This window comes from Herbaspirillum sp. NPDC087042, from assembly GCF_044745245.1.
Classification (GTDB): Bacteria; Pseudomonadota; Gammaproteobacteria; order Burkholderiales; family Burkholderiaceae_D; genus Herbaspirillum.
The window spans coordinates 94,270-140,238 of the sequence record NZ_JBIUZW010000017.1; the positions used below are offsets into that span (position 1 = coordinate 94,270).

40 protein-coding genes, 1 tRNA gene and 1 pseudogene (1 of these 42 only partly in view) are annotated in these 45,969 nt (G+C 62.7%); 9 read left to right on the plus strand and 33 right to left on the minus strand.

Translation table 11 applies throughout. The annotated features are described in order from the left end of the window. Positions 1-846: the 5' portion of a lipopolysaccharide biosynthesis protein gene (locus ACIPHN_RS21205; RefSeq protein ID WP_400439753.1), read on the minus strand. 324 nt of this gene lie to the left of the window's left edge; 846 of the gene's 1,170 nt are visible here — the first part of the coding sequence; its start codon is at positions 844-846; the stop codon falls past the left edge of the window. On the opposite strand from ACIPHN_RS21205, the pseudogene ACIPHN_RS21210 reads away from it, so the two are divergent. The 5 genes and pseudogenes from ACIPHN_RS21210 to ACIPHN_RS21230 form a co-directional block, all read left to right on the plus strand. Continuing rightward, positions 838-1,372: pseudogene (locus ACIPHN_RS21210) on the plus strand (IS3 family transposase); the annotation flags it as partial. The gene ACIPHN_RS21205 and the pseudogene ACIPHN_RS21210 overlap by 9 nt on opposite strands. Positions 1,373-2,147: 775 nt before the next feature. Next, complete coding sequence (locus tag ACIPHN_RS21215) at positions 2,148-4,130, plus strand: acyltransferase family protein (RefSeq protein ID WP_400439756.1); 1,983 nt, start codon at positions 2,148-2,150, stop codon at positions 4,128-4,130. Positions 4,131-4,250: 120 nt separating this feature from the next. Then, a complete protein-coding gene (locus ACIPHN_RS21220) occupies positions 4,251-4,343 on the plus strand; it encodes a transposase (protein WP_400439861.1) in 93 nt (30 codons plus the stop codon). Positions 4,344-4,467: 124 nt separating this feature from the next. Further along, positions 4,468-4,659: a hypothetical protein gene (locus ACIPHN_RS21225; protein WP_400439759.1), complete on the plus strand. Its 192-nt coding sequence runs from the start codon at positions 4,468-4,470 to the stop codon at positions 4,657-4,659. Positions 4,660-4,677: 18 nt separating this feature from the next. Then, on the plus strand, positions 4,678-5,043 hold the full coding sequence (locus ACIPHN_RS21230) for a hypothetical protein (protein WP_400439761.1): 366 nt from the start codon (positions 4,678-4,680) through the stop codon (positions 5,041-5,043). Between the two features lie 305 nt (positions 5,044-5,348). On the opposite strand, the gene ACIPHN_RS21235 is transcribed toward ACIPHN_RS21230, so the two are convergent. The 3 genes from ACIPHN_RS21235 to ACIPHN_RS21245 all read right to left on the minus strand — a co-directional run bounded on the left by ACIPHN_RS21235 (position 5,349) and on the right by ACIPHN_RS21245 (position 6,759). Further along, positions 5,349-5,425, minus strand: a tRNA-Pro gene (locus ACIPHN_RS21235). Positions 5,426-5,511: 86 nt separating this feature from the next. After that, a complete protein-coding gene (locus tag ACIPHN_RS21240; protein WP_400439764.1) occupies positions 5,512-6,339 on the minus strand; it encodes a hypothetical protein in 828 nt (275 codons plus the stop codon). Between the two features lie 198 nt (positions 6,340-6,537). Then, positions 6,538-6,759, minus strand: coding sequence for a hypothetical protein (locus ACIPHN_RS21245; RefSeq protein WP_400439766.1), 222 nt, complete (start codon positions 6,757-6,759; stop codon positions 6,538-6,540). 301 nt (positions 6,760-7,060) lie between these two features. Here ACIPHN_RS21245 and ACIPHN_RS21250 point away from each other — a divergent pair, with 301 nt between their 5' ends. Continuing rightward, the gene (locus ACIPHN_RS21250; RefSeq protein ID WP_400439769.1) at positions 7,061-8,227 is read left to right on the plus strand and encodes a glycerate kinase; all 1,167 of its coding nucleotides are present in this window, start codon (positions 7,061-7,063) and stop codon (positions 8,225-8,227) included. Positions 8,228-8,537: 310 nt separating this feature from the next. Here ACIPHN_RS21250 and ACIPHN_RS21255 read toward each other — a convergent pair whose 3' ends face one another. The 3 genes from ACIPHN_RS21255 to ACIPHN_RS21265 are packed head-to-tail and all read right to left on the minus strand — an operon-like array spanning position 8,538 to position 11,258. Beyond that, on the minus strand, positions 8,538-9,617 hold the full coding sequence (locus tag ACIPHN_RS21255; RefSeq protein ID WP_400439772.1) for a glycosyltransferase family A protein: 1,080 nt from the start codon (positions 9,615-9,617) through the stop codon (positions 8,538-8,540). 58 nt (positions 9,618-9,675) lie between these two features. Then, the gene (gene galE / locus ACIPHN_RS21260) at positions 9,676-10,707 is read right to left on the minus strand and encodes a UDP-glucose 4-epimerase GalE (RefSeq protein ID WP_400439774.1); all 1,032 of its coding nucleotides are present in this window, start codon (positions 10,705-10,707) and stop codon (positions 9,676-9,678) included. Then, entirely contained in the window at positions 10,704-11,258 is a 555-nt protein-coding gene (locus ACIPHN_RS21265; protein ID WP_400439777.1) for a serine acetyltransferase, read from the minus strand. Before ACIPHN_RS21265 ends, galE begins: the two co-directional genes overlap by 4 nt. Positions 11,259-11,570: 312 nt before the next feature. Between ACIPHN_RS21265 and ACIPHN_RS21270 the strand changes: the two genes are divergently transcribed. Then, positions 11,571-12,506 carry a beta-1,6-N-acetylglucosaminyltransferase gene (locus tag ACIPHN_RS21270; protein ID WP_400439780.1) on the plus strand — a complete coding sequence of 312 codons (936 nt, stop codon included), beginning with the start codon at positions 11,571-11,573 and terminating at the stop codon, positions 12,504-12,506. Here ACIPHN_RS21270 and ACIPHN_RS21275 read toward each other — a convergent pair. From ACIPHN_RS21275 to ACIPHN_RS21315, 9 genes are all read right to left on the minus strand, one after another. Beyond that, positions 12,490-13,428: an acyltransferase family protein gene (locus ACIPHN_RS21275; RefSeq protein WP_400439783.1), complete on the minus strand. Its 939-nt coding sequence runs from the start codon at positions 13,426-13,428 to the stop codon at positions 12,490-12,492. The two genes, ACIPHN_RS21270 and ACIPHN_RS21275, sit on opposite strands and share 17 nt — an antisense overlap. 54 nt (positions 13,429-13,482) lie before the next feature. Beyond that, complete coding sequence (locus ACIPHN_RS21280; RefSeq protein WP_400439786.1) at positions 13,483-14,367, minus strand: glycosyltransferase; 885 nt, start codon at positions 14,365-14,367, stop codon at positions 13,483-13,485. 52 nt (positions 14,368-14,419) lie between these two features. After that, on the minus strand, positions 14,420-15,850 hold the full coding sequence (locus tag ACIPHN_RS21285; RefSeq protein WP_400439788.1) for an MOP flippase family protein: 1,431 nt from the start codon (positions 15,848-15,850) through the stop codon (positions 14,420-14,422). Further along, positions 15,850-16,713: a hypothetical protein gene (locus ACIPHN_RS21290; RefSeq protein WP_400439791.1), complete on the minus strand. Its 864-nt coding sequence runs from the start codon at positions 16,711-16,713 to the stop codon at positions 15,850-15,852. Before ACIPHN_RS21290 ends, ACIPHN_RS21285 begins: the two co-directional genes overlap by 1 nt. Before the next feature lie 7 nt (positions 16,714-16,720). Continuing rightward, positions 16,721-18,097, minus strand: a complete 1,377-nt coding sequence (locus ACIPHN_RS21295) for a UDP-glucose dehydrogenase family protein (protein WP_400439794.1) — start codon at positions 18,095-18,097, stop codon at positions 16,721-16,723. 83 nt (positions 18,098-18,180) lie between these two features. Next, positions 18,181-19,119 (minus strand): beta-1,6-N-acetylglucosaminyltransferase, encoded by a 939-nt coding sequence (locus ACIPHN_RS21300; RefSeq protein WP_400439797.1) that lies wholly within the window; start codon positions 19,117-19,119, stop codon positions 18,181-18,183. A gap of 78 nt (positions 19,120-19,197) precedes the next feature. Further along, entirely contained in the window at positions 19,198-20,613 is a 1,416-nt protein-coding gene (locus ACIPHN_RS21305) for a mannose-1-phosphate guanylyltransferase/mannose-6-phosphate isomerase (protein WP_400439800.1), read from the minus strand. Positions 20,614-20,842: 229 nt separating this feature from the next. Beyond that, the gene (locus ACIPHN_RS21310) at positions 20,843-21,955 is read right to left on the minus strand and encodes a WecB/TagA/CpsF family glycosyltransferase (RefSeq protein ID WP_400439803.1); all 1,113 of its coding nucleotides are present in this window, start codon (positions 21,953-21,955) and stop codon (positions 20,843-20,845) included. Positions 21,956-22,064: 109 nt separating this feature from the next. Next, positions 22,065-23,252, minus strand: coding sequence for a glycosyltransferase family 2 protein (locus ACIPHN_RS21315; protein WP_400439805.1), 1,188 nt, complete (start codon positions 23,250-23,252; stop codon positions 22,065-22,067). Positions 23,253-23,494: 242 nt separating this feature from the next. Here ACIPHN_RS21315 and ACIPHN_RS21320 point away from each other — a divergent pair, with 242 nt between their 5' ends. Next, positions 23,495-24,901, plus strand: coding sequence for an Atrophin-1 multi-domain protein (locus ACIPHN_RS21320; protein WP_400439807.1), 1,407 nt, complete (start codon positions 23,495-23,497; stop codon positions 24,899-24,901). Between the two features lie 63 nt (positions 24,902-24,964). Here ACIPHN_RS21320 and ACIPHN_RS21325 read toward each other — a convergent pair whose 3' ends face one another. The 11 genes from ACIPHN_RS21325 to epsL all read right to left on the minus strand — a co-directional run bounded on the left by ACIPHN_RS21325 (position 24,965) and on the right by epsL (position 39,455). Beyond that, the gene (locus tag ACIPHN_RS21325) at positions 24,965-27,016 is read right to left on the minus strand and encodes an acyltransferase family protein (RefSeq protein ID WP_400439810.1); all 2,052 of its coding nucleotides are present in this window, start codon (positions 27,014-27,016) and stop codon (positions 24,965-24,967) included. A gap of 35 nt (positions 27,017-27,051) precedes the next feature. After that, positions 27,052-28,167 carry an acyltransferase family protein gene (locus ACIPHN_RS21330; RefSeq protein ID WP_400439813.1) on the minus strand — a complete coding sequence of 372 codons (1,116 nt, stop codon included), beginning with the start codon at positions 28,165-28,167 and terminating at the stop codon, positions 27,052-27,054. Then, positions 28,164-29,423 (minus strand): glycosyltransferase family 4 protein, encoded by a 1,260-nt coding sequence (locus tag ACIPHN_RS21335; protein WP_400439816.1) that lies wholly within the window; start codon positions 29,421-29,423, stop codon positions 28,164-28,166. Before ACIPHN_RS21335 ends, ACIPHN_RS21330 begins: the two co-directional genes overlap by 4 nt. A gap of 23 nt (positions 29,424-29,446) precedes the next feature. Beyond that, positions 29,447-30,892 carry an O-antigen ligase family protein gene (locus tag ACIPHN_RS21340; protein WP_400439819.1) on the minus strand — a complete coding sequence of 482 codons (1,446 nt, stop codon included), beginning with the start codon at positions 30,890-30,892 and terminating at the stop codon, positions 29,447-29,449. Between the two features lie 41 nt (positions 30,893-30,933). Then, positions 30,934-32,592, minus strand: coding sequence for an exosortase B (gene xrtB / locus ACIPHN_RS21345; RefSeq protein WP_400439822.1), 1,659 nt, complete (start codon positions 32,590-32,592; stop codon positions 30,934-30,936). 22 nt (positions 32,593-32,614) lie between these two features. Further along, positions 32,615-33,496 (minus strand): chain length determinant protein tyrosine kinase EpsG, encoded by an 882-nt coding sequence (gene epsG / locus ACIPHN_RS21350; protein ID WP_400439825.1) that lies wholly within the window; start codon positions 33,494-33,496, stop codon positions 32,615-32,617. Positions 33,497-33,564: 68 nt separating this feature from the next. Next, positions 33,565-34,965 (minus strand): chain length determinant protein EpsF, encoded by a 1,401-nt coding sequence (epsF, locus tag ACIPHN_RS21355; RefSeq protein WP_400439828.1) that lies wholly within the window; start codon positions 34,963-34,965, stop codon positions 33,565-33,567. Between the two features lie 71 nt (positions 34,966-35,036). Further along, the gene (gene epsE, locus ACIPHN_RS21360; protein WP_400439831.1) at positions 35,037-35,831 is read right to left on the minus strand and encodes a polysaccharide export protein EpsE; all 795 of its coding nucleotides are present in this window, start codon (positions 35,829-35,831) and stop codon (positions 35,037-35,039) included. An 83-nt stretch (positions 35,832-35,914) separates the two neighbouring features. Continuing rightward, positions 35,915-36,826 carry an EpsD family peptidyl-prolyl cis-trans isomerase gene (locus ACIPHN_RS21365; protein ID WP_400439834.1) on the minus strand — a complete coding sequence of 304 codons (912 nt, stop codon included), beginning with the start codon at positions 36,824-36,826 and terminating at the stop codon, positions 35,915-35,917. A gap of 39 nt (positions 36,827-36,865) precedes the next feature. Beyond that, the gene (locus tag ACIPHN_RS21370; RefSeq protein ID WP_400439837.1) at positions 36,866-38,278 is read right to left on the minus strand and encodes an undecaprenyl-phosphate glucose phosphotransferase; all 1,413 of its coding nucleotides are present in this window, start codon (positions 38,276-38,278) and stop codon (positions 36,866-36,868) included. Positions 38,279-38,288: 10 nt separating this feature from the next. After that, positions 38,289-39,455: an XrtB/PEP-CTERM-associated polysaccharide biosynthesis outer membrane protein EpsL gene (epsL, locus tag ACIPHN_RS21375; RefSeq protein WP_400439840.1), complete on the minus strand. Its 1,167-nt coding sequence runs from the start codon at positions 39,453-39,455 to the stop codon at positions 38,289-38,291. A 450-nt stretch (positions 39,456-39,905) separates the two neighbouring features. Here epsL and ACIPHN_RS21380 point away from each other — a divergent pair, with 450 nt between their 5' ends. After that, positions 39,906-40,532 carry a phosphatase PAP2 family protein gene (locus ACIPHN_RS21380; protein WP_400439842.1) on the plus strand — a complete coding sequence of 209 codons (627 nt, stop codon included), beginning with the start codon at positions 39,906-39,908 and terminating at the stop codon, positions 40,530-40,532. Positions 40,533-40,593: 61 nt separating this feature from the next. Here ACIPHN_RS21380 and ACIPHN_RS21385 read toward each other — a convergent pair whose 3' ends face one another. From ACIPHN_RS21385 to ACIPHN_RS21410, 6 genes are all read right to left on the minus strand, one after another. Then, positions 40,594-41,100, minus strand: a complete 507-nt coding sequence (locus ACIPHN_RS21385; protein ID WP_400439845.1) for a GNAT family N-acetyltransferase — start codon at positions 41,098-41,100, stop codon at positions 40,594-40,596. Positions 41,101-41,197: 97 nt separating this feature from the next. Further along, on the minus strand, positions 41,198-41,608 hold the full coding sequence (locus ACIPHN_RS21390; protein WP_400439847.1) for a MerR family transcriptional regulator: 411 nt from the start codon (positions 41,606-41,608) through the stop codon (positions 41,198-41,200). A 3-nt stretch (positions 41,609-41,611) separates the two neighbouring features. After that, on the minus strand, positions 41,612-42,025 hold the full coding sequence (locus ACIPHN_RS21395; RefSeq protein ID WP_051057415.1) for an integration host factor subunit alpha: 414 nt from the start codon (positions 42,023-42,025) through the stop codon (positions 41,612-41,614). A gap of 66 nt (positions 42,026-42,091) precedes the next feature. Next, complete coding sequence (gene pheT / locus ACIPHN_RS21400; protein WP_400439850.1) at positions 42,092-44,518, minus strand: phenylalanine--tRNA ligase subunit beta; 2,427 nt, start codon at positions 44,516-44,518, stop codon at positions 42,092-42,094. A 66-nt stretch (positions 44,519-44,584) separates the two neighbouring features. Beyond that, entirely contained in the window at positions 44,585-45,613 is a 1,029-nt protein-coding gene (gene pheS, locus ACIPHN_RS21405) for a phenylalanine--tRNA ligase subunit alpha (protein WP_198980329.1), read from the minus strand. Between the two features lie 187 nt (positions 45,614-45,800). Beyond that, positions 45,801-45,969, minus strand: a 169-nt coding sequence (locus tag ACIPHN_RS21410) for a 50S ribosomal protein L20 (RefSeq protein ID WP_400439864.1), incomplete at its 5' end; no start/stop codon positions are given.

The window sequence follows — 45,969 nt, forward strand, 5'->3', positions numbered from 1 at the left end:
CATCACCTGAGCGGGAAACATCACCAGCAGCCAGGCCAGAGGCAATACACTGGCCGCGACCAGGAGCATCTGCAACAGCATTTCACGGCGCAGCAAGGCCTTGTCACCAAGCGCAAACGCCCGGCTGACATGAGGAGAAAACACCGGCAGCAAGACCATCGGCGCGACCAGCAGCAGGACGGTTGCGCGCTGCGCCGAGTTGTATTGCGCGAACTGCACCACCGGCCCCAGCGTCGCCAGGACCAGCGTATCGAGTCTGTCGAGAATGGTTCGCCCGCCCACGCCAAGCAAGGACATGCCGCCGGCACGCATCCAGGCAGCCGTCTCGAATTGCACATCTGACGCCTGCAAATGGGGCTTGAGCACATGGACAACCACAGGCAGTTGCACCGCGCAGGAGGCCAGCAGTCCGAGCAGGAAAAAGAACGCCGCGACGTCCACCTGCCCTGGCCGGACCAGCCAGATGGAGACTCCCGCAAAGACAAAGGGAAGCGCTTCGGAGGCAGCGATGCTGAAGGCCGGCATCCCCAGGGCAATGAGGTATTCGCGCAGGATCACCACCACTGCATAGACCACCGTGATGGCGGCAACACACAGGTACAGGTTTCTTTCGGCCCCGCCTAGCACCGCGTAGAGCGCCAATCCCACACCGAGCAGCAGGACGGGAATCATCGGTACCTGGATCGATCGCCGGACGAACCCATTGAAAAACCCCGGCGGCATTTCCGAGCGCCGCGCCACCTCGCGCCGGATGAGATTGAGCCATCCCAGGGTTCCCAGCTGTATCAACAATTGAGGCAAGGTGATCGCATAGATGAACTGCCCGTTGTCATGCTGCGAAAACATCCGAATTTACTCAAGACAGGGCCGGACCAAGTCGTGCCAACGGGTCCTGAACAAGTCTGGGTAGCTGACATCACGTACCTGCCGACACGAGAAAAGTTCGTGTACTTGAGCTTGGTGACGGATGCCTGGTCGCGCAAGATTGTTGGGTACCACGTGCACGGCAATTTGCAGACGGAAGAGGTCAGCCAAGCGCTGAAGATGGCTTTGCGCGGGCGCCGTGGTAGTGCACCGGTGATCCACCATTCCGACAGGGGCATCCAATACTGTGCGACGTATTACCAAGAAATGCATCGCCGGCATGGATGGTGTGTTCGATGACGGATGGGTACCACTGCCACCAGAATGCCTTGGCTGAGCGAATCAACGGCATCCTTAAGGGAGGGTTCTTACTGAACGGCCCGGCAGATCTACGGCAAGCCGCCAAAATGGTGGCGCAATCGGTTCGGATCTACAACCAAGAAGGCCACATACAGCCCTGAAATACAAAACGCCCGATGCAGCGCATCGGGCGTCCGTGTTGCAGTAAAACCTGTCAACCTATTCTAGGACTGGACATCCGCTTGCGCCAGTTGAAGTTTGCTTCTTGGTCGGGACGGAGTGTAATTCGCACACTCGCCCCCCCATGCAAGTGAGCACTCGCCTAAACGAGTAAAGATTCGTGCAATCTGAATTGTTTAGTCTAAAAAACAGCGCTTTCTGACCCACCTGAAATCCCGACGTGACGGACTACGGGATTCATGTACTGGACAAAGCATGCCAGTTCTCCGATAAGGGCCAGGTCCGCGGGATGATCATCATCCAGATCGGCAAATGCCATGCGGGCCGTGAAGCTGAGAGGCAGGCTCGAGGACCGTGGTGGCGCCCAGGCCTCCCGCACCTCCACCAGCATGCGCGATTTCAGCGTCTCCAGCAGTACCTGCCGGCCTCTGGTGTCTCGCGCCACATCCCTATCAGCTGGATATATTCTCGCGAGAACATATCGATGATGTGTTTCACGCGCGCGACCTCCCACAGAGCACGGGCGAGCTCAGACGTGGGGTTCTGACGATAGATCTCGCGCAATTCCGGGGTGGACATTCGCAGCTTCGGGCTGGTGTTGTGCTTCGCCATCACCAAAATACTGTTCAAATAAACAGTGCATTCGTACGCTGCATATTATTGCTTGATATAAGCTAAGTCCGATATTTTGCATATACAAGACAAAGCCGATATTGACGCGAAACCGGACAGAGTAAATTTTCGTCATTCCATGCAAGTTTGTGTCGTGCGAGAATTGCGCTTTTCCAAAAAAAGCCGATCGCATGATCAACATATCAACAAAAAAGATTACGAGCCGCCTACTGGAAGTTGAAGGTCTACGTGCTTTTGCCGTCCTATCGGTAATAATCAACCACTTCTTTGAAGCAGCTCTACCCTCGGGCTTCCTGGGAGTCGACGTTTTCTTCGTCATCTCCGGCTATGTGATCACCAAGTATTTGACGGAATCACACTTCGAATCTTGGAAAGACTTTCTCTCGCAATTTTACGCGCGCCGAATCAAGCGCTTGTTGCCGGCGTTGCTCGTTTGCGTAATTGTGACCAGCCTGGTCTTTGTGAAATTCACGACGCGTCCTCCCCAGGATGTGTTCAGAACTGCGGCTTTTGCCCTACTCGGCACCAGCAACGTCTTTTTGTATATTCGCTCGACGGATTATTTCTCTCTCGACGCAAAGCTCAATCCGTTCACGCACACGTGGTCATTGGGTGTCGAAGAGCAGTTCTATCTTCTTTTTCCGCTTGCTCTTGGACTAGCCGGATATGTCAGCATCGGTGAGGGGAAGCGTCGATCGATGACATGGATGCTTCCGATCGCGCTCGCGCTTTCGCTAATTTTGTGGTTCGCGCTACCTCCCACCTCACATGCCGCGCGATTCTATCTACTCCCGACACGCATTTGGGAGCTCGCTGTGGGTGCCCTATGTTACATCTACCGCTCAAAGTCGGTAGGGCCCCAGCGTCATGACCTTTCGGTCAATATCGACGTCACTGCCGCCGCCCTGGTTGCGGTCATGTTCTTACCGCAATCTGAGCAAACATGGAGCACAGTTGCTGGTGTTGGGTTAACAGCCATGCTCCTTATCGCCATCAGGCCGCGACAGCTCACCTACCGCATACTGAGCAGCCGTCCGCTCGCATTTATCGGGACGATCTCCTATTCACTGTATCTGTGGCACTGGAGCGTGCTGGTGATGGCGAAGTGGACACTGGGAGAATCTGTTACTGCGAAGGCCATCAGCTTGGCATTAGTGCTCGTGCTGGCGTTGTGCTCCTTTTACATTGTGGAGCAACCACTACGCCATATCCGCCTGCGTAGCAATCTGCTGATCGTGTTCACTGGCTTGCTGGTCGCACTGGCATTGGCAGCTTTCATTGATAGAAAGCTGCCGCAGAGGACCAATAGCGAAAACAACTACCTTGCAACAGTGTTTCATATCAAGGATGTCCCTGAATGGCCGTTCCTTGAGTGTCATGGCAGGGTGAACACTAGCAAATTCGCTGATCCCCTAGCGCATTGCCTGGGTGCAGATCACAGCTCCCAAAAACCCAATGTTCTATATTTGATCGGCGACTCGCATGCTGCCCAGTTATATTGGATGGCTGAACGGGCCACAAACGACACTGGCTATACGGTGCGGTTTGTCAACCTTGAAGAAGATGTTCCGTCTTCACTGATGCTCGATTCGCCAGCTGGCTCCAAGACGTTGAATTTTGTTGATACGAACTCGCGCAAAGGGGATATATTGATGTTCTCCATGCACCGAGGCCAGTTCAATGGAGATCGCGACAAACACCTGCCACTCAATGAGACTGCTACCTTCAATGAGCGCTCCATGAGTTTCGTCGCGGCTATTACGCCTCACATCGAGCGGCTTGAGCGCAAAGGCGTTACTGTATTCTTCTCTCGTGATACACCCTTGATGAATGTCGTATCCACGAGCCCGGCCTGTGCACTACAGATCAAGTTGTTCGGTGAGAGCATCTGTAGGGTCACAAAGGAGCAGGATCTGCATACCCGCGCGCGCGAGGATGCCGCGTATGACAAACTAGCCTCACAATTCGCCAATGTGAAGATCTGGGATCCCTCTCCAACGATCTACGCAGGTCGCTCTGCAGTAGACGTAACCGATTCATCTGGCAGCTATATCATGCAGGACTGGAATCACATTACACAGCACCAGTCAGAGGCATTGGCACCAGATTTCCGCTCATTTATGAACCGCTCAATCAATCATACTGAACATTAATGACCTGCCCCGCCCCGGAATATCCGTACCAGTTAAAACTAGAGGTAAGGTTGCTTCTGACCTGCGCCCCGAAATGGGTAAGAAATAGCCATGAAACGTTCGAAATTTACCGAAGAGCAAATGGCCCATGCGTTGCGATTAGCCGAGGGCGGCACGCCGGTAGTCGACTTCTGTCGGCAGCTTGGCATATCGGAGGCAACCTTCTACACATAGAAGAAGTACGTCGATTTCGGCGTAAGCGAACTGCGCAAGCTCAAGCAGCTCGAAGACGGGAATGCGCTCCAGCGACGTATCGTCGCTGACCTGACGCTGGATAAGCAGATCCGGCAAGAGGTGAGTGCAGTTTCTCTTCGAGAACTTCAGCGACCACTCGAACACTGCCCAGAAATACACGGCTTTGGCCCGGAAGCTCTTCAAGTTCATCATCTCTGAGCTGGGCATGCGCGACGACAATCTCATCGACCAGATCGAGCTGGAGGACTACGAGACCGAGCGCTGGCTGATCCTGCCCACCCATGAGCAGGTGTAGGCCATCCCCCAGGCGGGCATGATGAGCAGGGTCAGGGCAGATACTGGTAAGGCACTCCCGACTATTAGCGGCCCAGTGTTTGCCTGTCTGGTGGATGATGCAGCATACTTGCTGTGGGCGCACGCGATCGACGTGCGCACCTTGAAGGAATCCCCGATCGATGGTGAGCTGGGCAGCTACATTCGCCTGCAGCCGCCCAAAACGTTGAAGACCAGCGGCAAGTCGGTGGACATCCTCATTACCCCGGCCATCTGGGACGTTATTCAGCGTGCCATGACGGTCAAGAAGGGCTACAAGGTGCATGGCAAGCCACTGATCACGGGCTTCCTATTCCCTACGAGGAAAGGCACGCCATACGGGAAGAATAGGCTTTTCTCTATGTAGGACCGGACGCGCGACCGCCTTGGCATCGACAAGGATTCACCGCCGGAAGAGCGAATTCAATTTTAGGGATCTGCGCGCGCTCGGCGCTACCAGGACCGGGAAGAAGATGGATGAGATTCAGGCCCGCTGACGCACACGTTGTCGAAGACCTCGGAAATCTACATCAAGGAAGTGATCCCCCAGGTGTCGGACATGAATCTGCCGTTACCCTGGCCCACAAAGTAAAACAGCACTGATATTAGAAAAGTGTCTAATATACAGTGCTGTCTTTTCATACAGCTTTCGCTGTAAACCTTTGATTCTATTGGTCGGGACGGAGTGATTCGAACACTCGACCCCTTGCACCCCATGCAAGTACGCTACCAGGCTGCGCTACGCCCCGACTGAAGAACAAAAGTATAGCAGCAATTATGTATGAATATCAAGTGTTTCTAGAAAACATTTTTAATCTTTTATTCCGAGCCCTCTTCATCGCCCGCTGAAGAATTCGTTGAGCAGGAAATTCTGCAGGCCCTTGGTATCTTCCTGTCGCGCCGACAAGGTCACCACGCGACCCAGTCGCTGGGAATCGAAGTTGAAATCGCCTGAATAGTATTTGCGGATCAGGGTAATCATGCTGTCGACCACGGCCAGTTGCACATTGCCGCCGAAGCCGGCATCGACTTCGATCGTCTGGTTCTGGCTGCGGCGCTGGTCGGTGGTCCATCCACGAAAACTGTACTGCGCCACGCGCGGCCCCATGCTGAGGATCTGGAAGATGCCATTGGTGCCGCGTCCGCGCCTATCCTGGAAGGCAATATTGGCCCGAGCAATATCATTCGCCGAGGGATTCTCGGCCGCACGTGCCGCCGCATTCTCCTGGGCGGCCGCTGCCTCCGCTGCCTCGCGCTTCTCGCGACGGCGGTTCATGGCCGTGCTGAAGTCCTCATCAGGCGCAGCCGGTGTGACCACGGCACTGCTGCTGGGCGCCACCGCCGTCAAGGGGCGATCACTCTGCGGCCGACGTACCGGCGCCGGACTATGACGCTGGGCGGCCTTGGCGGCTGGCTTCCTGGGTGTAGGTTGCACCACTTTCCTGGGCGGTTCGGGCGCTGCCTTGGGTGGCTCCGGCTGCATGACCGGCGCCGGTGGCTGGGGCCGGATGAGGGTTACCTGCATCGGTGCATCCGGCTTGCCGGGTGCATTGAACTGCGGCGGCACTTCAGCCAGCTTGGCCCGCACAAACAGGAACAGCACCGCATGGACCAGCACGGACGCAAACAAGCCCAGCGCCGTGCGGCGCCTGGGATGGATCATGCTGTCTGTGCGGATCGACGAAACGAAGGAACTCATACCCTGCGGCAGCGCCTCCAGCGGAGCAGTTCAACGGTGCTGACCGTCGATCTCCGGGCGTCGTCTGCCATGTCACACGTGGCAATCAAAGAAGGCGACATTTTAGCCGCTTTTACCCTGCTCGCCGGAACGGCGGCAGGCCTATTTTTATGGGCTCCAACCTCAACGCCAGCGACCACCATGCCCCCAACCGCCACCGTAGCCGAAGTAAATGGAACTGGAAGGATACCAATAGCCCGGATAGGCCGGATAAGCGTAATAAGGCGAATATACCGGCTGCGCCGGATAGGCAACGGCTCCCCCATAGGGATCCGTCGGGACAGCCACGCATCCACCCAGCATCAATGCCACGGGCAGCAGGGCTAAATAGAGATGCGGTTTCATGGTCATTTCTCCTCAGGCGCAACACCGCCAATGTGAAACTATTGCCCAGCCTCGCGCCCGCTTCCACTGCCCTTACCAATTGTTACGAGCATCAAGCCGGGCGGCTTGCCCCGGGGCAAATCTTCACCGGCCGTTTCTACTGTCTATACCGGTGCAACCATAATCAGATAAGGCGCTGCTTATATAATGACGCGGCGATCGCAGCGCATACGATGCGTGCGACGCCTCCCACAACGATATCGAGACCCAGCAGCACCGCCCGGCGCCACGCTGCGCCAGGCATCATCAACCCAGGCACACCATGACATCTTCCCGCCCTACCTCCCGCGCTCCCGTCGTCGTCATCGCCCCCGATTCCTTCAAGGGCTCGCTTTCTGCAGAAGAAGTCGCCGCCGCCATCGGCGCCGGCATCCAGGCCGCCATCCCGGGCGCCGAAGTGCGTCTGCGCCCGATTGCCGACGGCGGCGAAGGCACGCTTGACGCTCTCATGCACGCCGGTGGCGAACGACTCAGCGTGGCCTGCCGCAACGCGGCCGGACAAACGGTGCAGGCGCCGGTAGGCATCCTCAAGGATGGCAGCGCCGTCATCGAATCGGCCGCCATCGTCGGCCTCACCGATGCGGCGGGCACGGCGGTCGCCGTCGAAGAGCGCAGCACGCTGGGGGTGGGCGATGCCATCAAGGCCCTGCTCGACCGTGGTGCCCGCCACTTCCTGGTGGCGCTGGGCGGCAGCAGTACCAACGACGGTGGCGCCGGCTTGCTGGCCGGGCTGGGCGTGGTGTTCTACGATGCCGCAGGTGAAGTCGTGGCGCCGCAGCCGGCGCAATTGCACAAGATCACCCGGGTCGATGCCTCGGCACTGGATCCGCGCGTCAAGGAAGCCCGCTTCGTGGCCATGTCGGACGTCGACAATCCGCTGTGCGGCGAGGAAGGCGCCACCGCGGTCTTTGGTCCGCAGAAAGGCGTGAAGCCCGAACAGCTGGCGCAACTCGATGGCGCGCTGGCCCATTTCGCCAAGGTGCTGGAAGCCGGCCTGGGCCGCAGCGCCTCAGAACTGCCCGGCGCGGGGGCCGCTGGCGGACTGGGCTATGCCCTGCTGATGCTGGGCGCGCAATTCCGTTCGGGGGCGGAAACCGTGGCCGATCATATCGGCCTGGACGACGCCCTCACCGGCGCCGACTGGCTGATCACCGGCGAAGGCCGCAGTGATGCCCAGACCCTGCACGGCAAGGCCCCCTTCATCGCCAGCCAGCGCGCACGCCGCCTGGGCGTGCCGACCAGCCTGCTCTCGGGCGGCATCGATCGCAAGTCGCTGGCGCAATTGCAGACCGGCTTCTCGGGTTGCTTCTCCATCGTGTTCGGCCCCGGCACGCTGGACGATGCAATCGCGCAGGCACCGCAACTGCTGCAGGCCAGTGCCGAACAGATCGCACGCCTGTGGCAGACGGCCAGCGCCAGCGGTCGATAAGCCAAGGCGTCTCCACAGGCCGAGTTGTTCACAGAAATCGGGGACAGGCCTGTGGAAAATCCCGGGAAAAGCTATCCAAGCCCTTGATTGCAAACGGCTTTGCCAAACCGGTGCAGGTGCAGGCAAAAGCGCGTTATCGGAGGATAAAGTACCCGGCAAGCCATCACGATGACGGCTTTCCTGGCGCACCAAGCCGACTTATCCTCATCAGCAACACTTATCCCCAGAAAATGGGGGCAAGCCTGTGGACAAGCCCGGGAAGATCTCCCTAAGTCTTTGATATAAATAATTTTTTCATTGCTGCACCCGCTCAGGCAGGCGCGCTTTCGAGCAGTGCACTCATGCGCCGCTTGCCGGGAAAGCGACGGATCAGCCAGGCACGCACGGCGTTCCACTCTCCCGTCTCCGGCTGGTTATTGGCCTGGAACAGGAAATAACGCCACAGCAGCAGCAATTCATTGCGCGTCGTCGCCAGCTTGCGGAAGCGCAGCTCGCGCTCGATGTCCGGCGCATGGGCAAAGCCTTCCCGGACTGCCGCGGCCATGCGCGCGAACTCGGGAGAAAAGTCGCTGCGCCCGTCGATCTCGAACAGCAGGCCACCGTGATTGCAGAACGGCGCGGGATCGAAATACGGCACCTGCTTCATCTGCGCAAAGGCACGCACCAGGTAGCGCGACACCTGCAGCGAGACCTTCATCTGTTCGTCAAAGCGCTTGGCGCTGACATTGTTGCCGTGCCAGCGGTACTTGATCAGTTTCTGTGGCACGTTGTTGCACTTGCCCTGGATGCCCAACTGGCCGAACAGGAAGTAATCCTCGGCCAGGTTCTTGACGGTCATCTGCTGTTCCTGCGCGAACACGCCCATGAAATCGGCGCCATAACGGATCCCGGCCTTGCACACCGCGGCGAAGTCCAGCATCGCCGTCGGATGCGCGATGGGATTGCGGAACAGGCTGGCTGCCCCCACCCGCTGCGGGCCGACGGGCATCCTCATGTCGCCGATGCCGGCACCGCTCGCATCGATCACATCGGCCTGGCCACCGATGGCCACGCACTGCCGGTGATGCTCGAAGGCGGCCAGCGAAATCGCCATGCGCTCGGGATAGCAGACATCGTCGGCGTCATGCCGCATCACGTAGCGGCAGTCGCTGATCTCCAGTCCCTTGTTGAGCAGCCCTGACAAGCCATCCGCCTCGGGAAAGGAATGCAGTTCGATGCGGGGATCCTGTTCGTGATAGCGCGCCGCCATCTCGGCGCTGCCATCGGTGGAGCCGTGGTCCAGCACCAGCAGGCGCCAGTCACGGAAGCTCTGGGCCTGCACACTCTCCAGCGACTCCGCCAGGAAATCCACGCCGTTCTTGACCGGCAACAGTACATCGATGGTCGCCATGCTCACACTCCAAAGTTTGAATGAAGATCACCGGTACTGCGCCGGCCCGGCTTGCGGCTCATGCCGCCTCGTCCTGTGCCAATTGCCGGGCCAGGGCCTGCCAGCGCCAGGTATCGGCGCACATGGCGTCGATGCCGCGCTCGGCACGCCAGCCCAGCTCGCGCTCGGCGCGTTCGGTGGCGGCATAGCAGCAGGCGATGTCGCCGGGACGACGATCCGCCAGTTGATAGGCCAGCTTGCTGCCGCAGGCCTTCTCGAAGGCGGCCAGCATTTCCAGCACGCTGTTGCCACGTCCGGTCCCCAGGTTGTAGATCTGCACGCCCGGTGCCTGCTCCAGCTTGCGCAAGGTCTTCAGGTGGCCCAGTGCCAGGTCGACCACATGGATGTAGTCGCGCACGCCGGTGCCATCGGGCGTGGCATAGTCGCTGCCATAGACCGACAGCGCAGCGCGCCGCCCGTCGGCCACTTGCGCAATGAAGGGCAGCAGGTTGTTGGGAATGCCGCTGGGGTCCTCGCCGATCAGCCCGCTTTCATGTGCGCCCACCGGATTGAAGTAGCGCAGCAACGCAATGCGCCAGGTCGGGTCCGAGACATGCAGGTCCCCCAGGATCTGCTCCACCATCAGCTTGCTGCGTCCATAGGGATTGGTGGCCGACAACGGGAATGCCTCGGTGATGGGCACGCTGGCCGGGTCGCCATAGACCGTCGCCGACGAGCTGAAGACGATGCTCTTGACCCCATGCGCGGCCATCGCCTCGAACAGCACATTGCTGCCGTTGACATTGTTGTCGTAGTAGCGCAGCGGCTGGGCCACCGATTCGCCCACGGCCTTGAGGCCGGCGAAGTGGATCACAGCATCGATGCGATGGCGCGTGAAGAGTTCGTCCAGCAGTGCGCGATCGCGGATATCGCCTTCGATGAAGAGCGGGCGCTGGCCGCTGATCTGCCCGACCCGATCGATCACGCTGGCGCGGCTGTTGCTGAGGTTGTCCAGCACCACCACGGCGTAGCCGGCATGGATGAGCTCGACGCAGGTATGCGAACCGATGTAGCCGGCACCGCCGGTGACGAGGATCGTGGCTTGGGTCATGTGAGGTCCTTTTCCAGAAAATCTGCCTGGCCGCGTGCGGGTTCGCGGCGGATCACCCGCGCTGGCGCGCCCACCGCGGTAGCGCCCGGCGGCACGTCATCGAGCACCACCGACATGGCCCCCACCTTGCTGCCGTCACCCAGGTGGACGGCGCCCAGTACCTGCGCATAGGCGCCCAGTTCGACGTCATCGCCGAGGACCGGGACCGGACCGCCTTCGCGCCGGTTGCCGATGGTCACACCCTGGCGCAGCGTGCAGCCCGCGCCGATCACGACATCGCCATGCAGGAAGATATTGCCGAAGTGCCAGATGCGCAGGCCCGGTCCTATCCTGGCCGTGCGCGGCAGGCTGATGCCGAAGGTGGTCTCCACCAGGCGAAAGGCCAGCCAGTAGAAGAGATTGGCGATCTTCCTGCCCAGCCCGGCCGGACGCGCCTCGATACGGCGGCCCCAGCGGTAGACCCAGATCGCCCAGATCGACTGTTCCTTGAGGAAGGGACGGCGCATGTCGTAGCGCCGCAGGTCGGCTTCCCAATCGGGATCTCTGCTCATCAAGGTCTCTCGTCGGAAAGGTCGGAAAACTCGACATAGTTGGTGAACAGGCTTGCCGGCATCGGATTGCAACGGCAGGCCACCTGCACAACAGAGCAGTGATCTGCAGAAAAGTTCGTATTGCAAAGCAAAAATAACAGCCATCCTGATGCCTGCCAGCGCCATTGCATCTGATGTGCATCGCAACATGGCAGCCCTGCCCCATTTGCGGAACTTTGTGCCGGCTTTGCCACCCTCAGTCACGGAGCGGGGCCGTAGCGCGGGCCTGCATACCCTCCCTATTGCGATAGCCCGTCCACCAGAGACCACCCGATGAACATTGCCTATCTCATCCTGGCCCACAACAATCCCAAGCTGCTGGAACGATTGATGCGACAGCTTGACGGGCCGCAAATCTCCTTTTTCCTGCATATCGACCGCAAGGCCGATATCACGCCCTTCCTGGGGCTGGCCGAGCATTTTCCCCGACTGCATTTCTGCCGCGACCGGATCGACGGTGCCTGGGGCCATTTCTCGCTGGTGGAAGCGACGCTGCGCCTCATGCGCCTGGCCATGCGCACCCTGGCTACGCCCGACCGGGTCGTGCTGCTCAGTGGCGCCACCCTGCCGGTGCAGCCAGCCAGCTACATCGAGGATTTTTTCCGGCGCCATGGCGAGGCCAACTTCATGGATGCCTTCGCCATGCCCAACGAACAATACGGCAAGAGCCTGGGCCGTCTGGAGCATTACTGGATACGCCGCAGCCCGCCCATGCACCGCTATCGCTGGATGCTGCAGGACTTCATCAATGCCTGGCTGCCCAGGCGCAATTTCCGGCGCGCCTTCGGCGAGCTGCAACCGGCCGCCGGCTCGCAGTGGTGGGCCATTACCGGTGTGGCGTGCCAGGTCATCCTCGACTTCATCGACGCCCATCCGCGCTTTGTGCGCTTTTGCCAGCACACCGATTGCCCGGACGAATTCTTCTTCCAGACCATCCTGTGGAATTCACCGCTACGGCAGAGCTTGCGGCCCGGCATCACCTACACCAACTGGGTCCCGGGCAAGATGAGCCCGGAAACCATCACAGAGGATTACCTGCCGCATTTCGCCCAGGACGTGGTGCTGAACTCGCCGCACAACAATAGTCCGCTGCCGCCTGCCGAGGTCCTGTTCGCCCGCAAGTTCGACGAGCAACCGGCACCCCTGCTGGACAAGCTGGAGCAACTGCTGCAGTCCAAGGCGAGGCAGCCCATCAGGGAATCAGCCTGACCCAGCGCAAGCGGCCTGCGGCCTGCACGCCCTTGAGCTTGCCGATGGCATAGGCCAGCAACACCGACAGCGCGGCCGTCACCAGGAACACCTTGCCACCACCGAACTTGCCGTTGAGCTTGAAGGCCATCTCGAAAATGGGATGGAAGTAGTAGATGCGCGCCGACATCTGGTCGCGATAGGTCATGCGCACCTGGCGCGCCGCCAGGAACAGCACCGGCGCCACCACGATCAGGCTGGCATAGAGGTCGCGCGTCTGATGGCCCCACAGGCGATCCCACAACAGGATCTCGGCCACGAACACGGCCAGCACCATTACCAGCACCAGCCACGACACCCGTTCCTGCGGATCACGCCGGCGCAAGGCCATGCCCACCAATAGGAAAGGCAGCGCCACCGTCAGGCCATTGCGATAGAGATCGAATTCGCCGTGGATGCTGCGGGCGAAGGCATTGCCGTTCCATAAGGCGACCGCTTGCAGCGCCACGCCACCCAGGAATAGCAACAGCGACAATGGCAACATCCAGCGCAAGTGCGCCCGCCCCAGGTAAGCCAGGCAGGCCGCCAGGATCAGCGCCGCCAGGTACCACAGGTGGTGCCAGCCGGTCGCCAGGTTCAGCGCGATCGAGGCCAGGCAGTCGCCCACCGAGCGCGTATCCAGCCACAGGGGCGAGAACAGCAGGCTCAGCAACAGGTAGAGCACCACGATGCGGCGCAGCCAGGGCAGGAACTTGTCGCGTTCCAGGCTGAGAAAATAGCCGTTCATGACGAAGAACACCGGCACGGCAATGCGGAAGATCCCGTTGGAGCTCAAGGCATTGAGCATCGGCAGGCTGGCAAAGGGATTGGTGTGGATGCCCACCACCATCAGGCTCATGACGAGCTTGAGGACTTCCAGGCCACCGTAGTGCTGTTTTTCCATGGCGGGTATCCGTTTCTCCATCACGCAATCACACAATCACCCTATCCGCGGCCGTCAGCGCTTGCCCGGCGCGGCATGCAGGGTCGGCGCCAGCGAGGCCTTGTACTTGCCGTACTTGAGCTGCTTGACCGCAAACTTGGCATGGGAGCGACCACCCCCGAGCATGGTGAAGAAATCGCTGGCCGACAGCTTGATCTGGTCGTAGCCGGCCAGCGAGCGCAACAGGCCCGCCATGTTGCGGCGCTGGCAGTGGCGGTCGTAGAACAATTGCGCCGCCGAGATGATGCGTTCGGGCGACTTCAGAGTGATGCGTTCGAACTCGTGCGAGATATCCATCAGGTAGGTGTTGGAGCAGATGCTGATGGCCGGCCCGAAAGCCCGTACCAGGCGTACCCAGGTTTCCCAGTCCTGCCAGGCCGGCATGGCGGCGTCGAACATGCCGATCTGCTTGAGCCGCTCGGGCGTGGTGAAGACCTGGTTGCCGATGGCATTGGTCTCCAGGATCGCCGCCAGGTCGACCTGGGCCTCGGTATCCCAGAGCATGACGCTGCCGCCGGCATTGACGATGCGGCGGTCGAACAGGCAAGAGAAATGCTGCCCCTGCTGCTCCAGCGCCTGCCATTGCCGCACGAAGCGCTCGATGCGGTCCGGCATGAAGACGTCGTCGTCGTCGATGCCGGTGATGAAGCGCCCGGAAGCCGCTTCGATGGCCAGGTTGCGGGCCGCGCAGGCGCCCTGTGATTGATCATGGTGGATCAGCCTGACCTGGATGTCGCTCGACAAGGCGCGGACATAGTCGCAGGTGCCGTCGGTGGAACCGTCGGACACCACGATCAGTTCCAGCTGCCGGTACGATTGGGCCAGTACCGAATTGACCGCGCGCGTGAGCAGGCCAAGACGGTTCTTGGTGGGGACATAGATGGAGACCAGGTCGTTCATGATGCTCTCTTGTTGGAATGTGAACCGGATCGGTATAGCCTGAAGTACGGCCTCAGGCGCGCCCCACCATCTTCTTCATGTCCAGTACCAGCTCCCTGGAAAACAGCAGCGTCAATCCCGCAAACACCACCGCGCCAAAGGCCGCCAGTCCGAACAGTACCGCCTGCGGGGCGAACTGGTCGCTGCGCATCCATTGCAGCAGCGGCGCCAGCAGGCCCAGCATCACCAGGGAAAAAACCACCGGCTGCCACAGCGCGCGCAGCAGTCCCAGCAGGTTGCTGTGCAATTCGCGGGTGGCGAAATAGAAATGCGGAATCGCATTGAGGATATTGGCGACCAGGTAGCAGATGGCCACACCCTCGATCCCCCAATGCACGCCGATGAAGAAGCTCCCCACCTGCAGCACCGCGCCCAGCGCGCCCAGGCGCATCATCAGGTCGGTGCGGCCCGTGGCCATGAACACTGCACCCGTGGTGCTGATCACCGACTGCAGGAAACCCACCGGCGCCAGCCAGGCCAGGATGATGGGCACGCTTTGCCACTGCGGCCCCAGCGCCACGCGCACGAAGGGTTCGCGCAGCAGCCACAGGCCGGCCATCATGGGCGCGGTGACGGTGGCGATCAGGCGCAGCGAGCGGAAGTACAGGCGCGCCATCTCGGCACGCTGCCCCTGCTGCCGACTCATCACCGGGAACAGCGCCCGGTTGGCCACATAGCTCATGCTCTGCAGCGGGAACATCATCACCTTGTAGGCTTGCGCATAGATACCCAGCGGGATCGCGCCCAGGATGCGGCCGATGACCATGCTGTCGGCATTGCGGGCGAAGAAGTTGACGAAGGAGAAGCCGGTCAGGTTGCCGCTGAAGCGCCATAGACCGCGGAATTCACTGCGGCTCCAGATCTTCTCGGGACGCCAGCCGCTGGAGAGCCACAACTGCAGTGCCGAGAGCATGGCCGACACCAGCGTCTGCCACACCAGGCTATAGACACCGAAGCCGGTGAAGGCCAGCGTGATGGCCGTCACCAGCGCCACCGAGGCCGACACGATCTCGATACGCGCCAGCGTGCGGAAAGAGGACTCGCGCTCCAGCAAGGCGCTGTGCACCGCGCAACTGCTGGTCAGCGGAAAGGACAAGGCCATCAGGCAGAGCACCGGGGCCAGGTGCGGCGTGCGGAAGTAATCCTCCACCATCGGCGAGATGGCCACCAGGATCACGGCGATCGAGACACCCAGTCCGATATTGAGCCAGAAGACCGTATTGGTGGTCTCGCGGGTCAGCGTCTCCTTCTGGATCACGGCAGCGCCGGTACCCATGTCGCGCAACAGCGAAGCGAAGTTGACCGCCACCGTCGCCATGGCCAGCAGGCCGTATTCGGAGGGCGCCAGCAGGCGCGAGAGGATGAAGATGGACACCATCTGCAAGGCGATGCGTACCATCTGCGACAGCGTCAGCCAGCGCGCGTTGGACATAGCCGAAGCCATTATGCGACCTTCCTTTCTTCGGCGAATCCAAAGCGCTCGACCATGGCCGCGATCTGGATGTCGTTGTAGTTGCCGGTGAGGTTGTCTTCCCACAGGGCGCATTCCTGGGAGCCGTCCCAGCAATAGAAATAGCTGTCGCGATTGGCCGAGGGCACACGACGGAAGCGTGCCCCGTTGCGACGTGCCATCCACCAGAACCAGATGTCGTCCCCGCGGGGACACAGCTGCATGAATTCATCCTCATTCAAGACCTCGTCACCCAGGATGCCCGGGGCATACAGCACCCCGCCGATACCGGTGGGGAAATGCAGGTCGTCGGCACTGAAATCGGCGATCGAATACTCCCACTGCGTATAGGGCAGCGGCAGGCCATCGCCCCCCAGGCGCACGCGATGGACGCGATGGGCAATGACTTCGCGGCTGCCGGGCTGGTAGGCATCGACCAGTTCCTTCAACCAGTTGCGCCAGTAGTGCACGTCGTCATCGGCGGTGACGATGATGCTCTCGGGATCGCATTGCAGCTGGGGGATGAGCTTCTTGTAGGAACGCAGGTCGTCGCAGGCCCGGATCTCCAGGCCATGGCGGGTCAATGACGTCACGCTGGCGGGCAGCTTGTCCATGTCCTGGTGGGCGACCCACAGGACGATGCGCGCCGGGGCGAAGGTCTGCCCCAGCAGCGACATCAGGGTCAGGTGCAGCGTGCCAAAGCGCGGCGGGTAGGAGGTCAGCGACACCACCACGCCACTGGCTGCATTGCGGCGCGCGGCGAAACGCCGGCCCGCCAGCCACCAGTTGGCCTGGAACTTGAGGAAGAAACCGGCCGCGGGAAACTGCCGGGCGTCAGCGCGCAATCGCTTCAGCATCGTGATCTCACCGAGGCGCTTTGGAGGGACGACCGATGGCGTGATACTCCACCCCCAGCCGCGCCATTGTCACGGGCTCGAACAGGTTGCGGCCATCGAAGACCAGCGGCTGCTTCAGGCTGCTCTTCATCGCGGCAAAGTCCGGGCTCTTGAAGGATTTCCATTCGGTCACGATGACCACGGCATCGGCGCCTTCCAGGGCTTCCATGGCGCCGCTGGCAAACTGCAGGTCCTGGCGCCGGCCGGGCAGATCGGCCAGGTCCAGGTCGAAGGCATGCCGGGCTTCTTCCATGGCCACGGGATCAAAGGCCTGCACCCGGGCACCACGCTGCAGCAGCTCGCGCACGATGACGCGGCTGGGGGCGGCGCGCATGTCGTCGGTATTGGGCTTGAAGGCCAGGCCCCAGACGGCGAAGGTCTTGCCCGACAGGTCTTCGCCGAGGCGAGCGATGATCTTCTTCAACAAGACCTGCTTCTGCTTGTCGTTGACCGACTCCACCGAGCCCAGGATCTCCAGCTCCTGGCCATGCTCGCTGGCGGTGCGGGCCAGCGCCTGCACGTCCTTGGGGAAGCAGGAGCCGCCATAACCGGTACCGGCATAGAGGAAGCTGAAACCGATGCGCGGATCCGAACCGATGCCCTTGCGCACATGTTCGATATCCACGCCCAGCCGGTCGGCCAGGTTGGCCAGCTCGTTCATGAAGGAGATACGGGTGGCCAGCATGGCATTGGCTGCGTACTTGGTGAACTCGGCCGACTTCACGTCCATGTAGAGAATGCGTTCGTGGTTGCGGTTCAGCGGCGCGTAGAGTTCGCGCATCACCTCGCGCGCCTCGGCGCCGGGCGCACCCTCTTCCACGCCGATGACGATGCGGTCAGGACGCATGAAGTCTTCCACCGCCGCGCCCTCCTTGAGGAACTCGGGATTGGAGACGATCCTGGCATCCAGGTCGCCGCGTCCGCGCGTCTGCAGTTCGGCCTGGATGGCGGCCTTGACCTTGTCGCCGGTCCCCACCGGCACGGTGGACTTGTCGACCACGATGCAGTTGCGCTCCATGTAACGACCGATGTTGCGGGCCGCCGCCACCACGTATTGCAGGTCGGCCGAGCCATCCTCGTCGGGCGGCGTGCCCACGGCGATGAACTGCACCTCGCCATGGGCCACGCTGGCGGCGATGTCGGTCGAGAAGATCAGGCGTCCCGAGGCACGATTGCGGGCGATGATTTCCTTGAGCCCGGGCTCGTAGATGGGCACGCCGCCGCTGTTGAGGATTTCGATCTTGTGGCGATCCACATCCAGGCAGAAGACCTTGTTACCCAGTTCGGCCAGGCAGGCGCCGGTGACCAGGCCGACATAGCCGGTCCCGATGACGGTGATGTTCATGCGTTTCCTTTCAGCTCCTTGGAGCGGAACAAGTTTTACAGCGATCTAAGACTGTCAGGCGCGCCGATGATTCCCGGCTTTCGTCAGGAGATGGCCCAACGCGCGCTATCGATATGTCCTGGTGCTGCATCGGCGGATGTCTGCGCTCCGCTCTGGTCGATGGCCTGCAGCACTGTCTCCTCGCCTTCCTGGAACTTTCTTGCAAAAAGTACAGGACCTGCCCCATAGAGCCGGCTGTCGTCGATGAACGCGCCGTCCTTGAGCCGCTGGAAGATTTCCGCGGTGATGATTTCCGGATTGGCGCGCCCCTCTATCCAGTAGGTAAAGCTCAGGTTGCGCCGGATCTTGCCCTTCAATTCGGAGTTGGAAAGAATGGTCTGGAAATAGGTCTCGTCCGGGCAATAGGAGTTGACCAGGAACCGGTAGATCTGCGGCTGCCTGCGATGGAATTGCAGGATGGTGTCGCAGCCGCGATGGGTCAGCGCCCACCAGGTGGAACCGCCGCTGGGCACCAGCCCGGCGAACACGCGCGCGATATGGCGCGGCGGCACGGTCAGGCCCAGCTTCCACCATAACTTCATGAACAGCTTGCGCGGCAGCGGATCGGCTGCGCTCGGGCAATAGCTGGTGATACGGCTCATGGGCTTGGAGGGACTGCCCAGCGGCACGCTGTTGATGAACTCCAGGTCGCCATGGCGGGCGAAGAAATCCTCGATCTCGCCGGCATGGAACAGCGGATAGTCCGCACCACTGATGAGCACGTAACGATCGAAGGGACCGGCCTGGACCGCCGTACTGATCAGCTCCAGGATCGCATCGACCTGGGAGATCTGGCCCCAGCGCACATCGTGCCGGCGCGCGGTGAACTGCACCCGCTCGCGCTGCAGGCCGGCAAAGGCCTGCGCGTCTGACTTGGCATCGAGATGGACGAAGAAGCGCGCGGCGCCACTGTCGAGCTTGTCGATGATGCGCCCGGTATGGTGCGGCGTGTTGTGGATCAGGAGCAGATAGGCGATGTTCATGGATCGTAATCTGTGAGTCCGACGACACGCCGACCAGCGCGCTAGCTCAAGTCCTGCGGGCATCCTGCCCGCACGGCATCAGGCGCGCTTGTAGACGTCGTCGAAGCGGACGATATCGTCTTCGCCCAGGTAGCTGCCGGATTGCACCTCGATCAGGTGCAGCGGCAGCTTGCCCGGATTTTCCAGACGATGGGTTACGCCGATGGGCAGGTAGATCGATTCGTTCTCGCTCAGGAGCGTGACTTCCTCGCCACGGGTGACCAGCGCGGAACCGCTGACCACCACCCAGTGCTCGGCACGGTGATAGTGCATCTGCAGGGACAGCTTCTCGCCCGGCTTGACGATGATGCGCTTGACCTGGAAGCGATCACCGGCATCCACGCTCTCGTAGCTGCCCCACGGACGATAGACACGCTTATGGTGAATATGTTCGCTGCGTTTCTTGTCTTTTAACTGGTCGACCACGCCCTTGACGTCCTGGGCGCTGTCCTTGTGCGCCACCAGCACCGCGTCGTCGGTCTCGACGATGATCAGGTCTTGCACGCCCAGCACCGCCACCATGCGGCTTTCGGCGCGCACCAGCGAATTGGAGACGCCTTTGAGATAGACGTCGCCACGGGTGACGTTGCCCTCGGCATCGGCCGGCATCACTTCCTGCAATGCGCTCCAGGAGCCGACATCGCTCCAGCCGATATCGGCCGGCACCACCACGGCGCGACGGGTGTTTTCCATCACGGCGTAGTCGATCGATTCCGAGGGGGAAGATGCAAAGGCAGCCTCGTCCAGGCGACAGAAGTCCAGGTCGCTGTAGGCCTTGGACATGGCGTCCTTGACGGCAGCTGCGATCAGGGGACGATGGGCTTCCAGCTCCTCCAGGTAGTCACGTGCACGCAGCAGGAACATGCCGCTGTTCCAGTAGTAGCGGCCATCCTCGAGGAAGGTCTTGGCGCGCTCCAGGTCTGGCTTCTCGACGAAGCGCTCGACGGCGAAGTTGCCGGTCTGGCCATGCGCCTGGCCGCTCAGGATGTAGCCGTAGCCGGTCTCCGGCTGGGTCGGCGTGATGCCAAAGGTCACCAGCGCGCCCTGCTCCACGGAGGTCATGGCACGACGCACGGCCTCATGGAAAGCCGGTCGGTCGGTGATCACGTGATCGGCCGGCAACACCAGCATGACCGCATCCGGATCCTGGCGCATCAGCTGGTAGGCAGCGGCGGCGACCGCCGGTGCGGTGTTCTTGCCTTGCGGTTCCAGCATGATGGCGTGCGGGCGCACGTCGATCTCGCGCATCTGCTCGGCGATCATGAAACGGTGCTCGTTGCCACACACCAGCACCGGCGCCAGCGCTTCGGGCCAGGCGCAGACACGCGTGACGGTCTCCTGCAGCATGGTCTGTTCGCTCACCAGCGGCAGCAGCTGCTTGGGATAGGAGGCGCGGGACAAGGGCCACAGGCGCGTACCGGCACCGCCGGAGAGAATGACTGGATAGATTTTCATGATGGGCTTTCCTGGCTCGGGAAAGCGTGCTGCCTGACATGGACTGCCACGGCCTTGAACGCTTCCCTGTTAGAATTTCTTTTCATGCGGAAACATTCCGTTCCGCGCAAACGCGGATCCCGCTTGTTCCTCACGGGCTTGCAATGTACCGGAAGTGTACTAGAAGCGGCCTGTTTGAACCAGTTCGCAGCGGCCATTCGCGCCACCCGGACGGACCTTTTCCTCCCCCTCATGGCAGCGCCCTCAGCAGGTACCCGGCACAATGCAGACGCACCTGCCGCTGCACCGGTACCGGGACGTTGATCATGGCCCACGGCCGCCCCTGTTTCGCACAGTACCCGTAGAGCAACATCAGCGATCCCAGCACCGCGCTGTCGATGGCCTGCAGGCGGGTGCAATCGAGCACCACCGGCTCGCTACCCGCTGCCGCCTGCGACAGGGCCGCACGCAAGCGGTCGATATTGGGTGCGCCCAGCACGCCGGCCAACAGCAGTTCGCAATCGCCACGATCGCGCCGGCAGCTGATCCCGGCCTGTGCGTAGGCATCCGCTTGCGGACGATGGCGGCGTGTCTCCCAGATGCAGGGCAGCACGCGCGTGGCCAGCAGCTGCAGCAAGGCCAGGCCGTCATCGCGGTAGCGCCGCCACAGCTTGGGTTCTTCCTTGATGCGCCAGAGCCATTCCAGCCCGCTCTTCTGCGCCCAGCGCGGCGCCCGCGAGACCGTCCCGGCGACGAAATTGACCACCGCGCCCAGGTGGCTCACCAGCGGCGTACGCAGCTGCGGCAGGTTGTGCTGGATCCAGGCCTGGCCTTTCTTGGCCCCCAGCGCCACCACCAGGAAATCGGCCTGGCTGTCGTTGATCTGCGCGATGGTCGCGGGCTGGCTCATCTCCTCGATGCTGCCGAAACCCGGCGAGGCAAAGCCGACGCTGCGCATGCCCGAGGGTGTGGCGTTGAGTTGTTCATGCGCCGTCTGCGCCACTCCCGGCGGGCCGCCGAAGAAGAACGCCCGCAACGGCGCCTGGCCGGCCTGCATACGCTGCTCGCGCAAGGCCTGGAACAGGCTGGAGCCGGCCACACGCTCCTCGATCGGCAAGCCCAGCGCACGGGCGATCCACACCAGCGGCATGCCATCGGCCACCGACAGGTCGCTCTGCAGGACGGAGTCGCGAAAGGCCGCATCATCCAGGCAGGCCACGGCGAAATTGAGGTTGGGCGTCGAGAGGAAGCAAGGTCGGCGCTCGCTGGCGGCACGCTGCATGAGGCCGCTCGCCTGTTGCAGGGTGACGCGATCGAAGGGCAGGCCGAGGATGCACCAGAGATCGCGCGAAAAGTCTGGCACCTGCGCCGGCAACTGGGCAGGCGGCTGCGTGGCCGATGCCGATGTGGCTGCGGACGCGGACGCAGCCGGATCTATCGACCGCCGCTTGACTTCATCAGGGATTTTTACGTTATTCAGAATCACGTTTTGACCTTACCCATTCGACCTGGCGATTGAACATGAACTTGACATACAAAGGCAGCTTGCGCGCGGCATAGCCAAAGGCCTGTGCCAGCTCGCGCAGGCTGATGACCTGGCGCCCGAAGCCGGACCAGGCCAGCAGCACGGCCGCACCGATGGCGCTCAGCACCACGCTGGCCAGCAGCAGCGGCCAGCCCCATGCCGATACCAGCCACACCAGTGCCGCCACGATCCAGGCTGCCGTACCCAGCATCACCAGCAAGGCCAGGGGGGGCACGCACAGGTCCAGCGCCAGCGCGGCCAGTGCGCCATTGCCGCTGCCCAGCGCCGCGGCCAGCAGGCGCGGCACATAGCCCAGGATGACACTGAGGTGACCGTGCTCCCAGCGCGTACGCTGCGTGGTCGCGCCGCTGTCGCTGCTGGGAAAGTAGCTGTAGACCAGGGCCTGCGGGCAGAACAGCGGAGCCTGGCCGGTACGGGCCAGGTCCACGCCCAGCTTCATGTCTTCGACGATGTGGCCGGTCGCCAGGTCGACCTGGCCGACCTGCCGCCATGAGAAGGCCATGCCGGTCCCCATCAGCTGGCACGGCAGACCCAGCTTCTGCCAGCCCAGCGGGCGCACCAGGTTCTTGACCACCCAGGCGAACTCGGCAATCCTGCGCAAGCCGCCCGCACCCGCTGGGGTATGCATGAGGTACAGTGCCTGCGCCGGCCGGCCGCTGCGCCAGCAGGCACGTGCGATGGCATCCAGCGCGCCCTCGCCCAGCAGGCAATCGGCATCGACCACGACAAGCACCTCGGGCGGGTCCTGGGCCAGCTGGCGCAGGCCGTGATCCAGTGCATAGCCTTTTCCGCGCAGGCTGTCGTGGAAGCGCTCGCTCACCTCGGCGCCGGCCTGGCGGGCGATGGCTGCCGTGGCATCGCTGCAATTGTCGGCCACCACCAGGACACGATCACCGTCCACCAGTTGCGCACGGATGCCGGCCAGTACCTCGGCAATACCGGCAGCCTCGTTGTGCGCCGGCACCAGCACCGCCAGGCGCGGCCGTTCCGGGCTCGCGGGCGTGGCGCGTGGCGCGGACCAGCGTGCCGCCAGCACTTGCACCAGCAGCACCAGCGCGGGCACGGCCAGCAACAGCAGGACCAGCATCAAAAGAATTTGCAATAGCAGGATCATCGTCGAACTTTCTTTGTCTCATGCCTCGTCGGTCGCCATTTGGAGAGCTCATCGTCGAAAAGATTCCTCACAATGAGAACTAACAAATCCGGCCGCCAATTGACTTGACTGATTGCTACCAGCCCAGCTGGAACCGGCGCAATCCAGGCCTATACTGCAAGAGGGCCTGGTACATTGGCCCCGGGAAAACTAACAAAACCAGTCCGGCCACCTTGTCTTTACATCACCTCAAAGGAACGCTGATGCCAACTCCATCTCGCGCGCTACGACTTCTTCCCGCACTGGCCGTGCTCGGGGGCTTGACCACCGCTGCACCCGCCAGGGCGGATGACTGGGGCAGCTATACCAAGCCCTTCGCCGCCGACTCACTGTGGAACAGCCGCCCGGTCAATCCCAGCTTCGCAGCGGACGTGGTGCCCACGTCCACCTATTTCCCGGCCATCACGGCCAGCGCCTATTCGACCGGCATGTTCCTGGCTTCGCCCCAGGATCCGCCGGTGACCGTGACCGGGGCCGCCGGCAGCAAGGGCCTGTTCAATACCGATGACGAGGGCTTTCACGACGTCACCCTCCCGCACTGGCCCGCCTCGGCCAAACCGGCGCCGGGTTCCGACGGTCACGCCGACATCGTCGACCCCACCACCAACATCATCCATTCCTTCTGGCAGTTGAAGCAGGTCGGCACCCAGTGGACTGCTGTCCAGTATTCCTGGACCCGCCTCGATGGCCGTGGCTGGCCCGATCCCGCGCACTACTACCAGGGCGCACGCGCCACCGGGGTACCGGCCTCGGGCGGGCTGATCCGGATCCAGGAGGTCCAGCAGAAGCCTGCCTACTACCCGCACGCGCTGGCCATGTCGCTGACCTTCAATGGTCTCTCGGCCAATCCGACCTACGTGTTCCCGGCCACCTCGGCCGATACCAATGCTGCCAAGCTCAACAGCGGCGCCTTCCCGGAAGGATCGCTGGTGATGCTGCCGCCGGACTTCGACACCAGCAAGCTCACCGATCCCGAACTGCGCCGCATCGCCGAGACCTTGAAGCGCTACGGTGCCTACATCGTCGACGCCAATACCGGCACCCCCTTCGTCATCTATGTCGAGATCGGTGCTTCCTACAACCTGCATCCGAACGGCTGGAACAACACCGCCGCCGCCGAACTCCAGGTCATCCGCGCCGGCCTGCGCCGGGTCACCGGTGCGACCGGCTGGGTCGATGGCAATGGCAAGAGCTTCACGCCCAACCAGAACCTGAACCTGCTCTCCATGCGCGGCAACTGGACCCAGCAATCCGGCAGTACCCTGGGCCGCTACAGCTCCTGGGACCAGGCCGTGGTCTTCCCGGCCACCAGCGCCGTCTCCGAAGTCGTCAACTACGGCAACCGCGGCATGAATGCGGTCACCTGGGCCAAACCGGTCAAGGGCGCCAGCTACAAGCTCACGGCCCGCACCACCGGCGGTGGCAAGCTGCGCTTCACCGTCTATGACCAGGCCGTCGGCAAGACCGCTGTCGACACCGGCTACCTCGACAACGGCCAGAGCAAGATCTTTACCTGGACCGCCACCACCCCTGCCCTGGTGCTCTACGCCCGCAGCGGCGGCACCGGCCAGGTCTCCAACGTGGGCGGCGAGCTGATCAAGGCCGACTGATCCCGCCCCACCTGCCCTGCCCGACCAGGCCCCGCCTTCCACCGGAAGGCGGGGCCTTTCATTTCATGGCACTGCCGCCATCGCCGGCAACAGGCCGCGCGCGTGCATCTGCTCCAGCAACAGGCGCGAGGCCGACAGGCTGATGTGCTGGTTGTCGTTGTAGAGATAGGCATCGCCCCGCTTGGCCATGCACTTTCCCTGCTGGCAGAACAAGGGCTGCGGATCGAAGAAAGCCACCTGCGGATGCTGGCGCTGCAGCTCGGCCACGGCAGCGTCATACTGCTGGCGCAGGGCATGATGCTCGGCCTCGGTATAGCCGCACTCGCGCGCCTGGCCATCGCCGAAGCGGCTCACGCAGGCATGCGGATCAAGCTTGAGATAAGGCACATCCGGCACGAACACCACGCGCTTGCCGGCCTTCTGGAATGCCTCGATCAACGCCCCGTAGCCGGACAGGAAGGCCTCGCGCTTGCTCAGCGTACGCCCGCCCTGCTGGTATTCGGATCCCTGCGCCAGGTCTTCGCGCGGATAAGCCGCGCTGATGACCACGGTCTGGATGGAAGGCAAGCGCCGGGCCGCTGCAATGGCTTCGTTGGCGATGGCGGTGCAATTGTTGGCCCAGCGCAGCAGGTGCGTGGGCGTATAGGGCAGATTGGGGTACACGCGGCAGGCATGGCCGGCCACCATCATGGCCGGCATGTTGATGTCGCCCGAGAAGATCGCCGAATGCAGCGCCATGACGTGGCTGTCGCCCACGAACAGGGTGCGCGGCGCGGCCGAGTTGGACAGGCAGACTTCCTCGTCCACGCCGGCCATGCCATTGTTGCGCTCGCAGCTGCCGTCGGAATTGCGCGAGCCTTCGAAAAGATCGCTGCGCCCCAGGTAGTCCAGCTTCTGGTTGATGCCGCGCTCCTCGAAGCCGCCCTTGAAATAGATCGCCATGCCTCCCAGGCCCACCATCACGTTGATCGCCAGCAGCACCAGAACCGTACGGCGATGGCCGGAGTGGCGCAGCGGCCGCTCGATGCAGCGATAGGTCAGCCAGGACAGCAGCAGCGCGCCGCCCACGGCTGCCGCGCGCCACGACGGCGGTGCGCTCTGGCCTTCGATGATGGTGGCAAAGGCCAGCAGCGGCCAGTGCCACAGGTACAGCGGGTAGCTGATCAAGCCCACACCGACCATGCCCCGGCTGGCCAGCACACGGCGGTTGAACCAGGCCTGCGGCCCGGCTGAGAGCAGCAGGAAGGCGCCCACGGCCGGCAGCAAGGCCCACCAGCCCGGGAAGGCGCGCTGGCCATCCAGCAGGGCGAAACCCGCCACCAGCAAGGCCAGGCCCAGCCATGACTGCAGGTTCTGGTGGCGCCCGATGAGGTCCTGGCGGTGCAGGTGGAGATAGGCCAGCGCACCACCGATCATCAGTTCCCAGAAGCGTGCCAGCGGCGAATAGAAGGCCGCGCTCTGGTCCTGGCCGATCAGGTAGAGGTTGATGCCGAAGGAGACCAGCCCGATCACGCCCATGATGCGCAGGAAGCCCCAGCGGCGCTTGTACACCAGCGCCAGCAGCAGCGGCCAGAACAGGTAGAACTGTTCCTCGATGGCCAGGCTCCAGAGGTGCAGCAGCGGCTTGGTCTCGGCGGAATTATCGAAATAGCCGCTCTCGCGCCAGAACAGGAAATTGGAAATGAAGCTGGAGCCACCAAAGAGATGCTTGCCCAGCTGCTTGTACTCGTCGGCGAAGAGCACGAACCAGCCAGCCACCAGGCACAGCGACATCACCGTCATCAGCGCCGGGAAGATGCGCCGCACCCGACGCACATAGAAATCGGCGAGGCTGAAGCGGCCATGCTCCAGGTTCTTGAAGAGGATCAGCGAGATCAGGTAACCCGAGATGACGAAGAAGATATCCACGCCAATGAAGCCGCCCTCGAACCACGCCGGGAAGGCATGGAAGATCACCACCGAACCGACCGCAATGGCGCGCAGGCCATCGATGTCTGGCCGATAGGCGGGATGCAGCGAGGGAGCAGGCAGGGCGTCGCGCGCACGCTCTCCTGCCAGTCCCCCCGGGTGGCGCTGCAGGTCTGCCGGTGGTCCGGCGTCATTGTTCTTGGTCAAGAGCACTGGTGGCTTTTCCTTATCGGTGGTGGACACTAGCGAAACCGGGCGCGCACCCGGCGCAGGGGAGCATCGATGAAGCGATCGACTGCCATCGCGAAGGCCAGCGACAACAGCAAGGCGACCGCGATGTTGAGAGCGGCGTTGCCTGAGACCCAGTCGACATTGCTCAGCAATACCTCATGCGAAAGATAGATCGAGTAGGAATAGATGCCGATGCGCTGCACCCAGCGCAGGTTGAGCAGCCGGAACGGGAAGCTGTGCGGATGCGACACCGAGTAAAAGAACAGCGGCATCAATGCCAGTCCCTGCAGCGAATAGCGCAAGGTTTCGCGGAACACGCCATCGCGCACCACCAGCGTAGCCAGCAACAACACGATACCCAGCGTGACACCGGCGACACGCACGACCGGCTTCTGCAAGGCGGTATGGAGTGCGGGCGGCACCCGCAGCAGCGCCAGGATGCAGCCAAACAGGATGGAATCGATGCGGGTATCGGTGGCGTAGTAGGTGCGCTCCATCGACACCCCCGCATGCAGCACCAGCGCATAGCGCCACAGCAGCACCAGCACGCACAGGCCGGCCAGATAGAGCGGAATCTTGCGGTGGTCGACACGGCGCATCAGGAAGATGAACAGCGCCGGGAAGACGAAATAGAAATGCTCCTCCACCGCCAGCGACCAGAACACCCCGGTTCCCTGCGGCAGGGTATGGCCGTTATCGAAGAACAGGGCGTAGTAGTTGGCAAAATAAAACAGCTGCGCGAAGAACCCCGACCAGGAGGCATTGCCGGTGAACAGGCCCACATGGGTCAAGCCATAGGTCAACACCAGCACCAGCAGCAGCGGCGGCGTCAGGCGCAACACACGACGTACGTAGAAGTGACGCACATTGATGCCCTGGCCCGCCGAGAATTCGCGCACCAGCAAGGTGGTGATCAGGTAGCCGCTGAGGAAGAAGAAGATGGTCACGCCCAGCCCGCCGGGCACGATGCGCCCCAGCCCGGCGTGGCTGAGGAAGACGATGGCGATGGCCACGGCGCGCCAGCCATCCAGCGAAGGGATGTCCTTGTGCTGGGTGTGGACCATGCTGACCGCCTGCCAGCCACCGGCGCCGGCACTGTCCGGATAGAGGGTGCGCGCCAGGCTCATTGCGTCCCTCCCGCCGAGGCGGCCACACCCAGCGCCTGCGCTTGCGGCGCGGCATGGACCTGGAACAGGCGCACCAGCTTGCCTGCCTCGACGTTGATCGAATGCCGTTCCACGGCACGCAACTGGGCGGCCTGCCCCATGCGCGCCAGCTGCTCGGGCGAGGCCGCCAGGCAGGCCTGCATGGACTGCACCAGGCGCTCGATATCGCCCGCCGGGAACAGCCAGCCATTCTCGCCATGGATCACCAGCTCCGGGATGCCGGCAATGTAGGTGGTCAGCACCGGGCGACGCAAGGCCATGGCTTCCATGATCACCACCGGCAAGCCCTCGGCAAAGCTGGGCAAGACCATGGCGCGCGCGGCCAGCAATTCCTCGCGCACCTGCTGGCTGCTGATCCAGCCGGTGATGCGCACCTGCTGCTGCAGGCCGTGATGGGCAATGCGCTCTTCGATCTGGGCCCGCATCTCGCCGTCACCGGCCAGCACCAGTTCGAAGTCGATACCGCGCCGCTGCAACTGTGCCGCCGCTTCCACCAGCAGCAGCTGGCCCTTTTGCTCGCACAGGCGGCCTATGCATACCAGTCGTGGCGCCAATGCCGGCAGGGTCGGCGCGCCGGCGTAGAAGCCGCGCTCCAGGCCGCAATGGACGATGGCGATCTTGTCCCAGGCGCCCTGCTCCACCCAGCGATACAGCTGGCTGCGGCAGAACGAGGTGATGGCGACGGTGAAGGCGGAACGACGGATCTTTTCATCCAGGCCCAGGGCGATGGGCTTGTCGAACTCTTCCGGGCCATGCACCGTGAAACTGTAGCTGGGTCCGCCCAGGCATTGGGCCAGCATCACGATCTCGGCCGAGTTGGTGCCGAAGTGCGCGTGGATGTGACGCACGCCAGCCGCCGCGCACCACTCCACCACCTGCGCCGCTTCGGCCAGGTAGACCAGGTGATACGGCAAGGCGCGCTCGCCACGCGCGGCCATGCGCACGGCCAGTTTCAGGGCGGCCCAGAAGCGCCCGGGCCGGGCCGTCAATTGCCGCATCAGCGGGGCCACCAAACCACGCACGCCCTGCCGCAGCAGATAGCGGGTGCGGCTGCGCTCGGCACGGTCATCCTCGTCGACCACCTCGGCATCCCAGCCACGCAAGGCGATGCGCAGCACCTCGAAGCCCTGCGCTTCCACCGCCGCGATCTCGCGGCGGATGAAGCTGTGGCTGACCTTGGGATACTGGTTGACGAAATAGGCGATGGGAGTAGGCATAGGCAATCGTGCTCAGGTTGGAGTCAGACGGTATCGGGCTGGCGCAGGCCGGGCATGGCGGCACGATGCAGGCGTCGCGTCTTGCGCTGCGCCAGTTCCTGCTGGTAGGCCTCGCTGTTGATGTAGACCGAGCAGCCCATGCCCAGCAGCAGCCAGAAATACCAGTTGAAGGCCAGGTAGGACAGCAGGTTGTCGGAGGCCGAGACCACCAGGTATTCCACCAGCGTGCAGATCAGGATGGCCGCGCCGAGGCGGTCCAGCGCGTAGAGCTTCATCAACTTGCGCAGCACCATGTAGAAGATGCTCAGGTAGGCCAGCATGCCGATCAGGCCAGTATCGAAGAACCACTGCACGAACACGCTGTGCGCGCCCCACTTGGTCTTGCCGGCCAGCGGGAAGAACACCTGCGAGTAATAGGGGAAGGACTCCACCCCATAGCCGGTCAGGTAGTGCGTGGGTGACATCCACTTCAGGCCCGACTCCCACAGGTAGACACGCCAGGCAAAGGAATTGAGCTTGGCATAGGTCTGCACCGTATTGCCGCTGTCGAGCTGCATGAGGCGCTCCTGCACGCTGGGCACCAGCATGGCCAGCAGCGGCAGGATCGCCAGATAGATCAGGTAGCGCCGCTCGAACATCACACCATACAGCAGGAACAGCATGAAGCAGGCGATCCAGGCGCTGCGCGTCTGCGTCAGCAGCAGCAGGCCGAACAGGCCCAGCAGGTAACCCATGAGCATGAAGCGGCTGAACTGGCCGACCTTGAAGGTGCTGCTCTTGAGCACATACAAGCCCAGCGAGATCACCAGCGTCAGGTAGAAGGCCAGGATATTGGGGTGGCCGAAGGTACTTTGCAGCCGGAAGTTGGCCAGCCCGCCGCGAGCATACAGCCCCACGCTGACCACGCCATAGAGGGCCGGAACAATGGAGGAGGCAATCATGATCTTGACCATGCTGCGGAAATCCTCGGGCGTGCGCACCACGTAGAAGGCGCAGACGAAGACGGCGAAGTAGGAGCACAGCGAGAGCACGATCTTGATGGCCGCGCCACGGTCCGGCGAGATCAGCACGCCAGCGGCGGCCACGCCCAGCAAGACCAGCCAGGGCACGGCCAGCCAGCGCGGCAACTGCTTGGGCTTCTCGATCACGAAGAGCAAGGCGATCAGGATGATGAGCGCGTTGATGGCCGCCCCCAGGCCCAGCGACACGGCGCCGCCGCTGCCCACCCGGGTGGACTCCAGCACGATGTCGCCCGAGGCGCGGAACAGGAAGATCAGCAACAGCAACAGACGGCGGTTGAAGATGAACAAGGCGCCCAGCACGAACAGGGCCGGCAAGGCCATCAGGCGCCCCACGCTGTCGCCCAGCAAGGCAGCGGCCACCGGCAGCGCCATGCCCACCAGGATGGCGATGAAGACAGCGGCGGCCAACAATAGCCATTGGCTGGAATCGAGGGAATATCGTTTCATGCTCAAGTCCTATGCACGTAGCCAGGAAAAATCCTCAGGGCTCAGGCCGGCACCAGCAGGCCCGGCTTGCTCTTGCGCAGCGCCGCTTCCAGGTCTTGCAGGAAGCGTTGCTGCAGTTCGTAGGCGGCGCCCGCATCGGCGCGATCGCTGACCAGGCTGGAGGCGCGCACCAGGATGCCGTCGGCAATGCGTCCCTGCATGCCCTGCCGGAAGATCGTCGTGCGTGCCGCCAGGCCACCCACGGGCATGGCGTCACCGATGCGTACCCAGTAGCTGACCGGTTCCAGGCGATCACCGTTGCGCGCCAGGAAGCGGCGCCCCTCAATGGCCGTGCCGTCGGCCGCCCGCAGAGTCAGCGGCTGGCGATCGGTCAGCGTGAAGCCCTGGGCCACATAACAGACCTCGGGCGGATGGATCTTCACGTCCTGCATCTGTTCGTGGGCGTAGGCCAGCGCCAGCATCACCTGCTCGCCGCGACGGTTGACGTAGGTACGCGCCAGTTCATCGTCATAGGGTTGCTCGGCGCTGCGGCCGGTCCCCTCCTGCAGGGCAGTGCCGATCTGCAGGTAAGGCGATGGCACGGCCCGCCAGTCGCCGAAACGCTCGGGCACGAAGGTGGAGAACGGCGCGGTCTTGACTGTGGTCTGCTCATGCGGCGCCAGCGCATGGGCGGTTGCCACCGAGACCAGCATGCCGGCCATCACCAGCGCCGCCAGCGGCAGATGCAGGGCAAAGAGGCGGTCTTCGCGCACGGGGATCGGGGCAGGCTTGCGTGCTGGCGCTGACACTGCCGATGCCCGCGGCATGGCCACACCGCGCCACTGCGCATGACGCACGACGATCCAGCGCAGCAGGCTGTCCAGGCCGATGATCAGACCCAGTGCCACGAAGAACAGCAGCATGCCGGCAAATCCATGCAGGAAGCCCTGCCCGGCCGCGTCACCAAGGTAGTAAGTGATCAGCGCCAGCACCACCACCCGCACCGTATTGGCGGTGAAGGAGACCGGCACGATCAGCAGTGCCAGCAGGCTGTTGCGCAACCACGAGGGATGCCGCACCAGGTTCATGTACAGCAGGCCCAGCGCCTCCAGCGTGAACAGCGAATTGAGGCCGGCGCAAGCGTCCGCCACCAGCAGCTGGTAGGGGCCGATGGTGATGACCACGCCGCTGCGCGCCACCGGATACGCCATCAGACGCAACAGGTATTCGGCCGCATGGGAGACACCGATCTTCAGCGGCTGCGTCAGCAAGTCCACCACCGAGGCCGGCAGCGGCACCATGAAGAGCATGAAGAAGAACGCGAACCACAGGCGGCGGCAGGTCCGCACACCGTAGACCAGCAACACGATGCCCACCAGCAGCGGGATCAGCGAGCCGGCTTCCATGAACAGCACCGTCTGCGCGCGTCCCAGGGCAAAGCAGGCCAGTGCCAGCAGCAGCACCAGGCCACCCGCCAGAGGGGCTGGACGGCGTTCGATCAGACCTTCCTCGCGCAACTGCCGCACCCGCACACCCAGGTAGCAGCACGCCACCAGCAGCACGATGGGACCGTGGGCATTGCGCTCGCTGCTCCAGACACCCCGCAACAGATCGATGAAGCTGGGCAGGTACATCGCGGCCAGCCCCAGCGCCACCAGCAGCCACGGCATCCAGTGCGCATGGCGTTGCTGCAGCGGGTAGGTGGTCTGTTCGATGCTCATGGTCGGCCCTGGCGTGTGGCGATCAGAACTCGTTGAGCACGCTGCCCACCACCATCACGCGGGCGTCGGCCAGGCTGTCGGTGAGACTGCGCACGGCGGCGATATGGCTCACGTTCTTGCGCACCACCATCAATGCCGCACCGGTGCGCCCTGCCACCATCTGGGCGTCGGCACAATCAATGCCAGCGGGTGTGTCGATGAGGATCACGTCATAGCTGGGCGCCAGCTGCTGCAGCAGTTGCGCGAACGGTGGCCGGCCCAGCAGCTCCTGCGGATTGGGTGGCGTCGGGCCGGAGGGCAGCACCGACAGGTCGATCAGCGCCGGGATGCGCTGGATCGCCTCGGCCGCGCCGGCACGGCCGGCGATGACGGCCGACAGGCCGTTGCGGTTGTCCAGGCCGAACAGCTCGTGCTGGCGCGGATGACGCATGTCGGCGTCGATGAGCAGCGTGCGCTCGCCCAGTTGCGAGAACACCACCGCCAGGTTGGCCGCCAGGAAGCTGCGCCCCTCGCCACGTCCCGGGCTGGTGATTGCCAGCGCCTTGTGGCCGAGATCGGCGTCGAACCAGCGCAGCATCAGCTGGCTGCGCAGCGCGCGCAGGGTTTCCACCTGGGCGCTGAAGGGATTGTAGGCAGCCACCACTGTCTCGCTGACGCGGCTCTCACCCTTCATCAGGTAGGGATAGTCGAACTGGCGCGACAGCGCCTGGTCGATATCGGCCTGGGTCAAGAGACCCAGCTGGATGGCGGCGTCGCCAAAGCGCATGCCGCGCTCGCGCTGCAGGCGCAGGATGCGCTCGGCCTTGTCCGGGGTGAGCTTGCCGACGTCGATCAAGATCGCGCCGATGGAACGGTTGGGCAAGGCATCTTGTTCCTTGCTGTTGATCAGGGTAGCGGTATCCATGTGATTGACCTCTGCGTGTTCTTGACGTGATGTATCTGCAATGCGGCCGGGGACTGCGGCGACCGCGCTCATGCCGGTGCCGAGCCAGCGCCGCGGCCCAGGCCCAGGCGGCGGTCACGCCCCTTCTGCGCCGTCGGGCGGGCAATGCTGCCCAGCACCGGCAAGCCCAGGCCTTCGACCAGGTCGGCCTCGGAGCGCACGCGGCGATTGAGCAGTTCCAGCCCCAGGGCCGCCATCACGCCCAGCACCAGGCCCACGAACGTGGCCAGTGCCAGGTTGAGCAGCAGGCGCGGGCTGGAGGGCGCCGTCGGCGGCATGGCCGTGGCCAGGATGGAGATATCGGACTGGTTGGACTGCCCTTCCAGATTGGTCTGCATGAAGCGCTGGGCGGTCAGCTCATAGGCACGCTGGGCGCTGTCGAGGTCACGCGAGAGCACGGCCAGTTCGTCGCGGGTGCGGTTCAGGTCCAGCACCTTCTGCTTTTGCGCGTTGAAATCGCCACGGATCTCGGCTTCGCGCTTTTGCAGGATGCTGGCATTGGTCGCCACGCTGGCCGAGGTGGAGGAGATGGCCGCATTCAACTGGGCCCGCAGCCCATCGACTTCGGCCTTGGCGTTGAGATAGTCCGGGTGATTGGTCCCCAGGCGCTTGGCGGCCTGTTCGAAGCGCGCCTCCGAGGCCGCCAGGTTGGCCTTGAGGTTCTGCACCAGCGGATTGGCATTCACGTCCGGCGAATTGCTGGCGCTGCCGGCCGCCTGGCGTCGCGACTGCGCTTCGGCCACGGCGCCCTGGGCTGCCACCAGCTGGGTGGAGAGATCGTTCAGGCGATTGCTTTCCACGTCCACGCGGTTATCCAGGTTGGTGATGCCGTGCTCCTGCTGGTACTTGGAGAGCTTGGCCTGGGCTTGCTCATAGTTGTCGCGCAGTACCTTGATCTGGTCGTTGAAGTAGGCCGAGGCCTTGCGGGTGGGATCGAGCTTCAACTGCATGCTGACCTGCTGGTAGGCCTCGGCAAAGGCATTGGCCATGGTGGCGACGATTTGCGGATCGCGCCCCTTGTAGGTGATATCGATCACGCTGCTGTCACGCGAGGCTTGTGCATCGAGGTCGTTGAGCAGGATGCCGGCCAGCCAGTTGCGGATGTCGAGCTGGCTGTCGCTGTTGGCATAGCTTTCCTTGACTTTCGGGTCCTGGGCCAGCTTGAGGTTGTCGACCACCGCCAGCGCCGTGCTGCGGCTGTTGATGATGTCCACCTGGGTCGGCATGTAGCCCGGCAGGGCCTGGGCCGTCACCATCTGGCCGGTCACCGGATCGGTGGCCTTGTAGTTCAGCACCACCGAGGAGGTGGCCTTGTATTTCTTGCTGGCCACCAGGCTCACCACCAGCGCCGCGGCCACGGTGACGCCGAAGATCAGCAGGATGACCCTGAGATGAGCCCGCAGGATCAGCAGGAACTGGGATAGATTCATGGGAATACTCCTGGCAAATGCTGCCGAAAAAGGTGGACCGGATAGCTCTGCAATGGACGCGCCGCGTCCGGTCAGAACCAGCTTTCCTTGACGTAGACGATATCGTCGGCCTGCACCGGATCGTCCTTCTTCACACTCAACTCCTGCAGCTCGCCGTTGGCATCGCGGCGCTTGACCTTCAGGCCGCGCTCGGTGCCGCGCGGGGTCAGGCCGCCACCCAGCGTGAGCGCCTGCAGCACGGTGGTACCGCGTTCCAGCTTGTAGGCGCCGGGACGCTGCACCTCGCCGTAGATGTAGAAGCGCAGGTAGCGTTCCACATAGACCACGTCATTGGGGCCCACCGAGGGCAGCTCGGTGGTGTCGCCGTTGTGGGTGATGGCGTAGATGTCGACCAGGGTGCGGGTGACCTTGCCGTTCTCGGTGTGGACGATGGTGATGGTGTCGCCGCCATCGGGGTTGACACCGCCGGCCAGCGCGATCACGTCAGCCACGTTGCGCTTGCCATCGAGCGGATAGCGGCCGGGCTTGTAGACCTGGCCCAGTACCGAGATCATCTGGCTGGCCGGGGCCGTCACCAGGATGTTGACTTGCGGATTGACCAGGTAGCCACCCTGCTTGAGCAGGCCGGCGATCTTGCGTTCGGCCTGTGACGTGGGCAAACCACCCACCTTGACTTCGCCGATGAGCGGATAGCTGATCAGGCCGGCCTCACTGATGCGGGTTTCCAGGGTGAGGTCCTGGCTGCCGTAGACGTTGATGCGGATCACGTCACCCGGCCCCAGCGGAATATCCTCGGCGCGGGCGCTGCCGGTGAAGGCCAGCGTGGCGATCAGCAAACCTGCAAGCATTAGCAAAATTTTTCTCATGATTGTTTTGACTCCGGAGTTATGCCTGTTCGGCCTGGTTCGAATTTCCTGTGCTGCGCATGATGGGGTACTCACCTGCCGACTCACTTGACCACGCTGGCCTCGCCGCCAGGGGCGGCTTCGGCCACCGGCGTGACATTGCTGTCCTTGAGTGTCTTGGCCGAATCGAAGTAGACGATCCTGGCGTCGGACTTCAGCCGCGCCACGGCCTGCTCGGTGATCTCGCCCTGGCGCTGGTTGAACAGCATCTGCTGGATCGGCTGGGCCGCCGCCGCGCGCGAGAGCGGCGTACTCCTGACATCGGCCAGTGCAGCCAGGATGGCGGTATGGCCTTCATTGACGATGAAGAGCTGGCCCCGCTCCATCTTCTTGACACCCTCCAGCATGGGGGCCGGCAAGTCCATCGACGACCTGCTCACCTGCAGGCGGGTAAAGGAGATGTGCTGCTTCTGCAGCCAGGCCGCTACCTCGTCCAGCGGCCGCACGCCGACCATCATCTTGTTGAGCTCGTCGCTGACGCTGGCCTTGTCGATGACCAGCTCGGCGAAGTCGAACTGCTGGCGCTGCGCGAACCAGTCGGGGTGCTGGTCGTAGAAGGCATCGAGATCCTGCTGGGTGGGCCGGCCCGGCTTGGCCAGCTTCATCTGCACATAGCTTTGCGCCAGCACCAGGTCGCGTGCGCGTTCCATGTCGGCCAATACGGTGGGATTGGTATCGAGCTTTTCCTGGCGGGCCGCATTGACCAGCAGTTGCCGCGCCACCAGGCCGTCCAGCATCTGCTTGCTGGCCTCGCGCGCGGTGCCCTTGCCCAGTTCGGCGTTGATCTGGTGGATGGTGATTTCCCGGCCATCCACGCTGGCCAGGGCCTGGCCGGACGACACCGGCGCATCCCTGCCACAGGCGACCAGCATGCCCAGCAGCAGCAGCAGGGCTGTGCCGGTCTTGAGCCGGTGTGTGGTGGCCAGCGAGAGGGTGAGTCGATCTGCTCTTGTCATGTTCTTCTGTGTCCTGAAAGGCTTGCGTGATCGTCAGATTCAATAGGCGTTTTCCCGCCTCAGCACCAGGCGCACGGTCTGCACGATGATCCAGAGATCGAAGCTGAGCGACCAGCGGCGCAGGTATTCCAGGTCGAACTCGATGCGCGCCTTCATCTTGTCCAGCGTCTCGGTCTCGCCGCGCAAGCCGTTGACCTGGGCCCAGCCGGTGATGCCGGGCTTGACCTTGTGGCGCAGCATGTAACCCTTGATCTGCTTGCGGTACAGCTCGTTGTGGGCCACCGCGTGCGGACGCGGGCCGACGATGCTCATGCGCCCCTGCAGCACGTTGACGAACTGCGGCAATTCATCCAGCGAGGACTTGCGCAGGAAACCGCCGATCTTGGTCAGGCGTGCATCGCCCTTGGTGGCCTGCTGCACGTTGGCACCGTCTTCCAGCACGGTCATGGAGCGGAACTTGTAGACCACGATCTCTTCTCCATCCAGGCCATAGCGGCGCTGCTTGAAGATGACCGGCCCCGGCGAGGTCGCCTTGACGCAGATGGCGATCACCATCAGCACCGGCAGCAGCATGAGCAGGATGACAGTGGCCAGCAGCACGTCGCTGACTCGCTTGACGAAATTGTTCATGCCCGTAAACGGCGTCTCGCAGATGGCCATCACCGCCATCCCGCCGACGTAGTCGAAGCGCGCCTGGATCAGGTTGAAGACGTAGATGTCCGGCACGAAGTAGATCGAGGCGGTGGTGTCCTGCAGCTCGTCGATCATCTGCAGCACGCGCGGCTGGGCCGAGATCGGCATGCTGATGTAGACCATGTTGATGTTGTGCTTGCGCACGTAGGCGGCGACGTCGCCCATCTTGCCCATCAGGGGTGTGAAGGTTCCTTGCGGCTGACGACCGATCTCGCGGTCATCGAAGAAACCCATCAGGCGCACCATCAGCGCCGGATAGTTTTCCATGCGCTCGGCCAGCCTGAGCGCCGCCGGGTTGACGCCGATGATGATGGCCTTGCTGACCTCGCCCTTGACGTGCAGGTCGCGCATGACGCGCGAGGCGACATATTGCGACACCAGCAGGCCCACCGGCGTGCCCACGACCCAGGCCGCGATCACGCCCGGTGCGAACTGCTGGTAGAACTCGCAGACATAGCCGATCACGCCCAGCACCGCCACCACCGCCAGCCAGTCGATGACGATGGGCGCCAGCAGGCGCGGCCCCTTGGGATTGCGGCGCAGGCGGCGCTCATGCAGCTCCGAGAAGAAATAGGAGCTGATGAAGAAGCTCATGATCGCCAGCACCCAGTAGTCGCCACTGAAGGGCAAGCCGCGCCATCGCACCAGCACCCACAGATAGGCCACGATCATGGCCGGCTCAAGCAGGCGCTTGAAGACCATGACGATCACATTGGGCTTGACGTTGACCAAAGGCAAGGTATCGCGGATCTCATTCATTTTGGGGGCCTCAGAACTCATAGCGCGTCGTCAATGCAATTCCGTTGGAGACATAGCCATAACCGGCGATGTTGGAACTCGAATCCTCGCGGTAGATGGCGGCCATCAGCGACCACGACCGCAGTGGTGCATAGGTGATGCCAAAACTGTACTTCTTGTACGTATCCTTGCGATCCGACGGTGTCACACCGGTCACCACGGCGGCGCCGTTGTAGTTGCGGCGCTGGTAATCGATGGCGGCATCCAGCCGGATCTTCTCGGTGGCGCGCCAGCGGCTGGCCAGGCTCAGGCCGTCGGTCAATGCATAGTTGGCGTCGATGTCGCTGACGCCGCCGATCTCGCGGTACAGGTTCATCGAGAAGGCGGTCTTGGCCGAGACTTCCCAATCGGTGATGAGGCGCGCATTGAAACCGCTGTAGTTGGCCGCACCGCCGGTGACGCGCTCCCGGCGCACATAGCCGCCGAGGAACTGGAACTTGGTCTTGTCACTGAAGAGCCAGGAGATACGGGTCTTGAGTTCATCCTGGGTGAAGGAGTTGTTGATCTCCACCCCGCTCACCAGCGCCGGTTCCGGGTAGTTGCCCCGGGTATGCCGGACCTGCAGGCCGGCCACACTGCCGCTGCGCGCGGTGTAGTCCAGCCCCATTTCGTAGATGTCCTGCGAAAAACTGTTGTTCTGCAGGGAGGGCAGGTCATACCCCAGACTGAAGCGCGAATACTGCCCGCGCACGGTCCAGTCCGGGTGCAGCTGCCAGGCCGCCGTGGCGTAGCGCGTCTGCGCGGTGCGGATGTTCTTTTCCAGCACACGCAGGTTCTGGAACGGGGTCAGGCCCTGCGAATACACATAGCCCAGGTCACCCGTGAAATGCTCTCCCAGGGCCCAGCCCCAATACGCATTCAGATCACGCTGGTCGTTATTGAACTGCCTGAAGTTGTCGAAGGTGTTCTGCGTCAGTCGCGCATCGAGCCGGATATGCTGGCGGCTGAACATCCTGTCAAAACGCACCCCACCGGCCGTGGAGTGGACATAATCCGACATTTGCGTGGTGCCCAGCGTGGCCTGGGCCTGGGCGGAATCTCGCAGTCGCAGCAAATTGTCGTCATACAGAAGCGAGTACTGGACATAGGGCGTGAGCACCTGGTCGTCATCGTCCGCGTGCGCCTGGTGGCTGGCCATCAAGGCAAGCACAGCAAGGAGTTGCGCACTACTTCGACGATTTGACCAACCATGTCTGTGCCATGCCATCTTTCCATTGTCCTTTCTTCTTAAATTCATCTTCTCAAACAGTGGCGATTTCCGGAGTCGGCATTGGTGCGTCGCAACAGAAAGCAGGATTCATCATGCATCATTTTTGACACTGAATCAAAAAATATTTGTTGCCAAACGAAACAAGGTGTGCTAATGCAAAAACAGTGGTATTCCGTCAATCGGATAAGCACGACAAGTCTTGTAGGAAGACATGAAGTTTTCGGTTCGCCCATGCCGACATGGACGATTTCTCTGGTAATTGATGAACTTGCCCTGCGTTTTGGGATCAAGCTCTTCTTGTGCCTTGGTTTTCGGGGATTTCGCCTTCCCGGCCGTTGACGACGACACCAGCTCCCCTCCCCTTACCGTTTTGCACGCATGTTGAGTTTCTTACCCACTCCCTGGTGGCAGGGCATCAGTTTTTTCGGCGATAGCGCCTTCACCGTCCCGGGCGCCTGCGTGCTGGCACTCTGGCTGGGACTCAATGGCCGCTGGCGCAGCATGCTGTACTGGCTGCTGGCCTTTGGCGTGGCGATGATGATCGTGGTGGTCAGCAAGCTGCTGTTCATGGGCTGGAATATCGTGCCGCCCTGGCTTCCCGACTTCACGGGGATCAGCGGGCATTCGGCATCGGCCACCGCCTTCTACCTGGCGACGGCATTGCTTCTGACGGAGGGCAGCAATGCGCGCCAGCGGGGATGCGCGGTACTGCTGGCCGCGCTGGTCGCGCTGGCGGTGGGCGTGTCGCGACTGGCGATCAAGGTGCACTCGCCCTCCGAGGTCGCCACCGGACTGACCCTGGGCGCGCTGGCGGCGGGATGGTTCTGGCGCAGCCTGGCGCCACAGGGCAAGGTCTTGCGCGGACGGCTCATCCTGGCGGCATTTGCCGCCTTCATGCTGATGGGCAGCGGAGGCCGCCCGGCCCCCACGCATCAATTGCTGCAGCAGATCGCACTGGCGCTGTCGGGGCATGAGCGGGTCTATGAGCGTAGCACCCCGCTCTGAGCCACTGCCCGGTGCAGGGACGAAAAAAAACGCCAGTGAATTCACTGGCGTTTTTTCGTATTCAGGCTGGCCGGATCATGTACAGGGCCTGCTCGTCGTAGCTACGCAATTTCTCGCGCAATGCGGCCGGCACCTCGGGCAAGGCCTCGAAACCGCAACTGCGCCAGTAAGGCGCGGAGCCATGCACCGCCACCAGCGCGGCGCGCGCAAGCCCCTCGACCTGCATCAGCGCCAGCAGGCGCTGCAGCAGCACGCGACCCAGTCCGGCGCCGCGCGCAGCGGGCAAGAGCGCGACGTCATGCAGGTAGAGGCAATCGGCTTGCGCATCGATTTCATGCAGGAGGCTGTCGAGCGCCGGCGGTTGCCCCAGGCGCGCCGGATGCAGGAAGGCATAGCCCAGCACTGCCGCCGCCCGCTCTTCCTGTGCAATCCAGCAGCCTTGCGGATACAGCGAAAGCCGTTCGGCAAACACCTCGCGATGCTCGAAGAAGCCGGCATGCACGATGGCGGCGACCGCCATCACCTCGTCGAGATCCTCTTCACGCATCGGCCGCCATGTCGACTGCATATTATTTATATCCTTTATATCGTTCATCGATGTTCACGCCGCCATGAAAAAACCGCTGACAGGCAGCGGTTTTCAGAGGGACAGCTCAGGCCAGGATTCAGGCCTGGACCCCGGCATCGGGACGCAGCACCTGCAGGATATCCAGCAACTCCGCACGCACCCGCTCGATACCCTCTTCATCCAGGCTGATGACCGGACGCTGCGGCACCACCTCGATGACCTCGGGCTCGTTGCTGCCATCGAGCTTGTTGCGCGCACCGCTGATGGTGAAGCCCTGCTCGTAGAGCAGTTCACGGATACGGCGGATCAACAGCACTTCATGGTGCTGGTAATAGCGACGGTTGCCGCGACGCTTGACCGGCTTGAGCTGGGTGAACTCCTGCTCCCAGTAACGCAGCACATGCGGCTTGACGCCACACAGCTCGCTGACTTCACCGATGGTGAAATAGCGCTTGGCCGGGATGGGCGGCAAGACGATTGCCGCTGGTTTGTTGACGCGATCGTTCATAGATTAGACGGACATTTCAACAGCGTCGCCGCTGGAGAGTTCCACCATTTCCTTCAATTTCTGGCTGGCATGGAAAGTGACCACGCGCCTTGCCGTAATCGGGATTTCCTCGCCGGTCTTGGGATTGCGGCCAGGCCGTTGCGGTTTGTCGCGCAGCTGGAAATTACCGAAGCCGGACAGCTTGACGGCCTCGCCGCGCTCCAGGGCGTTGCGGATCTCGTCGAAGAAGGTTTCCACCATGTCCTTGGCTTCGCGCTTGTTCAGACCGACCTGCTCGAACAAAAGTTCGGCCAGCTCGGCCTTGGTCAGCGTGGGCAGATTCTTGTCCGCCTGCGAACGCGCCTGGGACTCCAGGACGGCGCGATGCAGGTCGGCATCCAGCACGGATTGAAATTCGTTCGAATTCACGTTGTTCATGGCGATGAATGACTAGGCCTCAACCGATTCCGGTCTGTAATTATTTTTGCGCTCGCGGACATCACATCAGGCACGCAACCTGGCCCCGAGCTTGGCGCTCGCAGCGGCCACCAGTGCAGTCATTGCAAGGTCGACCTTGTCATCCTGAAGGGTGTTTTGAGTATCTTGCAAGGTGCAGCGGAACGCAAGGCTTTTTTCGTCGCTCTCCAGTCCGCGGCCTTGATATTCATCAAATAAAACAAGGGCTTGCAAGATCGCGCAGGCCGGGTTGGCGGCCTTCTCGGCGGCGAAGACGTCCAGCAATTGCTGGGCGCCCACGGCGTGCTTGACCACCAGGGCGATGTCTCGGCTCACGGCCGGGAACTTGGAAATCTCGGCGTACACCGGCAGGTCGCGCTGCTGCAGTGCATCAGCATCGACTTCGAAGACCACGGGGGCCAGCGGCAGGTCGTACTTCTGCTGCCACCTGGGGTGCAGCTCACCGATCACGCCGATGACTTGCTCACCCAGCAGCACCTGCGCCGAGCGCCCCGGGTGCAGGGCCGGATGTTCGGCCTTGGCGAAACGCAGCGTGCGCGGTGCGAACAGCGCCTCCAGGTCGGCCTTGACGTCGAAGTAATCGACGTTACGGCTGCCCTGCCCCCATTGCTCGTCGGCCACCGGACCATAGGCCAGGGCGGCGACGCGCTTGGGCTGGTCGAAACCGGCCACCGTCAGCGGACCGTCAACGGCCGCCGGGTTCTTGTGGAACACCGCGCCAGCCTCGAAGACACGAATGCGCGATGCTTTGCGATTGACGTTGTAGCGGGCATTGGCCACCAGGCCGGCGATGAGCGAGGAACGCATCACGCTCATCTGGCTGGCGATCGGATTGAGCAGCTTGATGGGGTCGGTATTGCCACCGAAGTCGGCTTCCCAGGCGCTTTCCACGAAGCTGAAGTTGACCACTTCCTGGTAATCCTGGTCGGCCAGCAGGCGACGGATGGCGAACAGCGAACGGGTGTTTTCCGGCGCGATGCGCATGGCATTGGCAGCCACCGGCGGCAAGGTCGGGATGTTCTCGAAGCCGTAGACGCGTGCGACTTCCTCGATCAGGTCTTCCTCGATCTCGATATCGAAGCGATAGGACGGCGGCGTCACCGAGAACAGGCCCGGCTCCTGGCTGAACACCAGGCCCAGACGGGTAAAGATATCGGCCACCATCTCGTCGGTGATGCTCACGCCGATCACCTTGGCGGCACGTGCGGTGCGCAGTTGCACCGGCTCGCGCTTGGGCAGGTTGACGATCTGGTCGTCCACCGCGCCGATGCGGGTGTCAGGCGTGCCGCAGATTTCCAGCAGCAGCGCGGTAATGCGCTCGATGTGCTCGACCACGGTGGCGAAATCGACACCGCGTTCGAAGCGATGCGCGGCATCGGTCGAGAAGTTGTAGCGACGGGCACGGCCCTGGATCGCTTGCGGGAACCAGAAGGCGGCTTCCAGGTAGATGTTGGCGGTCTCCAGCGAGACGGCAGTGGAATCGCCCCCCATGATGCCGGCCAGGGATTCGATTTCCTTGTCGTCCGAGATCACGCCGACCCACTCATCGACTTCGATGGTGTTGCCGTTGAGGAGCTTCAGGGATTCACCCTTGCGGCCCCAGCGCACGTCCAGGCCGCCGTAGATCTTGTCGAGATCGAACACGTGCGAGGGACGACCCAGTTCCAGCATCACGTAGTTGGAGATGTCCACCAGCGCCGAGATCGAACGCTGGCCGCTGCGTTCCAGGCGCTGCTTCATCCACTGCGGCGTGGCTGCCTTGGCATTGAGGCCACGGATGACGCGACCGGCGAAACGACCGCACAGGTCGGGCGCGGAAATGCGCACCGGCAGCTTCTCATCCAGGTTGGCCACGACCGTCTGGAAGCTCGGCGCCTTCAGCGGCGTACCGGTCAGCGCCGAGACTTCACGCGCCACGCCCAGCACCGACAGGCAATCGGCCTTGTTGGGGGTGAGCTTGATGGTGAACTTGAGGTCATTCAGTTGCAGGTAGTCGCGGAAGTTCTGGCCCACCGGCGCATCGTCGGGCAGTTCCAGCAGGCCGCCGTGGTCCTCGGAGAGCTTGAGCTCACGCGCCGAGCACAGCATGCCCTGCGACTCCACGCCACGCAGCTTGCCGACCTTGATCTCGAAAGGCTTGCCATCGGCACCCGGCGGCAGCACCGCACCCACCATGGCGCAAGGCACCTTCAGGCCGGCGCGCACATTGGGGGCGCCGCAGACGATGTTCAAGATGGTGCCGGTATGGACGTTGACGCGGCAGACGTTCAGACGATCCGCATCGGGGTGCTTGGTGACTTCCAGCACTTCACCCACGACCACGTTGGTGAAGGGGGGCGCGACCGGTTCGACTTCCTCGACTTCCAGGCCGGACATGGTCAGCAAGTGCGAGAGCTCATCCGAAGTCATGTTCGGATTGACCATGGTACGCAGCCAGTTTTCAGAGAATTGCATGATTCAGACTTTCAGCTATCAGCCAGCGGCGCGCCGCGAACGTGCGCGGCGCCCTGCGAGATCGGATTAATTGAATTGCTTCAGGAAGCGCAGGTCGCCTTCGTAGAACAGGCGCAGGTCGTTGATCCCGTAGCGCAGCATGGTCAGGCGCTCGAGGCCGGAGCCGAACGCGAAACCGATGTACTGCTCGGGATCCAGACCCATGTTGCGCACCACGGTCGGGTGCACCTGGCCGGCGCCGGAGACTTCCAGCCAGCGACCCTTCAGGGGACCGCTGCCAAAGGCGATATCGATCTCGGCCGAGGGCTCGGTGAAGGGGAAATAGGAGGGGCGGAAGCGCACCTGCAGGTCGTCGGTCTCGAAGAAGGCCTTGACGAAGTTGAGGTAGACGCCCTTCAGGTCGGCGAAGCTGATGTCCTCGGCGATCCACAGGCCTTCGACCTGGTGGAACATCGGCGAGTGGGTGGCATCGCTGTCGACGCGATAGGTGCGGCCCGGCGCGATCACCTTGATCGGCGGCTTGTTCATGCGGGCATAGCGCACCTGCATCGGGCTGGTATGGGTACGCAACAGCAGGGGCTTGCCCTGGGTGTCGTTGCCTTCGATGTAGAAGGTGTCCTGCATCGAGCGCGCCGGATGGTTCTCGGGGCTGTTCAATGCAGTGAAATTGGTCCAGTCGGTTTCGATCTCGGGACCATCGGCAACATCAAAGCCGATGGAGCGGAAGATTTCCTCGACGCGCTGCCAGGAGCGCATCACCGGATGGATGCCGCCCACGCCACGGCCACGGCCCGGCAGGGTGACGTCGATGGCTTCCGCATTCAGGCGCGCCTGCATCTGGGCATTGGCCAGAGCATCGCGGCATGCGGTCAGCGCGTTTTCGATCTGTTCCTTGGCGACGTTGATGATCGCCCCCTGCACCTTGCGCTCTTCCGGTGCCAGCTTGCCCAGCCCCTTCATCTGCTCGGTGATCTGGCCGGTCTTGCCCAGGTACTTGGCCTTGGCGTTTTCCAGTGCGGCGGCGTCCGGCGCGGCGGCGAAATCAGCCTGCGCCTGCGCGACCAATTGGCCCAGGAGTTGGTCTAGGGGATTCATGCGGTAAATCTCGCTCCAATCGAAAATCCGACGAGGAAGTCGAAAAAGGAAGATCCACAAATCGGTGGATCAAAAACATACGGGGCATCGGTGTAACACCTCTGCCCCGCAGGATTTTGCAGCGCCGGCTGCTTATCTGACTTGCGTCGCTGATGTTGCGGCCGGCTGCCGCAAACACGCGGCCGATTTAGGCGGCAGCGATGTTGGCCTTCACCTGGTTGACGATGGCAGCGAAAGCAGCCTTGTCGGTGACAGCCATATCAGCCAGGACCTTACGGTCCAGTTCAATCGCAGCCTTCTTCAGGCCGTTCATGTAAACGCTTTTGTTCAAGGGTTTTGTAGTAGGAGGGTTGTTT

Bases quoted from the DNA above. Each gene is read 5' to 3' on its own strand.
- ACIPHN_RS21215 (WP_400439756.1), top strand. From the start codon at position 2,148: ATGATCAACATATCAACAAAAAAGATTACGAGCCGCCTACTGGAAGTT.
- ACIPHN_RS21220 (WP_400439861.1), top strand. From the start codon at position 4,251: ATGGCCCATGCGTTGCGATTAGCCGAGGGCGGCACGCCGGTAGTCGAC.
- ACIPHN_RS21230 (WP_400439761.1), top strand. From the start codon at position 4,678: ATGATGAGCAGGGTCAGGGCAGATACTGGTAAGGCACTCCCGACTATT.
- ACIPHN_RS21240 (WP_400439764.1), bottom strand. From the start codon at position 6,339: ATGATCCATCCCAGGCGCCGCACGGCGCTGGGCTTGTTTGCGTCCGTG.
- ACIPHN_RS21245 (WP_400439766.1), bottom strand. From the start codon at position 6,759: ATGAAACCGCATCTCTATTTAGCCCTGCTGCCCGTGGCATTGATGCTG.
- ACIPHN_RS21250 (WP_400439769.1), top strand. From the start codon at position 7,061: ATGACATCTTCCCGCCCTACCTCCCGCGCTCCCGTCGTCGTCATCGCC.
- ACIPHN_RS21255 (WP_400439772.1), bottom strand. From the start codon at position 9,617: ATGGCGACCATCGATGTACTGTTGCCGGTCAAGAACGGCGTGGATTTC.
- galE (WP_400439774.1), bottom strand. From the start codon at position 10,707: ATGACCCAAGCCACGATCCTCGTCACCGGCGGTGCCGGCTACATCGGT.
- ACIPHN_RS21265 (WP_400439777.1), bottom strand. From the start codon at position 11,258: ATGAGCAGAGATCCCGATTGGGAAGCCGACCTGCGGCGCTACGACATG.
- ACIPHN_RS21270 (WP_400439780.1), top strand. From the start codon at position 11,571: ATGAACATTGCCTATCTCATCCTGGCCCACAACAATCCCAAGCTGCTG.
- ACIPHN_RS21275 (WP_400439783.1), bottom strand. From the start codon at position 13,428: ATGGAAAAACAGCACTACGGTGGCCTGGAAGTCCTCAAGCTCGTCATG.
- ACIPHN_RS21280 (WP_400439786.1), bottom strand. From the start codon at position 14,367: ATGAACGACCTGGTCTCCATCTATGTCCCCACCAAGAACCGTCTTGGC.
- ACIPHN_RS21285 (WP_400439788.1), bottom strand. From the start codon at position 15,850: ATGGCTTCGGCTATGTCCAACGCGCGCTGGCTGACGCTGTCGCAGATG.
- ACIPHN_RS21290 (WP_400439791.1), bottom strand. From the start codon at position 16,713: ATGCTGAAGCGATTGCGCGCTGACGCCCGGCAGTTTCCCGCGGCCGGT.
- ACIPHN_RS21295 (WP_400439794.1), bottom strand. From the start codon at position 18,097: ATGAACATCACCGTCATCGGGACCGGCTATGTCGGCCTGGTCACCGGC.
- ACIPHN_RS21300 (WP_400439797.1), bottom strand. From the start codon at position 19,119: ATGAACATCGCCTATCTGCTCCTGATCCACAACACGCCGCACCATACC.
- ACIPHN_RS21305 (WP_400439800.1), bottom strand. From the start codon at position 20,613: ATGAAAATCTATCCAGTCATTCTCTCCGGCGGTGCCGGTACGCGCCTG.
- ACIPHN_RS21315 (WP_400439805.1), bottom strand. From the start codon at position 23,252: ATGATCCTGCTATTGCAAATTCTTTTGATGCTGGTCCTGCTGTTGCTG.
- ACIPHN_RS21320 (WP_400439807.1), top strand. From the start codon at position 23,495: ATGCCAACTCCATCTCGCGCGCTACGACTTCTTCCCGCACTGGCCGTG.
- ACIPHN_RS21330 (WP_400439813.1), bottom strand. From the start codon at position 28,167: ATGAGCCTGGCGCGCACCCTCTATCCGGACAGTGCCGGCGCCGGTGGC.
- ACIPHN_RS21335 (WP_400439816.1), bottom strand. From the start codon at position 29,423: ATGCCTACTCCCATCGCCTATTTCGTCAACCAGTATCCCAAGGTCAGC.
- ACIPHN_RS21340 (WP_400439819.1), bottom strand. From the start codon at position 30,892: ATGAAACGATATTCCCTCGATTCCAGCCAATGGCTATTGTTGGCCGCC.
- xrtB (WP_400439822.1), bottom strand. From the start codon at position 32,592: ATGAGCATCGAACAGACCACCTACCCGCTGCAGCAACGCCATGCGCAC.
- epsG (WP_400439825.1), bottom strand. From the start codon at position 33,496: ATGGATACCGCTACCCTGATCAACAGCAAGGAACAAGATGCCTTGCCC.
- epsF (WP_400439828.1), bottom strand. From the start codon at position 34,965: ATGAATCTATCCCAGTTCCTGCTGATCCTGCGGGCTCATCTCAGGGTC.
- epsE (WP_400439831.1), bottom strand. From the start codon at position 35,831: ATGAGAAAAATTTTGCTAATGCTTGCAGGTTTGCTGATCGCCACGCTG.
- ACIPHN_RS21365 (WP_400439834.1), bottom strand. From the start codon at position 36,826: ATGACAAGAGCAGATCGACTCACCCTCTCGCTGGCCACCACACACCGG.
- ACIPHN_RS21370 (WP_400439837.1), bottom strand. From the start codon at position 38,278: ATGAATGAGATCCGCGATACCTTGCCTTTGGTCAACGTCAAGCCCAAT.
- epsL (WP_400439840.1), bottom strand. From the start codon at position 39,455: ATGGCCAGCCACCAGGCGCACGCGGACGATGACGACCAGGTGCTCACG.
- ACIPHN_RS21380 (WP_400439842.1), top strand. From the start codon at position 39,906: ATGTTGAGTTTCTTACCCACTCCCTGGTGGCAGGGCATCAGTTTTTTC.
- ACIPHN_RS21385 (WP_400439845.1), bottom strand. From the start codon at position 41,100: ATGCAGTCGACATGGCGGCCGATGCGTGAAGAGGATCTCGACGAGGTG.
- ACIPHN_RS21390 (WP_400439847.1), bottom strand. From the start codon at position 41,608: ATGAACGATCGCGTCAACAAACCAGCGGCAATCGTCTTGCCGCCCATC.
- ACIPHN_RS21395 (WP_051057415.1), bottom strand. From the start codon at position 42,025: ATGAACAACGTGAATTCGAACGAATTTCAATCCGTGCTGGATGCCGAC.
- pheT (WP_400439850.1), bottom strand. From the start codon at position 44,518: ATGCAATTCTCTGAAAACTGGCTGCGTACCATGGTCAATCCGAACATG.
- pheS (WP_198980329.1), bottom strand. From the start codon at position 45,613: ATGAATCCCCTAGACCAACTCCTGGGCCAATTGGTCGCGCAGGCGCAG.